The sequence below is a fragment of the Mycobacterium sp. TY814 genome (assembly GCF_030755175.1).
In the GTDB taxonomy this organism is placed as follows: domain Bacteria; phylum Actinomycetota; class Actinomycetes; order Mycobacteriales; family Mycobacteriaceae; genus Mycobacterium.
Genome location: NZ_JAUFRY010000004.1, coordinates 171857 through 229162, shown reverse-complemented (window position 1 = coordinate 229162; position 57306 = coordinate 171857). Strand labels below are relative to the sequence as shown.

Annotated in this window: 51 protein-coding genes and 3 pseudogenes (2 of these 54 only partly in view); 30 read left to right on the top strand and 24 right to left on the bottom strand. The window is 67.4% G+C overall.

Annotated elements, in window-relative coordinates:
* Both QXH22_RS26250 and ponA2 read right to left on the bottom strand, forming a co-directional pair.
* A protein-coding gene (locus QXH22_RS26250) for a metallophosphoesterase (protein WP_306247122.1) crosses the window boundary here: on the bottom strand, positions 1 to 777 show its 5' portion. The gene continues 183 nt to the left of window position 1, outside the view; the window shows 777 of its 960 coding nt (coding positions 1-777); the start codon lies at positions 775 to 777; its stop codon lies beyond the left edge, outside the window.
* 58 nt (positions 778 to 835) lie between these two features.
* A complete protein-coding gene (ponA2, locus tag QXH22_RS26245; RefSeq protein WP_306247125.1) occupies positions 836 to 3265 on the bottom strand; it encodes a transglycosylase/D,D-transpeptidase PonA2 in 2430 nt (809 codons plus the stop codon).
* Between the two features lie 362 nt (positions 3266 to 3627).
* Here ponA2 and QXH22_RS26240 point away from each other — a divergent pair, with 362 nt between their 5' ends.
* Complete coding sequence (locus tag QXH22_RS26240; protein WP_065132588.1) at positions 3628 to 3978, top strand: WhiB family transcriptional regulator; 351 nt, start codon at positions 3628 to 3630, stop codon at positions 3976 to 3978.
* Positions 3979 to 4459: 481 nt separating this feature from the next.
* Here the strand turns inward: QXH22_RS26240 and QXH22_RS26235 are convergent, their stop codons facing one another.
* Positions 4460 to 5596, bottom strand: a complete 1137-nt coding sequence (locus QXH22_RS26235) for an ArsA family ATPase (protein ID WP_306277449.1) — start codon at positions 5594 to 5596, stop codon at positions 4460 to 4462.
* 1 nt (position 5597) lies between these two features.
* Positions 5598 to 6620: an ArsA family ATPase gene (locus QXH22_RS26230; protein WP_306247129.1), complete on the bottom strand. Its 1023-nt coding sequence runs from the start codon at positions 6618 to 6620 to the stop codon at positions 5598 to 5600.
* A 42-nt stretch (positions 6621 to 6662) separates the two neighbouring features.
* Here QXH22_RS26230 and QXH22_RS26225 point away from each other — a divergent pair, with 42 nt between their 5' ends.
* The 3 genes from QXH22_RS26225 to QXH22_RS26215 are packed head-to-tail and all read left to right on the top strand — an operon-like array spanning position 6663 to position 8082.
* Positions 6663 to 6824: a DUF4177 domain-containing protein gene (locus QXH22_RS26225; RefSeq protein ID WP_120794267.1), complete on the top strand. Its 162-nt coding sequence runs from the start codon at positions 6663 to 6665 to the stop codon at positions 6822 to 6824.
* A gap of 11 nt (positions 6825 to 6835) precedes the next feature.
* Entirely contained in the window at positions 6836 to 7291 is a 456-nt protein-coding gene (locus tag QXH22_RS26220) for a RidA family protein (protein WP_306247131.1), read from the top strand.
* A 5-nt stretch (positions 7292 to 7296) separates the two neighbouring features.
* The gene (locus QXH22_RS26215) at positions 7297 to 8082 is read left to right on the top strand and encodes an MBL fold metallo-hydrolase (protein WP_306247133.1); all 786 of its coding nucleotides are present in this window, start codon (positions 7297 to 7299) and stop codon (positions 8080 to 8082) included.
* A gap of 133 nt (positions 8083 to 8215) precedes the next feature.
* On the opposite strand, the gene crp is transcribed toward QXH22_RS26215, so the two are convergent.
* A complete protein-coding gene (gene crp / locus QXH22_RS26210; RefSeq protein ID WP_036362963.1) occupies positions 8216 to 8890 on the bottom strand; it encodes a cAMP-activated global transcriptional regulator CRP in 675 nt (224 codons plus the stop codon).
* Positions 8891 to 8997: 107 nt separating this feature from the next.
* A complete protein-coding gene (locus tag QXH22_RS26205; protein WP_306247970.1) occupies positions 8998 to 9393 on the bottom strand; it encodes a hypothetical protein in 396 nt (131 codons plus the stop codon).
* A 152-nt stretch (positions 9394 to 9545) separates the two neighbouring features.
* Here QXH22_RS26205 and nth point away from each other — a divergent pair, with 152 nt between their 5' ends.
* Genes nth through marP form a run of 4 tightly spaced genes read left to right on the top strand, consistent with a single transcriptional unit; the run spans position 9546 to position 12897 of the window.
* Complete coding sequence (nth, locus tag QXH22_RS26200) at positions 9546 to 10226, top strand: endonuclease III (protein ID WP_306277609.1); 681 nt, start codon at positions 9546 to 9548, stop codon at positions 10224 to 10226.
* 11 nt (positions 10227 to 10237) lie between these two features.
* Positions 10238 to 10876, top strand: a complete 639-nt coding sequence (locus QXH22_RS26195; RefSeq protein ID WP_306247135.1) for a TlpA disulfide reductase family protein — start codon at positions 10238 to 10240, stop codon at positions 10874 to 10876.
* Between the two features lie 6 nt (positions 10877 to 10882).
* A complete protein-coding gene (locus QXH22_RS26190; protein WP_306247137.1) occupies positions 10883 to 11698 on the top strand; it encodes a CoA pyrophosphatase in 816 nt (271 codons plus the stop codon).
* Positions 11699 to 11703: 5 nt separating this feature from the next.
* Positions 11704 to 12897 carry an acid resistance serine protease MarP gene (gene marP, locus QXH22_RS26185; RefSeq protein ID WP_306277448.1) on the top strand — a complete coding sequence of 398 codons (1194 nt, stop codon included), beginning with the start codon at positions 11704 to 11706 and terminating at the stop codon, positions 12895 to 12897.
* Here the strand turns inward: marP and QXH22_RS26180 are convergent.
* Together QXH22_RS26180 and QXH22_RS26175 are read right to left on the bottom strand one after the other, a co-directional pair.
* Entirely contained in the window at positions 12890 to 13843 is a 954-nt protein-coding gene (locus QXH22_RS26180; RefSeq protein ID WP_306277447.1) for an alpha/beta fold hydrolase, read from the bottom strand. The two genes, marP and QXH22_RS26180, sit on opposite strands and share 8 nt — an antisense overlap.
* Positions 13844 to 14386: a phage holin family protein gene (locus QXH22_RS26175; protein ID WP_306247143.1), complete on the bottom strand. Its 543-nt coding sequence runs from the start codon at positions 14384 to 14386 to the stop codon at positions 13844 to 13846.
* A gap of 231 nt (positions 14387 to 14617) precedes the next feature.
* Here QXH22_RS26175 and QXH22_RS26170 point away from each other — a divergent pair, with 231 nt between their 5' ends.
* On the top strand, positions 14618 to 15304 hold the full coding sequence (locus QXH22_RS26170) for a S1 family peptidase (protein ID WP_306247145.1): 687 nt from the start codon (positions 14618 to 14620) through the stop codon (positions 15302 to 15304).
* 1 nt (position 15305) lies between these two features.
* Here the strand turns inward: QXH22_RS26170 and acs are convergent, their stop codons facing one another.
* Positions 15306 to 17258, bottom strand: a complete 1953-nt coding sequence (acs, locus tag QXH22_RS26165; protein WP_306277446.1) for an acetate--CoA ligase — start codon at positions 17256 to 17258, stop codon at positions 15306 to 15308.
* An 85-nt stretch (positions 17259 to 17343) separates the two neighbouring features.
* Between acs and QXH22_RS26160 the strand changes: the two genes are divergently transcribed.
* Genes QXH22_RS26160 through QXH22_RS26135 form a run of 6 tightly spaced genes read left to right on the top strand, consistent with a single transcriptional unit; the run spans position 17344 to position 23664 of the window.
* Positions 17344 to 17868: a DUF4232 domain-containing protein gene (locus tag QXH22_RS26160; RefSeq protein ID WP_306277445.1), complete on the top strand. Its 525-nt coding sequence runs from the start codon at positions 17344 to 17346 to the stop codon at positions 17866 to 17868.
* 32 nt (positions 17869 to 17900) lie between these two features.
* A complete protein-coding gene (locus tag QXH22_RS26155; protein ID WP_306277608.1) occupies positions 17901 to 19511 on the top strand; it encodes an ABC transporter substrate-binding protein in 1611 nt (536 codons plus the stop codon).
* The gene (locus tag QXH22_RS26150; protein WP_306277444.1) at positions 19511 to 20437 is read left to right on the top strand and encodes an ABC transporter permease; all 927 of its coding nucleotides are present in this window, start codon (positions 19511 to 19513) and stop codon (positions 20435 to 20437) included. Before QXH22_RS26155 ends, QXH22_RS26150 begins: the two co-directional genes overlap by 1 nt.
* Positions 20403 to 21251 (top strand): ABC transporter permease, encoded by an 849-nt coding sequence (locus tag QXH22_RS26145; protein ID WP_306277443.1) that lies wholly within the window; start codon positions 20403 to 20405, stop codon positions 21249 to 21251. The genes QXH22_RS26150 and QXH22_RS26145 overlap by 35 nt, the downstream gene beginning before the upstream one ends.
* Positions 21248 to 22885 carry an ABC transporter ATP-binding protein gene (locus tag QXH22_RS26140; protein WP_306277607.1) on the top strand — a complete coding sequence of 546 codons (1638 nt, stop codon included), beginning with the start codon at positions 21248 to 21250 and terminating at the stop codon, positions 22883 to 22885. Before QXH22_RS26145 ends, QXH22_RS26140 begins: the two co-directional genes overlap by 4 nt.
* 35 nt (positions 22886 to 22920) lie before the next feature.
* Positions 22921 to 23664: an oxidoreductase gene (locus QXH22_RS26135; RefSeq protein ID WP_306247979.1), complete on the top strand. Its 744-nt coding sequence runs from the start codon at positions 22921 to 22923 to the stop codon at positions 23662 to 23664.
* Between the two features lie 434 nt (positions 23665 to 24098).
* Here the strand turns inward: QXH22_RS26135 and QXH22_RS26130 are convergent, their stop codons facing one another.
* Positions 24099 to 24956: an HAD-IB family hydrolase gene (locus tag QXH22_RS26130; protein WP_306247154.1), complete on the bottom strand. Its 858-nt coding sequence runs from the start codon at positions 24954 to 24956 to the stop codon at positions 24099 to 24101.
* Between the two features lie 502 nt (positions 24957 to 25458).
* On the opposite strand from QXH22_RS26130, the gene ssd reads away from it, so the two are divergent.
* Entirely contained in the window at positions 25459 to 26511 is a 1053-nt protein-coding gene (gene ssd / locus QXH22_RS26125; protein WP_306247982.1) for a septum site-determining protein Ssd, read from the top strand.
* Positions 26508 to 27494: pseudogene (locus QXH22_RS26120) on the top strand (TadA family conjugal transfer-associated ATPase); the annotation flags it as partial. The gene ssd and the pseudogene QXH22_RS26120, both read left to right, overlap by 4 nt.
* Positions 27495 to 27724: 230 nt before the next feature.
* Here QXH22_RS26120 and QXH22_RS26115 read toward each other — a convergent pair.
* The 3 genes from QXH22_RS26115 to QXH22_RS26105 form a co-directional block, all read right to left on the bottom strand.
* Positions 27725 to 28321: a TetR/AcrR family transcriptional regulator gene (locus QXH22_RS26115; RefSeq protein WP_065119148.1), complete on the bottom strand. Its 597-nt coding sequence runs from the start codon at positions 28319 to 28321 to the stop codon at positions 27725 to 27727.
* 21 nt (positions 28322 to 28342) lie between these two features.
* Complete coding sequence (locus QXH22_RS26110) at positions 28343 to 31426, bottom strand: RND family transporter (protein WP_081282177.1); 3084 nt, start codon at positions 31424 to 31426, stop codon at positions 28343 to 28345.
* A gap of 159 nt (positions 31427 to 31585) precedes the next feature.
* The gene (locus QXH22_RS26105; RefSeq protein WP_065035912.1) at positions 31586 to 31894 is read right to left on the bottom strand and encodes a hypothetical protein; all 309 of its coding nucleotides are present in this window, start codon (positions 31892 to 31894) and stop codon (positions 31586 to 31588) included.
* Positions 31895 to 32049: 155 nt separating this feature from the next.
* Here QXH22_RS26105 and QXH22_RS26100 point away from each other — a divergent pair, with 155 nt between their 5' ends.
* The 3 genes from QXH22_RS26100 (at position 32050) to QXH22_RS26090 (ending at position 34953) form a co-directional block, all read left to right on the top strand.
* Positions 32050 to 32673, top strand: a complete 624-nt coding sequence (locus tag QXH22_RS26100) for a TetR/AcrR family transcriptional regulator (RefSeq protein WP_065035913.1) — start codon at positions 32050 to 32052, stop codon at positions 32671 to 32673.
* Positions 32674 to 32828: 155 nt separating this feature from the next.
* The gene (locus QXH22_RS26095; protein ID WP_055578468.1) at positions 32829 to 34169 is read left to right on the top strand and encodes an IS256 family transposase; all 1341 of its coding nucleotides are present in this window, start codon (positions 32829 to 32831) and stop codon (positions 34167 to 34169) included.
* Between the two features lie 193 nt (positions 34170 to 34362).
* On the top strand, positions 34363 to 34953 hold the full coding sequence (locus QXH22_RS26090; RefSeq protein WP_065035914.1) for a TetR family transcriptional regulator: 591 nt from the start codon (positions 34363 to 34365) through the stop codon (positions 34951 to 34953).
* A gap of 21 nt (positions 34954 to 34974) precedes the next feature.
* On the opposite strand, the gene QXH22_RS26085 is transcribed toward QXH22_RS26090, so the two are convergent.
* The 5 genes from QXH22_RS26085 to QXH22_RS26065 form a co-directional block, all read right to left on the bottom strand.
* Positions 34975 to 35376, bottom strand: a complete 402-nt coding sequence (locus tag QXH22_RS26085; protein ID WP_065035915.1) for a hypothetical protein — start codon at positions 35374 to 35376, stop codon at positions 34975 to 34977.
* The gene (locus QXH22_RS26080; RefSeq protein ID WP_065035916.1) at positions 35373 to 37598 is read right to left on the bottom strand and encodes a tyrosine-type recombinase/integrase; all 2226 of its coding nucleotides are present in this window, start codon (positions 37596 to 37598) and stop codon (positions 35373 to 35375) included. The genes QXH22_RS26085 and QXH22_RS26080 overlap by 4 nt, the downstream gene beginning before the upstream one ends.
* Positions 37585 to 38793: a tyrosine-type recombinase/integrase gene (locus tag QXH22_RS26075; RefSeq protein ID WP_065035917.1), complete on the bottom strand. Its 1209-nt coding sequence runs from the start codon at positions 38791 to 38793 to the stop codon at positions 37585 to 37587. Before QXH22_RS26075 ends, QXH22_RS26080 begins: the two co-directional genes overlap by 14 nt.
* Before the next feature lie 27 nt (positions 38794 to 38820).
* Complete coding sequence (locus QXH22_RS26070) at positions 38821 to 40053, bottom strand: ImmA/IrrE family metallo-endopeptidase (RefSeq protein WP_065035918.1); 1233 nt, start codon at positions 40051 to 40053, stop codon at positions 38821 to 38823.
* A 64-nt stretch (positions 40054 to 40117) separates the two neighbouring features.
* The gene (locus QXH22_RS26065; RefSeq protein ID WP_065035919.1) at positions 40118 to 40837 is read right to left on the bottom strand and encodes a hypothetical protein; all 720 of its coding nucleotides are present in this window, start codon (positions 40835 to 40837) and stop codon (positions 40118 to 40120) included.
* 187 nt (positions 40838 to 41024) lie between these two features.
* Between QXH22_RS26065 and QXH22_RS26060 the strand changes: the two genes are divergently transcribed.
* From QXH22_RS26060 to QXH22_RS26030, 7 genes and pseudogenes are all read left to right on the top strand, one after another.
* A complete protein-coding gene (locus tag QXH22_RS26060) occupies positions 41025 to 41189 on the top strand; it encodes a conjugal transfer protein TrbB (RefSeq protein ID WP_306277442.1) in 165 nt (54 codons plus the stop codon).
* A complete protein-coding gene (locus QXH22_RS26055) occupies positions 41186 to 41989 on the top strand; it encodes a type II secretion system F family protein (RefSeq protein ID WP_306277441.1) in 804 nt (267 codons plus the stop codon). Before QXH22_RS26060 ends, QXH22_RS26055 begins: the two co-directional genes overlap by 4 nt.
* Entirely contained in the window at positions 41986 to 42570 is a 585-nt protein-coding gene (locus QXH22_RS26050) for a type II secretion system F family protein (protein ID WP_306277440.1), read from the top strand. Before QXH22_RS26055 ends, QXH22_RS26050 begins: the two co-directional genes overlap by 4 nt.
* Before the next feature lie 15 nt (positions 42571 to 42585).
* Positions 42586 to 42702, top strand: a pseudogene (locus QXH22_RS26045) (DUF4244 domain-containing protein); the annotation flags it as partial.
* Positions 42703 to 42791: 89 nt separating this feature from the next.
* Entirely contained in the window at positions 42792 to 43916 is a 1125-nt protein-coding gene (locus QXH22_RS26040; RefSeq protein WP_051404594.1) for a tyrosine-type recombinase/integrase, read from the top strand.
* Positions 43917 to 44155: 239 nt separating this feature from the next.
* Positions 44156 to 46411, top strand: a complete 2256-nt coding sequence (locus tag QXH22_RS26035) for a tyrosine-type recombinase/integrase (protein ID WP_162951659.1) — start codon at positions 44156 to 44158, stop codon at positions 46409 to 46411.
* Complete coding sequence (locus tag QXH22_RS26030) at positions 46408 to 46986, top strand: hypothetical protein (protein WP_023363530.1); 579 nt, start codon at positions 46408 to 46410, stop codon at positions 46984 to 46986. Before QXH22_RS26035 ends, QXH22_RS26030 begins: the two co-directional genes overlap by 4 nt.
* 89 nt (positions 46987 to 47075) lie before the next feature.
* On the opposite strand, the gene QXH22_RS26025 is transcribed toward QXH22_RS26030, so the two are convergent.
* Complete coding sequence (locus QXH22_RS26025) at positions 47076 to 47477, bottom strand: PAS domain-containing protein (protein ID WP_041803533.1); 402 nt, start codon at positions 47475 to 47477, stop codon at positions 47076 to 47078.
* A 323-nt stretch (positions 47478 to 47800) separates the two neighbouring features.
* On the opposite strand from QXH22_RS26025, the pseudogene QXH22_RS26020 reads away from it, so the two are divergent.
* The 3 genes and pseudogenes from QXH22_RS26020 to QXH22_RS26010 all read left to right on the top strand — a co-directional run.
* A pseudogene (locus tag QXH22_RS26020) lies at positions 47801 to 47905 on the top strand (DUF4244 domain-containing protein); the annotation flags it as partial.
* Positions 47906 to 47940: 35 nt separating this feature from the next.
* Positions 47941 to 48228, top strand: a complete 288-nt coding sequence (locus QXH22_RS26015) for a TadE family type IV pilus minor pilin (RefSeq protein ID WP_306277439.1) — start codon at positions 47941 to 47943, stop codon at positions 48226 to 48228.
* Positions 48229 to 48259: 31 nt separating this feature from the next.
* A complete protein-coding gene (locus tag QXH22_RS26010) occupies positions 48260 to 48556 on the top strand; it encodes an Rv3654c family TadE-like protein (RefSeq protein WP_306247984.1) in 297 nt (98 codons plus the stop codon).
* Positions 48557 to 48623: 67 nt separating this feature from the next.
* Here the strand turns inward: QXH22_RS26010 and QXH22_RS26005 are convergent, their stop codons facing one another.
* From QXH22_RS26005 to QXH22_RS25985, 5 genes are all read right to left on the bottom strand, one after another.
* Positions 48624 to 50279: a PE family protein gene (locus QXH22_RS26005; protein ID WP_306277438.1), complete on the bottom strand. Its 1656-nt coding sequence runs from the start codon at positions 50277 to 50279 to the stop codon at positions 48624 to 48626.
* A gap of 83 nt (positions 50280 to 50362) precedes the next feature.
* Complete coding sequence (locus QXH22_RS26000; protein ID WP_306277437.1) at positions 50363 to 51394, bottom strand: PAS domain-containing protein; 1032 nt, start codon at positions 51392 to 51394, stop codon at positions 50363 to 50365.
* Between the two features lie 1074 nt (positions 51395 to 52468).
* Entirely contained in the window at positions 52469 to 53314 is an 846-nt protein-coding gene (locus QXH22_RS25995; RefSeq protein WP_306247169.1) for a PE family protein, read from the bottom strand.
* Between the two features lie 148 nt (positions 53315 to 53462).
* Complete coding sequence (locus QXH22_RS25990) at positions 53463 to 56066, bottom strand: PE family protein (protein ID WP_306277436.1); 2604 nt, start codon at positions 56064 to 56066, stop codon at positions 53463 to 53465.
* A 131-nt stretch (positions 56067 to 56197) separates the two neighbouring features.
* Positions 56198 to 57306, bottom strand: the end of a protein-coding gene (locus QXH22_RS25985; RefSeq protein ID WP_306277435.1) for a DEAD/DEAH box helicase. Its footprint extends 1201 nt past the window's final position; 1109 of the gene's 2310 nt are visible here — the last part of the coding sequence; its start codon lies off the right edge, out of view — the gene reads right to left on this strand; the stop codon is at positions 56198 to 56200.

Sequence of the window (57306 nt, the reverse complement as noted above, 5' to 3'; positions counted from 1 at the left end):
AGCGCCCTTGGCCCGGGAGCGGTCCAGCCCGCAGTTGGTGACCAGCGCGCCGTAGAACGGGAGGCACAGCTGTCCGCCGTGGGTGTGGCCGGCCATGATCAGCTGGTACCCGTCGGCGGCGAAGCGGTCCAGCACCCGCGGCTCCGGCGAGTGCACCAGTCCCAGCCGCAGATTGGCGGCGGGGCTGGCCGGTCCGGCGATCGTCTCGTAGCGGTCTCGGTCGATGTGCGGGTCGTCCACGCCGGCGGCGGCGACGTGCAGACCGGCGACCTCGAACTCGCGGCGATTGTGGGTGAGGTCGAGCCAACCCCGTTCGGTGAACGCCGCACGCAGGTCCTGCCAGGGCAGCGGCTCGCCCTTGATCCGGTGATCGGGGTTGGTCAGGTAGTTCATCGGGTTCTTCAGGCGCGGCCCGAAGTAGTCGTTGCTGCCGAAGACGAAGACCCCGGGACGGGACAGCAGGTCGCCCAGGGCCTGCACCACCGCCGGCACCGCCTTGGGGTGGGCCAGGTTGTCGCCGGTGTTGACCACCAAGTCGGGCTCCCAGCTGGCCAACTCGCGCAGCCAGGCCTGCTTGCGCCGCTGGTTCGGTGTCATGTGCAGGTCGCTGATGTGCAGCACCCGCAGTGGGGTCGAACCCGGGCTCAGCACCGGCATCGTGATCTCGCGCAGTACGAATGCATTGCGCTCGACGAACGCCGCGTAGCCGATCCCGGCGACCGCCGAGCCAAGCACTGCGGCTCCGGTCTTCAACGCGACAGGGAGTACCTCAGCCATGCCAGGCAGTTTACTGCCGGGAACCGACTCGACGCGCGGCTCTTCGCGTGATCAGCGCCTAGGGGGGCGGCGGTGCCGGCGGTGGAGGCGCCAGCAGCGGAATGGTGATCGGGGGCAGGCCGGGTATTTCGACGACCTGCGATCCGACAACCTCCGGCGGCAACCCGCCCTCGGGCGGCGGCGGCGGTGGCGGCGGGATGCCGTTGCTGATCTGAATCGTCACGATCGAGCCGGGAATCGTCTGGCCGGTCGGCGACGTTCCGACGACCTCGCCATACTTGGCGCTGCTGTTGACCGAGTTGGGCTGGTCGGCGACCTGGAAACCGGCATCCCGCAAGCGCTGACGTGCCTGGTCGATGTCCAGACCGGCCACGCTGGGCACCCGCCCGGCCGGCGAACCGTCCATGTACCGCGGGTCGGTGGGCGGCAGGTGCACCTCGCCAAAGTTGTTGGCGATCGGCTGTAGCGCGGTGAACCAGGTGCGCGCGGGCTCGTTACCGCCGTACAGATCACCGCTGCCGCAATGCCGCAGCGGGGCCGAGCACAGGTCGGTCGGCGAGGGCGAGTCGTCGTAGATGTAGTTGGCCGCCGCGTAGCGGTTGGTGAAGCCGACGAAGCCGGAAGACCGGTGCGCCTCGGTGGTGCCGGTCTTGCCGGACATCGGCAGGCTCCAGCCGGCCGCTCCGGCCGAACCGGCCGCCGTGCCGCTGCCCACCGCGTCCTTGCTCATGGCGTTGGCGAGCGTGTTGGCCAGTCCTTCGGGGACCACCTGCTCGCAGGTCTCGGTGGTGACGGAGACCTCGTTGCCGTTGCGGTCGATGAGCTTGTCGATCGGGTTCGGCGGGCACCACATGCCGCCGGAGGAGAGCGTGGCGGCGACATTCGACAGTTCCAGCGCGTTGACCTCGATGGGGCCGAGGGTGAACGAGCCGATGTTCTGCCGTTTGACGAAGTCGGCCAGGCTCTCGTTGCTGTCGGGGTTGTAGTCGCGCGCGGTGCCGGGGTTGGCGTAGGACCGCAGGCCGAGCTTGATGGCCATGTCCACCGTCCGGGACACGCCGACCTGCGAGATCAGCTTGGCGAACGCGGTGTTGGGCGAGGTGGCCAGCGCGTCCGTCACGCTCATGCTGCCGCGGTAGTTACCGGCGTTGATCACGCACCAGGTGTCCTTCGGGCAGCCCTTGGCGCCACCACTGCCCAGCCCCTTGCCTTGGAAGCGGCCCGGGACGTCGAGCTGGGCGTTGATGCCCATGCCCATGTCCAGCGCGGCCGCCGTCGTGAAGATCTTGAAGATTGATCCGGCGCCGTCGCCGACCAGGGAGAAGGGCTGTGGCCGCATCGTCTCGCCGGCCTCGGTGTCCAGGCCGTACTTGCGGTTGCTGGCCATCGCCACCACTTTGTGCGACGTCTTGCCGGGCAGGATCACGCTCATCACGCTCGAGATGCCGCTGAGCGTCGGGGGCGCGAACCTGTCGATGGCCGACTTGACCGGAATCTGGACGTCGGGATCCAGCGTGGTCCGGATCAGGTAACCACCGCGGGCTACCTGTTCCTTACTGATCCCCGCGTGCGAGAGGTACTCCTGCACGTAGTCGCAGAAGAAGGCGCGATCGCCGGCCGCGATGCAGCCGCGCGGCAATTCGTTCGGCTGCGGCAGGATCCCGAGCGGTTGGGTCTTGGCGGCGCGCAGGGCGTCGGCCTCGGCGGGGATGTTCTCGATCATGGTGTCCAGCACCAGGTTGCGCCGGGCCAGTGCGCCTTCGGGGTTGGTGTACGGGTTGAGCGCGCTGGTCGACTGCACCATGCCGGCCAGCAGCGCCGCCTGCTGCCAGTTCAGGTCGATCGCGTTGACCCCGAAGTAGGTCTGTGCGGCGTCCTGGATGCCGAATGAGTTGTTTCCGAACGACACCAGGTTCAGGTAGCGGGTGAGGATCTCCGGCTTGGTGAAGGTCTTGTCCAGCGTGAGTGCCATGCGGATCTCGCGCAGCTTGCGCGCCGGGGTGGTTTCGACGGCCGCGCGCTTCTCCGCGTCGGTCTGCGCCGTCACCAGAAGTTGGTAGTTCTTGATGTACTGCTGCTCGATGGTCGAACCGCCGCGGGTTTCGACATCCCCGGACGCGTAGCCGGCCAGGCCGGTCAGCGTGCCTTTCCAGTCCACACCGTTGTGGTCGGCGAACCGCTTGTCCTCGATCGACACGATCGCGAGCTTCATGGTGTTGGCGATCTTGTCCGACGGCACCTCGAAACGACGCTGGGAGTACAGCCACGCGATCGTGTTTCCTTTGGCGTCGACCATCGTCGACACCGCCGGCACCTGTCCCTCCAGGAGTTGAGCCGAGCCGTTGGCGACGACCTCGGAGGCGCGGTTGGACATCAGCCCCACGCCACCGGCGAGCGGGAACATGAGCGCGGTGGCGACCACGCTGGCGAGCAGACAGAAGCCCGCGAGCTTCAGCAGCGTGAGTGCTACCGGGGGACGCTCGGACATGCGTACTACAGTAGCGACCTCTCGTCACCCCCCCGCGCCGTGCGGCTGGAAAAAAATTTCTGTAGCAGCTGTCGGACCGGTCCGCTACCCCTGGGAACTGTGAATTTCCTGCGACTGCACTGGTCAGAGCCCCAAAAGGGGACAAGCCGGCCCTGTTTTGCCCGGCCGGTCGACGCAAGACGGCACGAACGTCCCAGAAAAAGCGTTATCGGACTGTTGCGCAATTGGCGTCCCAACCCCTAACTTAGAGACGCAGTGAGATTCAGGTAACACCGATGTGCACATTGTGGCTCGAATCGCATGGTCGGCTGGTACCCGAAGAGGGCGGTCGCAGGCGGCGACCGGAAGGAAGGGATCAGCTCGTGTCAGGAACGCGTCCGGGCGCACGAAGGACCAACCTCACGTCCACAGGCAATCTGCTCCGCAGCGTCGAGGCTGAGGAGCGCATCACCTGGGTGTCGCAGGCGTTGTGCCGGGCGACGGATCCCGACGAGCTGTTCGTACGCGGCGCCGCCCAGCGCAAGGCCGCTGTTATCTGCCGGCACTGCCCTGTAATGCAGGAATGCGGCGCGGACGCCCTGGACAACAAGGTGGAGTTCGGCGTCTGGGGCGGCATGACCGAGCGTCAGCGCCGGGCGCTGCTGAAGCAGCACCCCGAGGTGGTGTCCTGGTCGGACTACTTCGACAAGCGCAAGCGCCGCAACATCGTCTGACCGGCTGCGCAAACCCGCGTGCTGCGGGCCCTCACGTCATTACTTTTTTATTACAGCTTAGCTGGACGTCGTAGTTGCGCCCGGCTATTTTCCCTGGTCAGCGCCCTTTTTTGCGGTGCAGCGCCGATTGGGCCTGCTGACCGTCATTGAATGAGCGTCAAATAAGGGCGGTTCTGAGCGCCGTCACCGCAGGTCATGACACCTTTACAGAGTTGGTTGCTGACGTAACTCGACGATCGCCGGCAGGTGGCCTCACGGCCCGGACGGCGGGGGTCCGCGGAGTTCCAGGCGCCTCATTTTGAGTCCGCCTCCATCATTACTTTATTGTTACAGCTTAGCAGGACGAACTATCCGGATCGCTGCATTAACGCAGGTCAGCGGGGTTTTTGGGGCAGTAGATACTGATGTTGTTCGGGTCGGCCGTTGAATGGGCGTCAAATAACGGCCGTGCGCAGAAGCATCGTCGCAGGTCAGCGCGCGATCAAGCGGACGTGATCTGATCGGCCAGGGCGCGCAGCGCCTCCAGGTCGGAGACGTCGAACGGCAACGAGGGCACTCCGATGACGGGCACATGGGGATGGGCGCCGGTGAACCGGGACAGCAGCCGGATCTCCCTTTTGGCCGTCTGACCGCGATCGGCATGGATATGCAGCACGGCGGCCGCCAGGGACGCGGCCTCGGAACCGTTCGCCTCGGCCTCGAGCTTTTCGGTGGCGTCGATCGCCCGCTCGACCGGCAGCGAACACAGCAGCGGATGGGTGCGGTTCAGGACCAGCCCGGCCAGCGGCATCCCTTCCTGGGACAGGCGGTCGACGAAGAAAGCCGCCTCGCGCAAGGCGTCGGGCTCGGCGGCCGAGACGACCACGAACTGGGTGCCGCGCCGCTTCAGCAGCGCGTAGGTGCGGTCAGCCTTCTCCCGGAAGCCCCCGAACGTCGCGTCCAGCGACTGAACGAACGCCGCCGCGTCGCCCAGCATCTGCGAGCCCAGGATTGTCGACATCGCTTTCATGGCCAGACCCATCGCACCGGTGACGAGCCGCCCGATGCCACGGCCGGGTGCGAGCAGCAGGCGCCACAGCCGGCTGTCCATGAAGCTGCCCAGACGCTTGGGGGCGTCCAGGAAATCCAGGGCGTTGCGAGACGGCGGTGTGTCCACCACCACCAGGTCCCAGCGGTCCTGGGCCAGCAGCTGTCCCAGCTTCTCCATGGCCATGTATTCCTGCGTGCCGGCCAGGGAGGTGGCGACCGTCTGATAGAACTGGTTGTCCAGAATCGATTGCGCCCGTTCGGATCCCGAGTACTGGACCACCATCTCGTCGAAGGTGCGGCGCATGTCCAGCATCATCGCGTGCAGCTCGCCGGGCACCTCCGGAGCCAGCGGAACACGTTGCGGCGTGTTGCCAAGGTCGTTGACTCCCAACGCTTGTGCGAGTCGCTTGGCCGGGTCGATAGTCAAAACCACTACCGTGCGCCCATATTCGGCCGCGCGCAGTGCTATCGCCGCCGCGGTGGTCGTCTTGCCGACGCCGCCCGCGCCGCAGCACACCACCACCCGATTGGTCGTATCGGCCAGAATCGAGGCCATATCAAGGGTTTGCGGCTTGTGTGGCTGCGTCATGTCACCGAACTCCCTGTTGCGCAAGTACTTCCGAAAGCTCGTAGAGGCTGCCCAGGTCGACTCCGTCGGAGATCGTCGGCAGCTCCAGCCTGGGGACCTGCAGCGACTCGAGCTGCTGGGCGGTCTCCGAGCGAGCGCTGATCCGTGTGGCGTGTTCGATGGTCTCGGTCAGCAGGCCCGCGAAATCGGCGTCCTCGAGCTCGATTCCGGCCGTCGCCAACCCGGAACGCACGGCGTCGGCGTCCACCACGCCCTCGGCGGCCTTGGCCAGGTCGTCGCTGCCCAGGTAGGCGGGGATGTTGCGGTTCACGATGACGCTGCCGATCGGCAGCTCCATCTCGGCGAGCTCCTCGATGGCCTCCAGCGTTTCCTGCACCGGCAGCGCTTCCAGCAGCGTCACCAGGTGAATGGCCGTCTGGTCGGAATGCAGCAGCTTGACCACGCCTTCGGCCTGCGAGTGCACCGGTCCGCCCTTCGCGAGGTCGGACACCGCCTTGGTCACGTCGAGGAAGCGGGCGATGCGGCCGGTCGGGGGTGCGTCGACGACGATCGCGTCGTAGACCGGCAGGCGATTCTTGTCGACCCGGATCACCGTCTCTTTGATCTTCCCGGTGAGCAGCACGTCACGCAGCCCGGGCGCGATGGTGGTCGCGAACTCGATGGCGCCGATGCGGCGCATCGCCCGGCCCGCGATGCCCAGGTTGTAAAACATGTCGAGGTACTCCAGGAACGCGGCCTCGATGTCGATGGCCAGCGCGTTGACCTGGCCGCCGCGTTCGGCGGTCGCGATCTTGAGTTCCTGGTAGGGCAGCGGCGGGACGTCGAACAGCTGGGCAATCCCTTGGCGCCCTTCGACTTCCACCAGCAGGACCTTGCGCCCGCCAGCCGCCAGGGTCAGCGCCAGGGCGGCCGCGATGGTCGACTTTCCGGTACCGCCCTTGCCGGTTACGAAATGGAGGCGAGCCTTCGACAACCGCGAGGGCCACCCGACGGTACTACCGCCGCTCGATGTGTTTGCCACCATCGCATGCTAGCCGTTGCTGTTTTGCCCGATAAGCTCGCGACCATGACCCAACCCACCACATGGGAGTACGCGACGATTCCGCTGCTCACCCACGCCACCAAGCAGATCCTCGACCAGTGGGGCGCCGACGGCTGGGAGCTGGTCGCGGTGTTGCCCGGCCCCACCGGCGAGCAGCACGTCGCCTACCTCAAGCGCCCCAAGTAGGGTCCGGCCGGATGAGCGCGAAAGCACGCCTGGAGGAGCTAGGCCTGACGCTTCCGCAGGTGGCGGCACCGCTGGCGGCCTACGTGCCGGCAGTGCGCACCGGAAATCTCGTCTACACCGCCGGCCAGTTGCCGCTCGTCGCCGGAAAGTTGAGTGCCACCGGCAAAGTCGGCGCTGACGTCGCCCCCGACGTGGGCAAGGCGCTGGCCAGGGTGTGCGCCCTCAATGCGCTCGCCGCGGTGGATTCCGTGGCGGGTCTGGACTCGGTGACCCGGGTGGTGAAGGTGGTCGGATTCGTCGCCTCCGCGCCGGGCTTTCATGGTCAGCCGGGCGTCGTCAACGGCGCTTCAGAACTTCTTGCCGAGGTGTTCGGCGACAACGGTGTGCACGCACGCTCGGCGGTGGGTGTCGCCGAGCTGCCGCTGAACGCGCCGGTGGAAGTCGAAATGATCGTGGAGGTCGGGTAGCGGCCGTGGCCGGGTCAGCGCTCGCCCATCCCGCCTACGCCCAACTGCGGGCGGTGACCGATACCGCCTCGGTGTTGCTCTGCGACAACCCCGGCCTGATGACGCTGGAAGGCACGAACACCTGGGTGCTGCGTGGTCCGCGCAGCGACGAGTTGGTGATCGTGGACCCGGGACCCGATGACGACGAGCACATCGCACGGGTGGCCGCCCTGGGCCGCATCACTCTGGTGCTGATCAGTCATCGGCACGGGGACCACACCGACGGCATCGACAAGCTGGTCGAGCTCACCGGGGCGACGGTGCGCTCGGCGGGCAGCGGGTTCTTGCGCGGGTTCGGCGGCGAGCTGGTCGACGGCGAGGTGATCGACGCCGCCGGTCTGCGGATCACCGTGATGTCGACGCCCGGGCACACCGCCGATTCATTGTCGTTCGTGCTCGAGGACGCGGTGCTGACGGCCGACACAGTGCTGGGGCGCGGCACCACCGTGATGGACAAGGAAGACGGCAATCTGACCGCCTACCTGGAATCGCTGCACCGGCTGCGCGGGCTGGGACGGCGGGCGGTATTGCCTGGACACGGGCCGGAACTGCCGGCTCTCGACGCGGTTGCCCAGGGGTATCTGGCGCACCGGAACGAGCGGCTCGAGCAGGTGCGGTCGGCGCTGCGCGAACTCGGCGAGGATGCCAGCGCCCGCCAGGTCGTCGAACACGTCTACACCGACGTCGACGAGAAGCTGTGGGACGCCGCTGAGTGGTCGGTGCAGGTGCAGCTGGACTACCTGCGGGCGTAGCGGCTGCGGCGCCGGTTTCCGGCACGTCGCGCGTCCGGGCGGTTTGGCGCGCCGAAATTGAAACCACGCACACCTGCGCCGGCGTGTTCTGTACCTCAGATAAGTGTCGCGGACGCGCGCTGGGCGCGCGCGCTTACCTCGCTCGGCGCGCGAGCCTCTCGGAGTCCGAGATGAGCACGCTCTTGCCCTCCAGGCGAATCCACCCGCGGTGCGCGAAATCGGCCAGCGCCTTGTTGACCGTCTCCCGGGACGCGCCAACCAGCTGGGCGATCTCCTCCTGGGTCAAGTCGTGGGTGACGCGCATGGCGCCACCCTCCTGGGTGCCGAAACGCTGTGCGAGCTGCAGCAACTGCTTGGCCACCCGGCCGGGCACGTCGGTGAAGATCAGGTCGGCCAGGTTGTTGTTGGTGCGCCGCAACCGGCGGGCCAGGACGCGCAACAGCTGCTCGGCGATCTCCGGACGGTCGGCGATCCACGCCCGCAGCGCGTCGCGGTCCATCGAGACCGCACGCACCTCGGTGATCGTCGTTGCGCTCGACGTTCGCGGGCCCGGGTCGAAGATCGACAGCTCACCGAACATGTCCGACGGGCCCATGATGGTGAGCAGGTTCTCCCGCCCATCGGGTGAGCGACGACCGATCTTCACCTTGCCCGCGACGATGATGTAGAGCCGGTCACCCGGTTCACCCTCAGCGAAAACGGTGTGTCCGCGGGGAAAGTCGACGGGCTGCAACTGCTTGGTCAGTGCGGCGACTGCGCTGGGCTCAACCCCTTGAAAGATTCCGGCCCTTGCCAGGATCTCGTCCACGTTGCCTCTTCTTGCCTCTTCAGTTTCCGACGAGTAGATACGGGCTGGCCAACCTGTGACGGCCGACACGAGTCTAAAGGTAGGCCAAACGGTGCGGCCTGCCAACGCTACACACGATTAACGTGTCGAATCACCGTAAACTGCGTATTGCTCAGATACCGCCCCTGGATGCGGGTCGGCAGGCCGGATTCGATACGCCCGACCATGTCGGCGGCAAAGAATGTCTCGGCGTGATGCCGCCCGGTCAGCGCTCTGGGCTGCGGCGCGGCTTCAAGTCCGAGCGCCTGACGGCGGTGCAGCAGCTCCAGCGCCTCCGGCATCCCCTCGCGGGCCAGCGTACGGACGTCGACAGCGTCGGCGTGATCGAGGAAATCGGCGACATCGGAGGCGGTCACGGTGTCATGGGCGAGTGACTTTTCCAGCCGCCCCAGCCCCAGCGCGGCCAACATCAGCAACGCGGGGATGCAGGCCACCAGCAACCACAACACAAATCGAGTAAACATGGCCAAGGTCTCAGCCAGATTACGAAATCAGTACTCTGTCGTAGGTGTCAGCGGCTAAGTCGTCCCCAGTCAAGGAAAAGGGGACGAAGCAGGCGGTCGCCAAGCGCTTCGCCAACGAAACCCGCACCGGTTTGGTGCGACGGGCGCGCCGGATGAATCGGACGCTGGCGCAGGCATTTCCGCACGTCTACTGCGAGCTGGACTTCACCACGCCGCTCGAGCTCGCCGTCGCGACGATCCTGTCGGCGCAGAGCACCGACAAGCGGGTGAACCTGACGACGCCGCCGCTGTTCGTGAAGTACCGGACCGCGCTGGATTATGCGCAGGCCGATCGCGACGAGCTGGAGGCGCTGATCCGCCCCACCGGCTTCTTCCGCAACAAGGCCACCTCGCTCATCGGACTGGGCCAGGCTCTTGTCGAGCGGTTCGACGGCGAGGTGCCCCACACCATGGAGGAATTGGTGACGCTGCCGGGGGTCGGCCGCAAGACCGCCAACGTCATCCTGGGCAACGCCTTCGACATCCCCGGCATCACCGTCGACACCCATTTCGGCCGGCTGGTGCGCCGCTGGCGGTGGACCGCCGAAGAAGACCCGGTCAAGGTGGAGCACGCCGTCGGCGAACTGATTGAACGCAAGGAATGGACCCTGCTCAGCCACCGGGTGATCTTCCACGGCCGCCGGGTGTGCCACGCCCGTAAGCCGGCGTGCGGGGTGTGTGTCCTGGCCAAGGACTGCCCGACCTACGGGCTTGGCCCCACCGAGCCATTGCTGGCCGCTCCACTCGTCCAGGGCCCGGAGACCGACCACTTGTTGGCCCTGGCCGGGTTGTAGCCGCTCGCGGCATGAAGGGGCTCTCCGGTGCTGCCCGCTGGACCATTGCGGTCGTGGCGGTGGTGGTCGCTTTGGTGGTGGCGCTGGTGGCGCAATTGCACGACGACGCGGCGCCGCCGACGACCCCGCAGGGGCAGGCCGGGCGCGAACACCGGGATGCCGACACCGCCGAGGCACTGGCCGGACCGCGACAACGGGCCGCGCTGGCGCCCTGTCCGGCCCCGGGGACAGGGCCGGGCGTCCCGGTCCTGCAGGGCGTGGTGGCCGAATGTGCGGCCGACGGTTCCGCGGTGGACGTGGCGAAGGCGCTGGCGGGACGGCGCGTGGTGATCAACCTCTGGGCCTACTGGTGTGGGCCGTGCGCTGCCGAATTGCCCGCGATGGCCGAGTATCAACGTCGGGCGGGTTCCGACGTGACGGTGGTGACGGTGCATCAGGACGAGAACGAGACGGCTGCCCTGCTGCGGTTGGCCGAGCTGGGCGTTCATCTGCCGACGCTGCAGGACGGTCGCCGCCGGGTGGCGGCCGCGCTGCGGGTGGCAAACGTGATGCCCGCGACGGTCGTGCTGCGGCCGGACGGTAGCGTTGCGCAGACCCTGCCGCGGGCATTCGACAGCGCCGACGAGATTGCGGCCGCGGTCGGGGAGTGAGGCGGGGTGAACGAATCAGATGAGGTGCCGGTGACTGCTGCGGGTACCGCGCGCGAGCGGGGGACGGTCGCACTCACTCCTGACGCCGGCCCGGCCTGGTTGCGGCCGCTGATCGACAACGTCGACCAGATTCCCGATGCATACCGTCGCCGGCTGCCGGCTGACGTACTGGCCATGGTGACGGCCGCCAAGTCGTTGGGCCGGGGCGGCCGGGACGCCGCCGTGCTGGTGCTCTTCTCGGGACCGGAGTCAGGTGCCGCCGACGGCGGCGTTCCCGACGACGCCGACCTGCTGCTGACCGTGCGGGCCTCGACCCTGCGTCATCACGCCGGGCAGGCCGCCTTCCCGGGCGGCGCATCCGACCCCGGCGACGAGGGCCCGGTTGCCACCGCCCTGCGGGAGGCGCGCGAGGAGACCGGTATCGACACCGGGAGGCTGCACCCCCTGGTGACCATGGAACGGACCTTCATCGCTCCGTCGCGCTTCCACGTCGTCCCGGTGCTGGCCTACTCGCCTGACCCCGGCCCGGTGACGGTCGTGAACGACGCCGAGACCGCGATCGTCGCCCGGGTCCCGGTGCGGGCTTTCATCAACCCGGAGAATCGGCTGATGGTCTATCGGGGCACCCTGGGACGCCGCTGGGCCGGACCGGCGTTTCTGCTGAACCAGATGCTGGTGTGGGGCTTCACTGGCCAGGTGATCTCTGCGGTACTCGACGTCGCGGGCTGGGCGCAGCCCTGGGACACCGACGACATCCGCGAGTTGGACGACGCGATGGTGCTGGTCGGTGACTCGGACGGGTTGAGGGGCGGGCTGCGATGAATTCCATGACGCCCTCGCAGTGGCTGGACATCGCCGTCCTGGCGGTCGCGTTCATCGCCGCCATCTCCGGATGGCGTTCCGGCGCGCTGGGTTCGGTGCTCTCGTTCGCCGGAGTCGTGCTGGGCGCGGTGGCCGGCGTGCTGCTGGCGCCGCACATCGTCAGCCATATCGCCGCTCCGCGGGCCAAGCTGTTCGCCGCGCTGTTCCTGATCCTGGCGCTGGTGGTGGTCGGTGAGGTCGCCGGCGTGGTGCTGGGACGCGCGGTGCGCGGCGCGATCCGCAACCGGCCGATCCGCACCATCGACTCCGTCATCGGTGTCGGCGTGCAGCTGATGGTGGTGCTGACCGCCGCCTGGCTGTTGGCGACGCCTTTGACCCAATCGAAGGACCAGCCGGAACTGGCCGCCGCGGTCCGGGGTTCACGGGTGCTCGCCGAGGTCAACGAGGTGGCGCCGACCTGGCTGAAGACGGTGCCCAAACGCCTTTCGGCGCTGCTGAACACCTCTGGCCTGCCCGCGGTGCTGGAGCCGTTCAGCCGTACCCCGGTGATACCGGTTGCCTCGCCGGACCCGGCACTGGCCAACAACCCGGTGGTGGCGGCGGCCGCGCCGAGTGTGGTCAAGGTACGCAGCCTGGCGCCGAGTTGTCAGAAGGTGCTCGAAGGCACCGGCTTCGTGATCTCACCCGAGCGGGTGATGACGAATGCGCACGTGGTGGCCGGCTCCAGCAGCGTCTCGCTGCAGGCCAACGGCAAGAACTACGACGCCACGGTGGTCTCCTACGACCCGCAGGTGGACATCGCGATCCTGGCTGTCCCGGGTCTGCCGTCCGCGCCGCTGGTGTTCGACGACACCCCCGCGAAGACCGGTACCGACGTGGTGGTGCTGGGCTATCCGGGCGGTGGCAACTTCACGGCCACCCCGGCGCGCATCCGGGAAGTCATCAAGCTCAGCGGGCCGGATATTTACCGCAGCCCGCAGCAGGTGACCCGCGACGTCTACACCATCCGGGCCAATGTGGAGCAGGGCGATTCGGGCGGGCCGCTGATCGACCTCGACGGCCGCGTGCTCGGGGTGGTGTTCGGTGCGGCCGTGGACGACGCGGACACCGGTTTCGTGCTGACGGCCGAGGAGGTGGCCGGCCAGCTCTCCAAGATCGGCGCCACCGCGCCGGTGAGCACCGGGGCTTGCGTCAGCTGACCTGCTGCACCTTGGCCAGAAATCGCGTCAGCAGCCGGTTGATCTCCTCGGGTGACTCTTCGTGGCTGAAATGGCCTGCCCCGGCCACGGATACATAGCGCCCGTGCGGCGCGTAGCGCTGGGTGCGTTCGACGGGCGCGGCCAGGACGTAGGGGTCCGCGTCGCCACGGATGTGCAGCAGGGGCACACCTAGTTGCGCGGTGGTCGACTTGATGAACCGGTGGCCTTCCCCGCGTAGCTGGCTGCGCACCGCCCATCGCTGATATTCCAGTGCGCAGTGCGCGGCGCCCGGGATCTGGATGGCCTGGCGCAGGTACCGGATCGTCTGCGAAAAGTCTTCAGTAGCAAGCCATTTGGGGCCACTACGGCTGCGGACGAGGCGCTCGATCTCGGCGCCGTCGTGTCTGGTCAGCAGTCGCTCGGGCAATAACGGAGCCTGGTACCGCAGCAGCGTCGGCAGCAGCGCGCGGCCCTGGTCCCGGCGCGTGAGGGTGGACCGTCGCAACGCCGCCGGGTGCGGCGAACTGATCACGGCGATGCCGCGCACCAGCCGGGAATGCAGCAGTGCGGTGGCCCAGCAGGCCAGTCCGCCGTCGGCGTGGCCGATCAGCGTCGCCGAGGAATGTCCGAGTGCCCGGATCAGCCCGGCGGTATCGCCGGCCAGCGTCCAGCCGTCATAGCCGCGGGGCGGTTTGTCGCTGCCCCCGTAGCCGCGTAGGTCGACGGCGACCACGCGGGCTCCGGCGAGGGCGCGCAACTGGTGGCGCCACGACCACCAGAACGATCCGAAGCCGTGCAGCAGCATGACCAGGGGCCGACCGATGCCGGCGCCGTTGGGGTTGCCGGCGTCGGCTTCGACGACGTGGAACCGGATGCCGTTGGCGTGCACATCCAGATGGCGCCAAGGCCCGTCGATGCGGACGACCGACGGATCTGGAGCCGGCACTTACCAGCCCGAGGGATCGGTGGGGGCGTTGTTCTCCGGCTTCTCGTGTTTGCCGTGGTGCTCCGGGAGCTGCTTGGGGCCCGCGGGGGTCTTGTCGTGGCCGGGGGCGAAGGCGGTGCGCGCCTCTTTGACCGATTCGATGGTCTTCTGCGGCCCGCGGATCCTGCGGACCTTCAGGAAGCCGAACAGCGCCAGCGCGATCGTGACGACGACCATGATGCCGAAGACGATCAGGAACGCCGCCCAGCGCCACAGCCAGTTGTCCAACAGCTCGGCGAGGAAAAAGAAGAAGAAGAAGGTCGAATAGAACAGCACGACCAGGGCGGAGATGAAGAAGACGCTGCCGGTCAGGCCTTTTTTGACGTCGCGGGTGATCTCCGCGCGGGCCAATTCGACCTCGGCGCGCACCAGGGTCGACATCTGGGTCGTGACATCCTTGATCAGGTCACCGACCGACGGCTCACCGGCCCTGGCATGCGGGTCGGCCAACGGGATCGTGGTCAGCGTGCTCGGCACACCGTTCTTTCGATCGGGTTTGCTCACAGACCGTCCTCTCCGTCTCGCGGCCCGCGGTGTCCCTCTGGGCCGCGCAGTGCGCGTAGTCGCGGTTTATGTTGCCATGCGGCGCGAGGCCGGACGAGGCCAGCCGAGGGCCGTCGCAAGTGCGGCGGGACGTATGCATTGATCCTCTACACTGGCCCACTGGTCTGAGATTCCTCACTCCAATCTTTGACAACCGAACGGGGTATCACTTTGCAGAAGGCGCGAAGCGGCGTGAAATCGGCTTCTGCCGCGGCCGTCCTGGCCGTTTTCTTGGGCCTTCTGTTCCTGCCGGCGAAGACCGCATCCGCAGACGACAAGGTCGCCCTGGGGGGTGGATCGGGCATCGTGGTCAACACCGGCACGCTGTGCACGCTGACCGCGATCGGTCACGACAAGTTCAACGACCTCATTGGATTCACCTCTGCCCACTGCGGCGGCCCCGGTGCGCCGGTGGCCGCCGAGGGCGCCGAGAACCGCGGCCAGGTCGGCACGATGGTCGCCGGCAACGACGGGCTGGACTATGCGGTGATCAAATTCGATCCCGCCAAGGTCAACCCGGTGAACAACGTCAACGGCTTCGCGATCAACGGGATCGGCCCGGAGCCGGTTTTCGGTCAGGTCGCGTGCAAGCAGGGCCGCACCACCGGCAACTCGTGCGGCGTCACCTGGGGTCCGGGCCAGGACCCGGGCAGCATCCTGATGCAGGTCTGCGGTGGCCCCGGTGACTCCGGAGCCCCGGTGACCGTCGACAACCTGCTGGTCGGAATGATCCACGGCGCCTTCAGTGACAGCCTGCCCAGCTGCGTCACCAAGTACATCCCGCTGCACACGCCGGCGGTGGTGATGTCGATCAACACCGACCTGGACGACATCGTCGCCAAGAACCGCCCGGGCTCGGGGTTCGTTCCGATCGCCTGAATTACTTCGCTTCGCGGATAGCGTCGAACACGTTGGGATCCAACAGTGTTGACGTGTCGCCCAGGTCGCGGTTCTCGGCGACGTCGCGCAGCAACCGGCGCATGATCTTGCCGCTGCGGGTTTTCGGCAGCTCGGGCACGATGTGTACTTCGCGCGGCTTGGCGATCGGCGAGATCTCGTGGGCGACCTCGCCGCGCAACTCCTCGACGGTCCCTTCGCTGACGTCGTAGTTGGAACGCAACACGACGAACGCACAGATGGCCTGGCCGGTGGTGTCGTCGGTGACCCCGACGACGGCCGCCTCGGCCACGCCGGGGTGTCCGACGAGCGCGGATTCCACCTCCGCGGTGGAGATGCGGTGCCCGGAAATGTTCATCACGTCGTCGATGCGGCCCAGCACCCAGATCGCGCCGTCGGGGTCGAAGCGGGCACCGTCGCCGGCGAAGTAGTAGCCCTTGTCGGCGAACTTCGACCAGTACGTCTTGCGGTATCGCTCGGGGTCACCCCAGATGCCGCGCAGCATCGACGGCCACGGCTGGTCCAGCACCAGGTAGCCGGTGACGTGGGCTTCCCCTTCGGCATCCGGCGGCAACGGTTCACCGTGGTCGTCGACGATCTTGGCCGAGATCCCCGGCAGCGGGGTCATGGCCGAACCCGGTTTGACCTCGCTGACGCCGGGCAGTGGCGAGATCATCGCCGAGCCGGTTTCGGTCTGCCACCAGGTGTCCACCACCGGCACCCGGCCCCCACCGATGACGTCGCGGTACCACCGCCACGCCTCGGGGTTGATGATCTCGCCGACCGAACCGAGCAGCCGGATGCTCGACAGATCGTGCGCGTCCGGGATGTCGCGGCCCCACTTCATGAACGTCCGGATCAACGTCGGGGCCGTGTAATAGATTGTGACACCGTATTTTTCGATGATCTCGAAGTGGCGGTGCTCGCTGGGGGTGTTGGGTGTGCCTTCGTACAGTACTTCGGTGACGCCGTTGGACAGCGGGCCGTAGACGCCGTAAGTGTGCCCGGTGACCCAGCCGATGTCGGCGGTGCACCAGAACACGTCGGTCTCCGGCTTGACGTCGAAAATGGCGTGCATCGTGTACGCACACTGCGTCAGATAGCCGCCGCTGGTGTGCACGATGCCCTTGGGTTTGCCGGTGGTGCCCGAGGTGTACAGCAGGAACAACGGCTGCTCGGCGTCGAACGCTTCGGCGGTGTGTTCGGGCGAGGCCTTGTCCACGACGTCGTGCCACCACAGGTCGCGATCGTCGTTCCATGCGACGTCGATTCCGGTGCGCCGCACCACCATAACGTGTTCGACGGGGCTGTCCTCGACCGACACCGCCTCGTCGGCGGCTTCCTTCAGCGGCGCCGGCTTGCCCCGGCGGAACTGCCCGTCGGCAGTGATCAACAGTTTGGCGTCGGCGTCGGCGATCCGGGTCCGCAGGGCGTGCGCGGTGAAGCCGCCGAATACCACGCTGTGCATGACGCCCAGCCGTGCGCAGGCCAGCATCGCGATCACGGCTTCGGGGATGAGCGGTAGGTAGATGGCGACCCGGTCGCCGGCGACCAGGCCGAGGTCGGTGAGCGCGTTGGCGGCCTTGCACACCTCCTGCTGCAACTGCGCGTAGGTCAGGGTGCGGCGCTGGTCCTGCGGTTCGCCTTCCCAGTGGATGGCGACCCGGTCGCCGTTGCCGGCCTCGACGTGCCGGTCCACGCAGTTGTAGGCGACGTTGAGCTTGCCGCCGACGAACCACTTGGCGAACGGCGCGTCCGACCAGTCCAGCACCTCGGTGTAGGGCGTCTCCCACGACAGCCGGTCGGCCTGGGCGGCCCAGAACGCCAACCGGTCTTCCTCGGCCTGCTCGTACAGCTCCGGCCGGGCGTTGGCCTGTTCGGCGAACTGCGTTGGAGGCGGGTAGGAACCGGGGTGCTCTGCTTCGGTAGCGGTCACGGGTGTGAGCGTAACTCCGCGGCGGTGCGGACACGGACGGGCTTCGATTCGTCACCGGGAGTCCATCTGCCGGACAATTCGTCTCATGGCACCCGCATTTCGGTTAGTCGCTGTTCTGGTGGTCGGCGCGGGCATTACGGCCCCGCCCGGGTGGGCGGCGCCGACTGACGTCGCGCCATGCTCCGCAGGGCAGGTCGTGGTGACCGCCGCCGGGCCCGAGGCGGCGGTGGGCCACCGCGCGGTGACCCTGATATTCGCGCCGGCCCCGGGCGCGGAGCCCTGCACGCTCAGCGGCTACCCCAGAGTGGAGTCGGGAAGCGGGGGACCGCCTGTCACGGCGCAGCCCACGCTGCGCGGATACATGGGTGGGCTGCCGAGCGGCCTCGACGTGCCGCCGACCGTCACGGTGTCGCCCTCGCAGCGGGCGGAGGCGGTGGTCGAGGGCGTGTCGGTCAATGCCAGTGGCGACCCGTGTCCCAACTACACCGACCTGAGCGTCGTCCCGCCCGGTGGAGGCGATCCGGTCACCGTGCCGGCGGCGATCGACAGCTGCCAGTTGCAGGTGCACCCGGTAACCCAGGTGGTCATCGAACCGGCGCCACCGTCATAGCACGCTCTAGGGTCGGTCCTGTGGGCCGGACGATGCGGGTGGTGCTGGCTGTCCTGCTCGTGGCTGCGTGCCTGGCCGGGTGCGGCGGCGGAATGCTCACACCTGACGTGGTGGTGGTCAACGGCGGTGAACCCCCCAATCCACTGATCCCGACCGGCACGAATGACAGCAACGGTGGCCGCATCATCGACCGGTTGTTCGCCGGCCTGGTGTCCTACGACGCCGCCGGGCGATCCTCGCCGGAGGTCGCGCAATCGATCGAGAGCGTCGACAACATCAACTACCGGATCGTCCTCAAGCCGGACTGGAAATTCACTGACGGATCTGCGGTCACGGCCCACTCGTTCGTCGATGCGTGGAACTACGGCGCGTCAAGCGTCAATGCCCAACTGCAGCAGCAGTTTTTCAGCCCGATCGAGGGTTTCGACGGGTTATCGGCGGCCGCAGGCGACGGCAAGCCGACCACCATGTCCGGGCTGCGGGTGGTCAACGACCTCGAGTTCACCGTACGGTTGCGGGCGCCGACCATCGATTTCATGTTGAGTCTGGGCCACAACGCGTTTTATCCGTTGCCCTCGTGGGCTTTTCGCGACATGGCGGCGTTCGGTCGGCATCCGGTGGGCAACGGTCCCTACAAGCTGGACGACCGTCCGGACGAACCGGCGTGGGAACACAACGTCAAGATCGACCTGGCGGCCAACTCCGACTATCACGGCAACCGCAAACCCAGGAACAAGGGACTCCGGTTCGAGTTCTACGCCAATCTGGACACCGCGTATGCCGATCTCCTGTCGGGCAATCTCGATGTGCTGGATACGATTCCGTCCAGCGCACTGACCATCTATCAGCGCGACCTGGGCGGCAACGCCGTGAAGGGGCCGGTGGCCGTCAGCCAGTCGCTCGATACGCCCTTGCGGCTACCGCATTTCGGCGGCGAAGAAGGCAGGCTGCGCCGGTTGGCGATAGCGGCGGCGATCAACCGCCCACAGATCTGTCAGCAGATCTTCAACGGCACCCGCAGTCCGGCGCGTGACTTCACCGCAAGTTCACTGCCGGGCTTCGACCCGCACATCCCGGGCAACGAAGCGTTGGACTTCAATCCTGAACGTGCCCGCCAGTTATGGGCGCAGGCCAATGCGATGGCGCCGTGGAACGGTAGCTACGCCATCGCCTACAACGCCGACAGCGGCCATCAGGAGTGGGTGGACGCGGTGGCCAACAGCATCAAGAACACCCTGGGCATCGACGCGGTCGGCGCACCGCAGCCGACCTTCGCCGGATTCCGGACCCAGATCACGAACCGCACCATCGACTCCGCGTTTCGTGCCGGCTGGATCGGTGACTATCCGTCGATGATCGAGTTCCTGGCGCCGCTCTACGCCACCGGAGCCGGGTCCAACGACGTCGGATATTCCAGCCGGGAATTCGACGCCGCACTGGCGGCCGCCGAAGCCGCGCCGGACTTGCGTCAGGCCGATGTGCTGGCCAACGTGGCACAACGAATCCTGTTGCACGACATGCCCGCCGTGCCGCTGTGGTACTACATCAGTGTCATCGGATGGTCGAGCCAGGTCAGCAACGTCAAGCCCACCTGGAACGGGCTGCCCGACTACGAGAACATCGTGAAGGGCGTGATGGGCTGATGTACTGGTATGTGCTGCGCCGGGTCGCCGTCATGATCCCGGTCTTCCTGGGCGCCACGCTGCTGATCTACGGCATGGTGTTCCTGCTGCCCGGCGACCCGGTGGCCGCGATCGCCGGGGATCGGCCGCTGAGTCCGGAAGTGGCCGCGCAACTGCGGGCCCGCTACCACCTCGACGATCCGTTCCTGGTGCAGTACCTGCGCTACCTGGGCGGCTTGGTGCACGGCGACCTGGGCCGCGCCTACTCCGGTCTGCCGGTCAGTGCTGTTCTGGCACATGCCTTTCCGGTGACCATCCGGCTGGCGCTGATCGCACTCGTGGTGGAGGGAGTGCTCGGCATCGGTTTCGGGGTGGTCGCCGGACTGCGCCAGGGCGGCATCTTCGATGCCACGGTATTGGTCACCGGACTGGTCATCATCGCGATCCCGATATTCGTGCTGGGCTTTCTGGCGCAGTTCGTGTTCGGCGTCCGGCTGGGCTGGGCTCCGGTCACCGTCGGCGGACGGGCCACTTTCGGGCGGTTGCTGCTACCCGGGATCGTGCTGGGTCTGGTGTCATTCGCGTATGTGGTGCGGTTGACGCGCTCCGCCGTCGCCGCGAATGCGCATGCCGACTACGTGCGAACCGCCACCGCCAAGGGGCTGTCGCGGCCGCGGGTCGTGACGGTCCACATCCTGCGCAATTCGCTGATCCCCGTGGTCACCTTCCTCGGCGCCGATCTCGGTGCGTTGATGGGCGGAGCGATTGTGACCGAAGGGATTTTCAACATTCACGGGGTCGGCGGCGTGCTGTATCAGGCGGTCACCCGTCAGGAGGCGCCGACGGTCGTGTCGATCGTGACGGTGCTGGTGTTGATCTATCTGATCAGCAATCTGCTGGTGGACCTGCTGTATGCGGCGCTGGACCCGCGGATCCGTTATGTATAGGCGTCCCAAGTTCGTCGTCGCCGCGGTGCTGATCGGATTGATATTGCTGGTCGCCGCATTTCCGGCGTTGTTCACCGGTGCCGATCCCGGCTACGCCGACCCCGGCCAGAGTCTGCTGCCTCCGTCGGCCACGCATTGGTTCGGGACCGACCTCCAGGGCCACGACATCTACGCGCGCACCGTGTATGGCGCGCGCGCCTCGGTCACCGTCGGCCTGGGCGCCACGCTGGCCGTATTCGTCGTCGGTGGAACCCTGGGCGCGCTGGCCGGTTTCTACGGGGGCTGGGTGGACGCGCTGGTCTCGCGCATCACCGACGTGTTCTTCGCATTGCCGTTGTTGCTGGCCGCCATTGTGCTGATGCAGGTCATGCACCATCGCACGGTATGGACGGTGGTCGCGATACTGGCTCTGTTCGGGTGGCCGCAAGTGGCGCGCATCGCGCGCAGCTCGGTGCTCGAGGTGCGTGGCCGCGACTATGTACTGGCAGCGAAGGCGTTGGGCCTGGGCAGTTTTCGCACTCTGCTACGGCACGTGGTGCCCAACGCGATCGGCCCGGTGATCGCGGTGTCCACCATCGCACTCGGAGTCTTCATCGTCACCGAGGCGACTTTGTCGTATCTCGGGGTCGGGCTGCCGACCACAGTGGTGTCCTGGGGCGGCGACATCAACGTGGCGCAGATGCGGCTGCGAGCCGGCTCCGCCATTCTCTTCTATCCCGCTGGCGCCCTGGCGATTACCGTGTTGGCGTTCATGATGATGGGCGACGCGTTGCGCGACGGGCTGGATCCGGCATCCCGGGCGTGGCGGGCATGACCGGTCAGGGGTTGCTGTCGGTCGAGGGCCTGCAGGTGCGGTTCGGCACCGGCGAACCGGTGGTCCGCGGCGTCGATCTCAGCGTCCGCCGCGGCCAGACCGTGGCCGTCGTCGGCGAATCCGGTTCCGGGAAATCCACCACAGCGGCCGCGATCCTCGGGCTGTTGTCACCCGGCGGACGAATCACCGCCGGTCGCATCATGTTCGACGGGCAGGACATCACCGGTGCCGGCCGGCGCCTGATGCGGTCCGTCCGCGGACGCGAAATCGGCTATGTGCCACAGGATCCGATGACCAATCTCAATCCGGTGTGGAAGGTCGGCTTCCAGGTCCGCGAGGCGCTGCGGGTCAACACCGAGGGGCGCGATGCGCGGCGGCGCGCGGTGCAGTTGCTCGCCGACGCCGGCATGCCCAACCCGGACAAGCAGGCCGGGCGGTACCCGCACCAACTCTCCGGCGGCATGTGTCAGCGCGCGCTGATCGCCATCGGCCTGGCCGGCCGGCCACAGTTGCTGATCGCCGACGAACCCACGTCGGCGCTGGACGTCACCGTGCAACGGCAGGTCCTCGACCACTTGCAGCGGCTCACCGATGAACTGGGAACCGCGTTGCTGCTGATCACCCACGATCTGGCGCTGGCCGCCGAGCGTGCCGAGCGCGTAGTCGTCATGCACCACGGAACGGTCGTCGAATCCGGTGCCGCGCAGGCCATTCTGCGCGAGCCGAGGCACGAGTACACCAGGCGGCTGGTGGCCGCGGCCCCGTCTGTGACCGCGCGAGACAAACGCGCCGCGCAGATTCGGGAGCGGGTTGCGACCGAGGCGGCCGAACATGCCCGCGCCCAGGACGACATCCTGGTGGCGTCGGGGCTGACCAAGGTCTACCCGGAATCCGGCGGAGTGCCCTGGCGGCGGACGGAATTTCGTGCGGTCGACGGGGTGTCCTTCCGGGTGCGACGGGCCAGCACGCTGGCGGTGGTGGGGGAGTCCGGCTCCGGGAAGTCGACCGTGGCACGCATGGTGCTCGGTCTGCTGCCACCGACGTCTGGCAGCGTTGTCTTCGACGGAACCGACGTCGGCGCGGTGCGCAAGACGCTGGCATTCCGGCGCCGCATCCAGCCGGTGTTCCAGAACCCGTACAGCAGTCTGGATCCGATGTACTCGGTGTTTCGCGCTATCGAGGAGCCACTGCGGATTCACCGGGTGGGCGACCGCCGGCAGCGCGAGCAGGCGGTGCGCGAGCTGCTGGAGCAGGTGGCACTGCCGTCGTCGGTGTTCGACCGGCTGCCCCGCGAGCTTTCCGGGGGCCAGCGGCAGCGGGTCGCGATCGCGCGGGCGTTGGCGCTGCGACCGGACGTCCTCGTCTGCGACGAGGCGGTGTCGGCGCTCGACGTCCTGGTGCAGGCGCAGATCCTCGACCTGCTGGGCGAATTGCAGGCCAACCTGGGGCTCACCTACCTGTTCATCAGCCACGATCTGGCCGTGGTGCGGCAGATCTCCGATGACGTGCTGGTGATGCAGTCCGGCAAGGTGGTGGAACATTCGCCGACCGAAGCGGTGTTCACCAGGCCCGCCCACGCCTACACGCGCCAACTGCTGGAGGCCATTCCCGGCGCCCCGGCCGGGCCCCGATAGGTTGGCAACCTGTGACTGACCCGCTGGCTCCGCTGATGGAACTGCCCGGCGTCGCCGAAGCGAGCGACCGGGCCCGCGAGGCGCTCGGCCGCGCTCACCGGCACCGCGCCAACCTGCGCGGCTGGCCCGTTACCGCCGCGGAGGCATCCTTGCGGGCGGCCCGGGCATCGTCGGTCCTCGACGGCGGCCCGGTGCGGATGGACGATCTGGCCGACACGGTGTCCGAAGGCGGCGGGATCAGCGACCCGGTGTTCGCCGGTGCGCTCCGGGTGGCCCAGGCCCTCGAAGGCGGTGGGGGAGCGCTCGTCGCGGTTTGGCGGAGGGCGCCCCTGCAAGCGCTGGCTCGGTTGCACGTGCTCGCCGCAGCCGATCTGGTCGACGATGATCGGCTGGGCCGGCCGCGAACCGATACCGACATCGGGCGGCGGCTGGAGTTGCTGGCCGAAGTGGTCAGCCGTCCCACTCAGGCCTCGGCGCCGGTGGTTGCTGCGGTGGCGCACGGTGAGTTGTTGACGCTGCGGCCGTTCGGCAGTGCCGACGGCGTGGTGGCACGCGGAGTGTCGCGTCTGGTGACCATCGCCACGGGGTTGGATCCACACGGGCTCGGGGTGCCCGAGGTGACCTGGATGCGCCAGCCGGCGGCCTACCGCGACGCCGCGACGAAGTTCGCCGAGGGGACTTCCGAGGGTGTCGCGGCCTGGCTGGTGCTGTGTTGCCGGGCGATGAGGTCGGGCGCGCAGGAGGCGCTGGCGATCGCGGAATCGATTCCCCGAGGGTAGCTGGCGGGTCGCTGCAAAAACGATGCGGAAATGCAAAGCGGGCGGCGATCCGAATTTATCGAATCGCCGCCCGCCAACACGGTTCTCGGTTACCAAGCGTGCATTTCTGGGCTGCGTGGGTGGCCTCGGCGCGTTTGCGACACTTCCTGCTGCGACCCCACCCAAAGGGCCGTCGGGGCATTCCATTCTTCGCAATTACGCAGGCCCGCAACACTTCTGCCATATCAGTGGCTATGACTCCGCGTGGGTGCCGGGAACCGTGCTGGGTGCCCGGGTTGGGAGATCGAACCTTCTCTTCCGGATCGACCTTGGCCTCACCAGGCTGCCGTGACTCCTTTGTACTACTAGACCACAGGCACAGCAAGGCCTAGACGTGTCAAAGTTGTGCAACGCAAATTAATTGCGTCCACTAAGTGTTTGCTGCGGTGAGAGCGCTAGAAGGCGAAGCGGCGCAACAACGCATACGTCACCGCGCCGGCGGCCGCCGCGGTGACACCCACTGCGGCGGTGGTCGCGATCGCGGCACCCGAGGGCGCGGGGATGCGATCGCGCAGCGATACCGGACGGGAGAACGACAACACGGGCCAGCCGCGTTCGAGGGCTTCCCTGCGCAGTCCGCGATCGGGGTTGACGACCGACGGGTGGCCCACGGACTCCAGCATCGGAAGGTCGGTGATCGAGTCGGAATACGCATAGCAATGTTCGAGCGGGTAGCCCTCGCGGGCGGCCAACTCGCGGATCGCTTGCACCTTGCCCTCGCCGTAGCAGTAGAAGCCGACCTCACCGGTGTACTTTCCGTCCTCCACCACCATGCGGGTCGCCATTGCGTGGGTGGCGCCCAGGGCGCGGGCGATGGGGCCGACAATCTCCTCACCCGACGCGGACACCACGACGACGTCGCGGCCGCACAATTTGTGCGCGGCGATGAGATCGGCCGCTTCGGCGAACACCAGCGGTGTGACGATGTCGTGCAGCGTCTCGGCGACGATCGACTTCACCTGCGCGACGTCCCATCCCGTGCACATGTTGGCCAGGTGGGTGCGCATGCGATCCATCTGGTCATGATCGGCGCCGGAAAGCAGGAAGATGAACTGCGCATAGCTCGACTTCAGCACCGCCCGCCGGTTAAGCAGACCCTGTGCGAAGAAGGGTTTGCTGAACGCCAGGGTGCTCGACTTGGCGATGATGGTCTTGTCCAAGTCGAAGAAGGCAGCGGTGCGGGCACTCGGTGGCGCCGGCTCCGATGTTTGCGGTGAGATTTGCTGCGGCGCGGCCTCGTCGGGGACGGTCACCAGTCCAGCATAGGTCGGCGAACCCGCAGGGCTGCGATGTTGAGCCGAAACCGGACGGCTGAATACGGCTGTTGTCTTTGAGCCCACCGCATTTACACGGCTCAAGCCCTTATTTCCTTGCGCGGAGTACTTGCGTGAATCCCGGCTGGCATGTGTATAGTAAGCATTACTCGGCCTTGAGCCGAGGGTGTATCAGCCCGACCCCCCGGGGCTGATACACGACGGCCTCCGCCTCCTCCCCCCCTGGCGGGGGTCGTCCCTTTTCTGGGGTAAAAAATCTTCTCCCGGGTAGTGAAATCCCGCAACACATGCGTTGCGGGAACGACGTCCTTTCCAGAACGGACCAGTGCCCAGCGAACGACTCGGTGCACAGACCGGTCTTTCTCCACAGATCCCGCTTTGGCACTGGTGTCCAATACCGTCCGCCCCGCACGGTGGAGTGGTGAACGAACTTTCCCCGGGCGGTTCCCTCGCCGATTCCAGCGGATCGGGGGTCCTGGCGATCGTGGCGGAACCACATCTGCGCGAAGAAATCGACCGGGTGGCCGCAGCCGTCGGGGTCCGGGTGGTACATACCGGCGAGCGAGGTTCGGTGAGCCGCAAGTCGTGGTCTGCGGCCGCGGCTGTCGTGCTCGATCGGGCGGCGGCCGAGCGGTGCGGCCGGGACGCACTTCCGCGGCGCGCCCACGTCAGCGTGGTCACGGGCGGCGACGCAGAGGCGGCCGCCTGGGCGGCCGCGGTGGCAGTGGGTGCCGAGCGGGTGCTGCAGCTGCCGCAACAGGAGCGCGAGCTGGTCGCCGAACTCGCTGAAGCCGCGGAGTCGGCGCGTGACCACGGCCGCGACGGCGAGGGCGTGGCAGTCATCGGAGGCTGTGGCGGTGCCGGGGCCTCGCTGTTCGCCGCCGCCCTGGCACACAGTGCGGGCAACGCGCTGCTGATCGACCTCGACCCGTGGGGCGGTGGCATGGATCTGCTGATCGGAGGGGAGTCCACTCCCGGACTGCGGTGGCCCGACCTGGCACTTCAGGGCGGACGGCTGAGTTGGCCGGCGATCCGCGAGGCGCTCCCGCGGCATCACGCGGTGAGCGTCCTCTCGGGCACCCGGCGCGGCTATGAGTTGGAGCCCGGCCCGGTTGCCGCGATCATCGACGCGGGCCGCCGCGGCGGCGTCACGGTGGTGTGTGATCTCCCGCGGCGTCTGACCGAGGCGACCCGTGCCGCCCTGGACAGCGTCGAACTGGTGGTGCTGGTCAGCCGCTGCGATGTGCGGGGATGTGCGGCCACCGCGGCGCTCGTCCCAGTGCTGACGGCCATCAATCCCAACCTCGGATTGGTGGTCCGCGGGCCGGCGCCGGGCGGATTGTTGGCCACCGAGGTTGCCGACATCGCCGGAGCACCGCTGCTGGCGTCGATGCGTGCCGAGCCGGGGTTGTCCGACCAGCTCGAGCGGGGCGGCCTGCGATTGGGGCGGCGAAGCCCGCTGGCTGTGGCGGCACGCTCGGTACTTGCAGTCTTGCCGAGCAGGCGTGGCGCGCTCGGCAGGAGCGCGGCGTGAAGGGCTCGTTGATCGAGCGCGTGCGGGAGCGGCTGGCCGCCGAGCCCGGTCCGCTGCGCGCCAGTGTGGTCGCCGCGGCGATCCGCGCCGAATCCGGGGGAGTACTCGGCGACACGGAGGTGCTCGCCAACCTTCGGCTGCTGCAGACGGAATTGACCGGCGCCGGCATCCTCGAACCGCTGCTATGCGCGGACGACACCACCGACGTACTCGTGACGGCGCCGGACGAGATTTGGATAGACAATCGAAATGGTTTGCAGCGCAGCCATATTCGATTTGCCGATGAGGCTGCGGTGCGGCGACTTGCGCAACGGCTGGCGTTGGCCGCCGGCCGCCGGCTCGACGATGCCCAGCCGTGGGTGGACGGACAGCTGACCGGGATCGGGGCAGGTGGATTCGCGGTGCGCCTGCATGCCGTCCTGCCACCGGTGGCAGCCGGAGGCACCTGCCTGTCTCTGCGGGTGCTGCGGCCGGCCACCCAGAACCTGGAGGCCCTGACGGCTGCGGGCACCGTGGCACCGCGGGCCGCTGAACTGCTGTCCGGCATCATCGGCGCGCGGCTGGCCTTCCTGGTATGCGGTGGCACGGGAGCCGGCAAGACGACGCTGCTGGCGGCGATGCTGGGTGCCGTCTCGCCGGGCGAGCGGATCGTATGCGTCGAGGACGCCGCCGAACTGGCCCCGCATCATCCGCACCTGGTGAAGCTCGTTGCGCGATGCGCCAACGTGGAGGGTGCCGGCGAGGTCACGGTGCGTCAGCTGGTGCGACAGGCGCTGCGGATGCGTCCCGACCGGATCGTTGTGGGAGAGGTCCGGGGAGCCGAGGTGGTCGATCTGTTGACCGCTCTCAATACCGGGCACGACGGGGGCGCGGGCACGCTGCATGCCAACAGCCCGGGCGAGGTACCCGCCCGATTGGAGGCACTCGGCGCACTCGGCGGACTCGACCGCGGCGCTCTGCATAGTCAACTCGCCGCCGCGGTGTTATCTGTAGGCGGTTAAGGGGTGTTTCTGGTTGTGTCCCATGATGTCGTTGAGGGTGGTTTCCTTCGTGGGGGACAGTGTTATCTGTGGGTCGTATCTGATGGTGGCGGTGTTGTTGAGATTCGTTGGCGTTGCTGGTGGATGGGGCGATGTGAGTAGTGCGTCCTGGGGTCGGTGGGTGGGGTGTGGGGATGGGGCCGCTCAAGCTTCGGCGGGAAGGCGCGGTGCTTTTATTGGAATCCGGCGAGGGTGATGTGAAGGGCGTGTTGTAGTTGGGTGTGCAGTGGCGGGGTGGTGGTGTTGAGCCAGTGTTGGAGCACGATTTGTGCAGTGCTCAGGGCTGTGTGGATGAGCAGTGTGGGGCGGATGTCGGTGGTGGGGTCGGTGTTCATGCGGGTTGCGACCATGGTGGTGAGTTGGCGGGTTTGGTTGTCGCTGAGCAGTGTTGAGCTGTTGAGTAGGTGTGGTGCGGTCTGCAGGGCTTGTTTCCACTGTTGGGAGTGTCGGTTGGCTGTTTCGCCGAGGTGATCGGCGAGGAGGTGGATGAGGGAGGTGGCCGCTGTTTCGGTGTGTGGGCGGGTGTTGTAGGTGGTGGTGATGTGGGCGATGGCTTGTTGGATCGGTGCGGTGAGTAGGTGTTCTTTGTTGGGGGCGTGGCGGTAGTAGGTGCTGATGGAGATGCCGGCGGTGGCGGCGATGTCGTCGGTGGTGACTGCGGAGTAGCCGTGTTGGGCGAAGAGTTGGTGTGCGGTGGCGTGGATGTGGGTGAGTAGTTCGGTGCGGCGTCGGTCTCTGAGGGTGGGGGGTGTGGGGTTGGCGGTGGTCATGGTCGGTCCCGGTGGGTGTGCCTAGGTTTGGGCGGGAGCGGGTTTGTGGCGCAGTGGGTTTCGTTGTGGCCACCAGCTGATTTCGCGGAGCAGGGTGGCGATGGCGGGCACGGTGAGGGTGCGCACGACGAAGGTGTCCAGGAGTAGGCCGCAGCCGATGATGAGTCCGGCTTGGATCATGATTGCTATCGAGCCGATCATGAGGCCGAACATGCTGGCGGCGAAGATGAGTCCGGCGGAGGTGATGACGGAGCCGGTGTTGGCGATGGTGCGGAGCACGCCGACGCGGATGTTGCGGGTGGATTCTTCGCGGAGTCGTGAGATGAGCAGCATGTTGTAGTCGGCGCCGACGGCGACCAGGATGATGAACGCCAGAAGTGGTACGGGCCAGGCAATTTCATTGCCGAGGCCGTATTGGAATACCAGGGTGCCGATTCCTAGTGATGCCCCGTAGTTGAGGATGACGGTGCCTAGTAGGTAGAGCGGTGCGACCAGGGCGCGGAGTAGGACGATCAGGATGAGGCCGACGACGAGCAGGGTGGCGATGGCCATCAGACGGAAGTCGGCGGAGAGCAGGCGTTGGATGTCTGCGTTGACGGCGGGGAATCCGGCGATGGCGATGGTGGTATTGGCCAGTGAGGTGTTGGGGCGTGCTGCGTCGGCGACTTCGGTGAGTCGGCGGGCCAGGGTCATCGCGTCGCTGCTGTAGGGGTCGTAGCTGGATTCGATGGCGTAGCGGGCGGTTTTGCCGTCGCCGGACAGGAAGTGTTTGGCGACGTCGGCGAATTGTTGGTTGTCGAAGACGTCGTTCGGGAGGTAGAAGCCGCTGGCGGTGTCTGTTCCGGTTGCTGAGCGTGCTGATTGTTGGAGTTGGGCGGCGATTTTTCCCATGCCGGAGAGCGTTTCGAGGTTGCTGTCGACGAGGGTGTGGACGCCGGTGGCCAGGGCGTGGGCACCGGATGCGAGTTGGTGGACGCCGGTTTGGAGCTGTCCGATGTTGGCGGCGAGGTCGCCGGAGCCTGCGGCGCCTAAGGCGTTGTCCAGGGTGGTGATGAGCCGGGTCACTTCGGCGAGGGTGCCGCCGCCGGCGTTGGTGTCCGGCTGATAGAGGTCGGCGAGGGTGGTGAGGTGGTCGAAGAATCCGTTGTCGCGCAACGTGATGAGTAGTTGGGCTTGGTCGTGCAGTTGGGTGCATTCGGTGGCGGCGGCGCAGGCGGGCCAGCTGCTGATCGCGGCGATGAGGGGTTCGAGAGTGGCGATGGCGGTTTGGGCTTGTTCGGCTTGGTGGTGTAGTGCGGGTCCAGAGGCGATCGCGTGCTCGACGGTCGGGGCGGTAGTGGAAAGCTCTTGCAGCAGCGACCGCAAACGCTGGGTTTGGATGCCCGCGGTTTGGGCTTTGCCTAAGAGCCCGATCAGCGGGGTCAGCGCGGTGCCCAGGCTGGTGTCGAGTTGGGTGAGCCCGTCGGCGAGCTGGTCGGCGCCGTTGGCGAGTCGGCCCAGATCGCTGCGGCGGGATTGGCCGTCGTTGACCGCGCCGGCGAGCCGGTCGCCGATTTGGCCGTTCTGCCAGGACAGTTGGGCTTGTTCGAGGCGGTTACCGCCGGGGCGGGTAACTCCGGAGACTTTGGTGACACCGGGTAGTTGTGCGATGCGGGAGGCCATTTCGTCGAGGTCGGCCAGTCCTCGGCTGGTGCGCATGTCGGTGGGTGATTGCACGACCAGGAACTCGGTGATCACGGTGTCTTTGCGGAAGTGGCGATCCAGCAGTCGATACCCTTCGTTGCTGGCTGAGGTGGTGGTTTGGCCGTGGCGGTCGTCGTAGCTGATGCGCATGGTGGTCGCCACCGCGCAGAGCGCTAGGACGAAGATCAGGCTGGCTGCCAGCAGCGGCATGGGGCGTCGTACGACGGCCACCGCGATCTGGTTCCAGTAGCGGCGGGTCCGGTCGGTGTTGGGTTCACCGATCCCGCGGCGGGCGGCCAGCGTGAGTACGGGGGGAAACAGGGTGACCGTGGCCGCGAACCCGATGACCACGGCGATGGCGCAGGCCGGGCCGAGTGCGGCGAAGACACTCAGTTCGGCGAAGGTCATGGACAGAAATGCCAGCGCGACGGTGGCGGCGGAGGCCGCGATGACACGGCCGATGGTGGCGGTGGCGTGGATGACCGCGGCCTGGGCGGGCACGTGTTGGCGGCGCTGTTCGTGGTAGCGGCTGATTAGGAACACCGAGTAGTCGGTACCGGCGCCCAGCAGGATCACCGTCATGAACGCAATGGTGAATTGAGAAACCGGCATGCCGGCTTCACCGAGTCCGGAGAGCACACCGCGCCCGACCGCGAGGCTGACACCGATGACCAGCAGCGGCAGCATCGCGGTGAACACCGACCGATAGATCAGCAGCAAGATCATCGCGATCAGCCCGGCGGTGGCCACCGAGATGAGGATCAGATCTTGTTCAGCGGAGTCGATTTGATCGCTGAAGGTGGCCGGCGGGCCGGTGACACGCACGGTGGTCGGCGAGTGCCCGAAAACCTCGGCGACGATCCCGCGTACCGCCCGCACCGATTCCGCGGCACTGGGATCACCGAGGGTTCCGGCCACCCCCACCGGCACATACCATGCTTTGCCGTCCGCGCTGAGGGCTTGCGCTGCGGTGACCGGGTCGGCCAAGAGGTCTTGGACCTGCTGGACGTGGCTGGTGTCGGCCCGTAACCGCTGGATCAGCGCGTCATAGCGCTGCCGGACCGGCGGGGTCAGCCCGCTGGGATCCTCCATCGCGACGAAGATCGTGGTCTTGGAGCCTTGTTCACCGAACGCCGAGCCCATCCGGTCCACGGTCTGCAGCGACGGCGCACCGGGCGGTATCAGATGCACCGACTGGTGCTTGACGACCGTTTCCAGTTGCGGGAAAAGGATCGCCAGCACCACCGCGGCGACGATCCAGGCTCCGATCACCAACGTTGTATGCCGGATCGCGAAGCCCGACAGCCGCGCCAGGCGCTCACTGTAGGTGTCGCGGCCCCGCGCCGCCGCCGCGGCGTCACGCTGCTCCTCGGGGCGGCTCAACGTCGCCATGCCCGCATCGCCCCAGCCCTTGATTACCATCCCGGCCCCCCGGCGGCATTAAGAAAACTGTCGGTATCGCAACAGTACTCTCGGTATCTTCGTGCGGCATCTGGCGAATCGCAACACCCCCGATTGCCGATCGCCGCCTGCCCGCGCGGTCACGCCACTGCCCCCCGCCAGCGGCAGTCGCGACTGCGCTCAGTCCGACATCTCCCGGTTCATCAATTCGTCGTCGAGATAGGAACACGACCGCGGCGGATAGTGGCGGGGACGCACGCGATCGCCCGTGGTCGCGACCCGGGCGTGCCCGAGCTTGGCCAGGTCGTGGCGGACGTGGCGGACCTCCTCGACGAGCGCCACGCCGGGCAGCAGCCGCTTGGCCGCCCGCGCCACCGCTGCGCCGGTGCGCCCGGTAGCTGTTGCAAGCCGCCGTTTCGGCGACGTCGCCGCCGTCGGGCCCTGGATTTGGCGCCGGATGAGTTCCCGGCGTTGTAAGTGATTCACCATGGCCTTACCCCCTCGGTGTTGGCCTGCGCGGCGATGCCAGTACTAATGGTATCTCTCCGATACTAACAGTATCGTTTCGGAGAGCGCCAGTCCCGTAGCGGTGCGGGTCCGCGGTATCGGCGTCAACGCCCAGCGGTGAGGATTACGGTGAACAGGTGGAGTCGGGTGCAGAGGAACGCGTGGTCGATGACGACGACGAGGTGGATCCACGCCTGGCGCGGTCACGGACCCGGCTGCTCGACGCCGCGGCCAAGCTGCTCAGTGCCGGCGGTGTCGAAGCTGTCACCATCGAGGCAGTGACCAAGGCCTCCAAGGTGGCAAGGACCACCCTGTACCGCCACTTCACCAGCTCCACCCACCTGCTGGCCGCCACCTTCGAGCGGCTGCTGCCCCAGGTCAGCCCGCCGCCGGCGCAAGGCCCGCTGCGCGAACAGCTCATCGAGCTGCTGAACCGGCAAGCGGTCCTGTTTCAGGAGGCACCGTTGCACGCCACCACGCTGGCCTGGGTCGCCCTGGGGCCAACACCGCAGCGCCCCGACGAGGTCCGTGACCGCTACGCCCTGCGCGCCCGCGTCGTGGCCCACTATCGGCAGCCTTTCGCCGAGCTGTTGCAAAGCCCTGCCGCCGCCGAACTCGACGACTTCGATGTTGACCTCGCCATGTGCCAACTCGTCGGCCCGATCGCCTTCGCCCGCCTGACCGGCCTGCGCGCCATCAACCGCGAGGACTGCGAACACCTCATCGACGACTTTCTCAACGCCCACGCCCGCACCCGATAACGCCGGCCGGTTCGACGCCGTCGGCAACCAGGGACTCACCGCTGCACCGCCCACCGTTGTGGTACGAAGGTCGCGTCCTAAAGCCGGTGTAAAAGGGGCCGGGCGTAGGTTCTGCTTCGAGACCGCCAAGTCATCGAAGGAAAGGACCTACGCCCGTGCCTGCACGAGTATCGCCGACCGATCGTGTTCGCGCCAAGATCGACGAGTTGTTCGCCTCGGATCGTGAGTTGCCCGAGATCCTGGAGGAGGTGGCACGGCTGGGTGCGCAGTTGCTGATGCAGGCCGCGTTGGAGGCCGAGATTACCGAGTTCTTGGGCCGTGAGCGCTACCAACGCAGCGCCACCGCAGCAGACGCGCAGCCCGGTGCGCGTAACGGTTATCGGGCTGCGACGGTCAAGACCACTGCCGGTCCGATCACCCTGGAGCGGCCCAAGCTGCGCGGCACGACCGCCGCGTTCGCCTCACGGCTGTTCGGCAAGCACGTCACCAAGACCAACGCGCTGGAATCGCTGGTGATCGCTTCGTTCGTGCGCGGGCTGTCGGTGCGCGATGTCGAAGCCACCCTCGCCGATGCGCTGGGTGATCAGGCCGCGATCTCGAAATCGACTGTCTCCCAGATATGTCAAGCCATCAAGACCGAGTACGACACCTGGGCGCGGCGCCCGCTCGGCGATGTGGTGCTCGATTACCTGTTCCTGGATGCCTCCTTCTTCCGGATGCATCCCGGCTCACCAGCCGAGCCGATCCTGGCCGCGTGGGGCATCACCACCGCCGGCAAGCCCATCTTCGTGGGCCTGGCCCCCGGAGTGGTGGAGTCCACCGACGCCTGGGCGGGTTTCCTGACCGATCTCACCGAGCGGGGGCTGGGGTGTCCGCTGCTGGTCGTCTCCGACGGCGCGGCCGGCCTGATCGCGGCGATCGAGCAGATCTTCCCGACCGCGCTGCGTCAACGCTGCCTGATTCACCGAGTCCGCAACGTGCTGGCCAAGATTCCCGCCGGGATGCAGGCCGAGATCCGCGACGGCTACTGGGCCTGCTTCGACACCGCCGAGGCCACCACCGAGGCCGGCCCCAACCTCGTCGAACTCATCGACGCCCGACTGGACGTGTTCGCGGCCCGCTACGCACCCACCTACCCCGCGGCGATGAAGATCCTGCTCACCGACCGCGCGGGCCTGACCGCTTACCTGCGGTTCCCGCCCGAACATCAGCACCGTATTCGGCATTCGAACTTCATCGAACGCACCTTCGGTGAAACCCGCCGCCGCACAAAGGTTATCGGTCGCTTCCCCGGCGAAACCAGCTGTGTCAGCATCGCCTGGGCCGTACTGGACCGCGCATCTCGCGGCTGGCGCGGACTCGCCATGACCCCGGCCGGGGTACGCCAGCTCCAAGACCTACGCCGCAGCCTGCTGCACCCACCCCGACAACTACGGCCCCAGCACGCCCCAGACTCCGCGAGCAGCACCACCGAAGCCATCAGCGCAACGGCGTAACATCACCCACCGAAGCCAGAAGCTCCGAAGGACCATTTACACCGGATTACGGACGCCACCTGGTACGAACGGTAGCGTAGGGATACTGCTCGTAGCGGGGGGTCGGTATGGGTGACTGTCGGGCCGGTGGAACACGATCACCGTCGAGAGCGGGTTGCCCGGGGCGGGCTCGCGGATCCGGCGCCGAGATGTCATGACCGCGGCGCAGCCTGCCGCTGACGCACCCCACGCGAGTGCGATCCTGGATGCGACCCTGCATGCGGCGACCCGCGGGGGCTATAGCGCGGTACAGATGCGTGCGGTGGCTGATGTCGCCGGCATTGGTGTGGGGACGCTGTACCGGTATTTCCCGTCCAAACCGCACCTGCTGGTCGCGGTGTTGCGTCGCGAATTCGACCGACTGGCCGCCGAGTGCGCGTGGCACCACCACGACATCACGCCTGCCCGGCGGGTCGCCGCCCTGACCTCACGACTGCACGCCGAATGGCAGCTCGACCCGAAACTGACCGAAGCCACCACCCGCGCCCTGGTGGTCGCTGATGCCACCGCAGCGCCCACCGTCACCCAAGCCGCCGACATCCTGCACCAGCTTTTCGCCCGCGCCCTGGGCGGCAACACCGTCACCGAGCGCCACCACGACCTCGCCGGACTGATCACCGATGTGTGGCTGGCCAACCTCACCGCGTTCAGTGGCCACCGGCTCTCGGCCGGCCAAGCACGTGAGCGCATCGACCGGGGCACCGGACTGCTGCTGCGCCACGCCTTCGGGCCAGTCGACCGCTGAGCGGCGCGTCCAATTGCCCGCTTAGGTGGCCGAGTCCCGTCGTTCCAGTTCGCCTTGCAGGACCGCGATGATCTGGTCGCGTTCACGCAGTTGGGTGCGCAGTCGCGCGATGTGGGTGTCTTTGGCGGTCAGTCGGTTGCGCAGTGCGGCGACGATGCTGGACTCGCCCGGCTCCGGTGCGGGCGGCGGGCCCTCGCCGACCGCCCTCAGCGTGCGGTGCGCCTCGATCTGGGCCAGCAGCTCGGGACGGTTGTGGATGCTTTTGCGGGTCACTCCGGCGCGGCGGGCGACGCTGCTGATGGTGATGTCGGCCTTCTCGCGGCGCAGGCTTTGCAGTGCTTTGCGGGCTCGGGTGTCGACGGAGTCCCGTCTTTTCTGGGTGTGGGCGGCCAGAGCGTTCAGCGATGCTTGTGTGGCGGTCACGGGCGTTGCCGCGGGTCGGCTTTGTGCAGGGCCGAGTCGTGGGCGCCGCGGGTGGCGATCGGCGTCAACGGCAGCCGCTTGTGGGTGCCGGCGCCGCTGATCCAGGCCGCGGTGTCGGACTGTTCGGCGGCCAGCCGGTCCAGGATGGCTTCCAGGGAGTGTAGCTCGCGCAGCCGGGCGGCGATCCAGACGTTGTCGTCGGTCAGTTCCCGGCCGGTGCGGGTGCGGTATTGATCACGGCGCAGCTCGATCAGCGCCAAGGTTCTGGCATGCTGATCAGCCAACTCGGCCCGGTGGGTGACATCAGTTGCGAAATGCCCACAACTCAAACACGCGTTCCCCCTGTCGCACGATTTCAACGGCGGCAGGAGACACACTCCGTTGGGCAGCACCCGGTCGGTGCGGGCCGACAGTTGAGTCATATCCAGGATGTCAGCGGGGCTGATCGCGATCTCGACGCCGTGGGCGCCGATCTTCTTGTGCTTGAGAAACTCTGCTTCCGCGGTGGCGGACAGGGTCGCGGCATAGCGCATCGTCATCTCCGGGCTCTTGTGCCCCAGATAGCGCTGCACGACATGGATGGGGACCCCGTCGTTGAGCAGCTCGGTGGCCCGGGTGTGGCGCAGCCGGTGGGTTTGACTGAACCGTAACGGATTTCCCGCCGCATCGGTCAGGCCGTGCAGGTCGTCGAGTTTGACCAGCGACTGGGAATAGGTGGCGTATGGGCGGGGCCGCTGGCCGTTGAGGTTGCTTTTGGTGCCGATGAACAAGTACTTGGGTGTCAGGTGCGGAAACCTCGCCTTCAGCCAGCGGTGTTGTTCGGCAATGACGTTGACCACCGCTTGCTCGACCAGGATGGTCGGCTCCACCCCGTCGACTTTGGTCTGCTGGTAACGCAGCTTGGCGACGAATGCATCAGGGTCAGCGTTGTCGACGTCGGGCGACGTTCCCGGGATGGGTTGCAGCGGCTGGTGGTCGAGCATCAGGATTTCAGAGGCCCGCCGCCCGGTGAGGGCCTGCAGCAGCCAGATCCGGGCGGCCTGGGGATCACCGAGGCCTTTGACCAGCGAGACGCTGCCATCGGGATGGGTCAGCCCGACCAGGGCGGTGCGGTCGGCGGCCAGCACGTCGAGGTAGGCCAGCATGCGTTGCAGTTCGGCGGTGGAGTACCAGGTCAGCTCGCGGGGCCGGTGGGCGCGGCGGGTGCGGAAAGCTGGGCCCCACAACCGTGTGTGTGCCGCACTCAGTTGCGCCCAGCGCGGTTCGCCGGTGGCCGCGGCCGCCTCGGGGCCGTGGTCGACCATGAACGTGTAGAACACCTGGGTCTGAGACTGGGTAGCGTCAATGGCGGCCTGGGACAGGGGTTTGTCCGGCTTGGCCCCTGCGGCAGGTGATTTGAGGTATTCGGTGAATTCGGTGAACATCAGCCGCAGCTGGGCGGGATCCTCGGTGAGTACGGGGTCGGTGGCGCCGCGGGCGGCCAGAAACGGTCCGAGGTGTCGCGCGGTGTCGCGGCAGCGTTCCACCGCTGAAGACCACCGCAGCAGCTCGGCGTCTAGACAGGTCCGTAGCCAGAACCGGACCCCTTCGCGCAGCCAGGCCGGGGTGATCGCGGCAAGGTTCAGGGTCAGGTCGTGTCGGGGCTCGTGTTCGCGTTGCGGAATGCGGGGATCGGCCTGCAGGTCCCAGATGTCGTGCGCCCACCAGGCGGTGTCGGTGCAGCGCACCGACAGATACAGGTGCAGATGCTCCACCAAGTGAGTGATGTTGCGTCGGGCACCGGCAGAGGGCAGCCGGGCGTTGCGTTTCTCGAAGACCAGCATCGCCGCCCGCACGATCGCGGCGGACTCCAGGTCGGTGATGCTGGCCGGTGGGCGGCGGCGTTGGCCGCGGTATTCGGTGGCCGCGGCGCTCAACGCCTGGCCGGCCCAGCGCAGCAGCGACGGTTCGATCTTGCGCAGGCCTTCGTGGTGACAACACCACACCCACCAGGCGATCTCGTCGGCGAACCGTGGCGGCACCGCGGCGGGGGTGAAGTCGTGCTCGGCGCGGCCGCGGTGTTCACGCAGGTAGTACCGGTTACGCAGGAACACGGTATCGGCGGGTGCGGCGTCGATCTGATAGACCGGGCGCCGCCAGGCCTCGGGCACGGCCGACCACTGCGCCTGCCACGACGGACTGGATTGGCGGGCAACAGGTGTGGGGTCGTCACGGCTGGGCATCGGTGAGCCCTTTCCAGCCGGCCACATAGTTGCGCCAGTGCGCCAGGCTGCGCATCTCGGCGTCCTCGGTGACCCACCCGTAGGTCGACAGGGTGGTCTGGACGTCGGCGTGCCCGAGGCGGCGCATCACCACGTGCGCGGGCACCCCGGCCAGCAACAGGGCGGTGGCGTGGGTGTGTCTCATCCAGTGCGGAGTCCACTCCGGCGGCAACTGCGGGTGAGCACCTTTGATGCCGCGGACCTTCTCATAGATCGTCTCCATCCGCATCGGTGAGAACTGCTCTCCCCGAGCAAGATTGACGAACACAAAATGGGTGCTCAGATCGGGGACCGTCACGTCGGCAGCCATCGCGACGAGCTGCCACACATACTCCGAATACAGCGCTTCCAGATCATCACCGATATAGAGCCGCCGCGTCCCGGTCTTGGCCCGCACCCCGTGCGGATGGTCCTGGCGGTCGACGACATCGAGGAACGGGGTCCCGCCGGCGCCGATGTGAAAGTCGTGATGGCGCAGACATAACGCCTCACCGGGACGCATCCCCGTCTCCGCGAGCACCGCGAAATACAAGCGGTTACGCACCGCGGCCGGCCCACCCGACCACCCGCCGTCGCCGGTCTGGACCGAGCAGCCATCCAGAATCGCGTTGACCTGCTCAGGCGTGAGAACCGGGGTGGCGCTGCGGCCGGGGCTGCGCAGGCCATAGATCGGGCGATCCCCCTGACGCTGCGGTCCGACCCCGTCGAGGAACCCCACGTAGCGGCGGTAGCGCCGCGCCGAGCCGCGGGAGGTGAACAACCGCTGGTAGGGCAGATCGGCGCCGTGTGCGTCGGCGTGATATCGATACATCGACAACACCGCCGCCGCCCGCGGCTGCAGTGATGACGCCGCCAGCTTCTGGGCCGGTGGTCCGATCCTGGCTGCGCCGGGCAGATCCCCGGTGCGCAGATACCGCAGGAACTGCCCGAACAGTCTGGTGGGAAAGTCATCCCAGGCATGCCCGGTGTGCTCGAGGACGGTGAACCACTCGGCGATCCCCGCCGCATACGCCCGCACCGTGTTCGGCGAACCGCCGCCATCGCGCAGGAACCGCAGATACTGCGCGGCCGCAGGGATCGGCAGATGGTCGGCACCGACCACGGTGTGGGTGTCGGGCTCGCCGTCGCTGAAACTCACCCGCTGAACTCGCGCCACTAGTCAGTCCCCGACCCAGACAGACCTTCAGCCCCGCCGCCGCCGGCCCACCGGAAACCTCACCACATTGGAGTGCGTGCCGGTCATCGCCACCACCGATGCCGGCTCCTCGACCACCCGCGCAGTGTTGGCCGGCGGCCCGGTGCGCTGACCAACGGCGAAGTCCTCCAACATGTCCTGCGGCCAGATCAGGCCGTACGGGGCCAACATCACCGGCGACGTCGCCGAGAACGCCATCTCCAACCACTTACTGAGCAGCCGCGGACGCTCCACCTCGCGGTCTTTCCAGCCCGGCTCGACCCGGCCCCACGTGGTGTCGGTCTCGGTGTTCGTGCGGGTGTAAAGCTGGCGCCGCAATGCCTCAAACCGCTCGTCGCTCAACAGCTTCGAGGTATGCAGATGCTTGAGCAACGCCCCCAGTGAAATCCCCCAGCGGGCCTTGACCGGCAACAACTCCGCCAACGACGGTGCACGCGAGACCTCATCGGCCAGCACCGCCGCCGGCGCCAAGAACTCCGAAGCGAACGCTGAGGCCTGCTCTTCCCGCTCCTCGTTGACCGATCCCGCGGCATGCAACACCAGATGCCCCACCTCATGCGACAGCGTCCACCGAGTCCGCTCCCACGAACTCGACTGCCGCACCACAATCAACGGCCTGGTGTTGAACTCACCGACCCGCACCGAATACCCCAGATGCTTATCGAGCTTGCCGGTGGAATCCTCATCGCCGAGGATGCGCCGCGACGACGACGTCAACAGCCGGCGCATCACAATCGCCACCCCGTTGCGTTCAATCTCATGCGTCAGATAACCGATCGGCGCATCCGGGTCCAACCCCCACGCCTTGCGGACCTCCGCAGCCGCCTGATCCACCGGTGTCTCACTGTCGAGCACCGGTACCCGCACCGGCGGCAACTTCACCCGAGTGTGCAACTCGTCGAGGAACTCACCTGCCAACGCCGCGAACTGCGCCAGATACTCCCGCTCGGTCGCCGTAATCGACCGCGGCGCCCGGAACAGCAGATCCCGGGGATGCACGCGCGAGGTCGGCACCGTGGTGAAGAACTTCGCCGGGAACCTCAACACCGCCACCAAGCGCTCAAAGTCCTCGGCCGACAATGTGGTCGTCGCCGAACGTTCCACCCGGTTGAGCCGAGAATGCTTCCAGCCCAACGATTCCATCACTGCGGTCACGGTCATCGCCCGGATCACCCGGGCCTGGTTGACCCGTAACCCGTACACATCCACGGTCGTGTTCATCGCAGCCCCGATTCAATAACGACCCCGCGACAAGTTGTGCGTCGCCCCCCACTGCGACGACCCGCTAGGCCGGTTCTGGCTGGTCGGGGTCGTCGGTACCCGAGGCCGCCGATGGTGGAGCCCATTCGCCGAAGTCGTCGGTGGGCACGATCGGAGCCGGGGGTGGGCCCAACAATAGCGGCGACTCGGTGACCGGTGGCAACGGTGTGGACGCCAAAATCTGTACCCGAGAAGCGTTGTCGATATCGATCACCGCCGCCAACTCCGCTTCTGCCAGGCCATACCCGTCCTTGGTCGGCCACCACAACGCGGCGATGTCCGGCTTGCCCATCGGGGTGGATGTCGGCGCCGGGAACAACCGCGTCTGCGCACCCTCGTCGAGGGTCATCTGCTCCCCAGGAGCCGCCGCCGTCGCCGCCATGGGATGCTGACCGCCGCCGGGGGTGATGACCATGCGGACCCGCTCGCCGTGCAGCACCCGCGACGGCCAGCGCCGCAGCCGGAAATCCATCCCGCGTGAATCGGACAGCTGAACCGAGAGCCCACTGCCGCACGAGCTCAGCAGCGTGTCGCCCGGCATCGGGCCGCGCAACTCGCGCTCCCGCAACACCAACAATCGCACGTTCGCGCAGAACGCCAACCCGTGGACATCCCGCGGATCCTCGAACCACGGCTTGTACATCGCGGCGACCTTCGGGATCACCCTCTCCAAGTCGTAGCGCAACGTCGCGCAGGACGGCCGATGATCGGCAACGATCCGATCCAGCCACCTTTGTAGGTTCATGAGGCGAATTTCGCACACTAAAGCAGTCTGCGCAAGTAACACGCCCAACTGTTACTCCGCCCATTAATGTGCAACTTCCCACCACCATAGGATACATGTATCTCACGATAAATAATCAGATCAACGCGCATATATTGCTAGCCATAGACCAGGTAATTACAGATAAGGCGTGCAGGTGCTCCTGCACATGACACGGGACGGCGCCGGACGGCGACGGCTCGGCGAGATCGCGCTGTTGCGCCGGTCCGGGGGCGGGTTGGTCCGGGTGGTCACAGCGTGGCACGCCGACCACGGCAGAATGGACGCTGCCGCCGAGTTGGACGCGGTGCTACGGACTCGGATGCCGGCATGACGGGACTGCAACTTGCGGCGCTGTTGTTGTCGTTGGCGCTGCTGGCATCGCCCGCGTCGCCGCGGGCCCGGTTGGTCCCCGTGACACCGCCGGGCCGGCGAATCGCGATCGGGTCGCGGGCGGCACTGTGGGCGTCCGGGTGCGTCGGCGTCGTCGCGGCGTTTCTGCTGCCGTTGACGACGGTGTTATCGGTCGCCTTGGTAAGCGTCGTCGTAGGCCTCCGTTTTCGCCGTCGCGTCAGCGCTCGGCGCGCCGCCGCCGCGGGGCGGGCGCTGGAAGCGGGCCTCGACGTGCTGGTTGGTGAACTGCGGGTGGGCGCCCACCCGGTTCTCGCATTCGACGTCGCAGCCGGTGAGACCACCGGTGCGGTGTCAGCTGGCCTGCGGGCGGTAGCGGCGCGAGCCCGGTTGGGCGCCGACGTCGCCGCCGGACTGCGTGCCGCGGCGGGATCGTCGGTGCTGCCGCAACACTGGGAGCGGCTGGCGGTGTGCTGGCAGCTGGCCAGCGATCATGGCTTGGCGATCGCCACGCTGATGCGGGCGGCTCAGCGTGACATTGCTGAGCGGCAACGGTTTTCGGCCAAGGTCGAGTCGGATATGGCGGGTGCCCGCGCGACAGCGGCCATCCTTGCGGGGCTGCCGCTGCTGGGCCTGCTGCTCGGGCAGTTGATCGGCGCCCGGCCGCTGCAATTCCTGTTCGGGGGCGGTGCGGGCGGATGGTTTCTGCTGGCGGGCGTGACGCTGACCTGCGCGGGACTGTGCTGGTCGGACCGGATCACCGATCGCGCGGCCGCGACGTGAGCGTCTCGGCGGCGCTATTAGCCGTGGCATTGCTGATCGGTGCGGGCCCTTCGGTGGTGCGCGCTCGTGCGGGGCTGCTGCCGCGGCCGTCCCGGCGCCGCCGCGAGGGTCGGCGCGGCCCGGATCCGTTGGCGATGGCGTCGAGCCTGGACGTGCTCGCGGTGTGCCTGCTGGCGGGTATGGCCGTCGCGACGGCCGCGTCGGCGACCGCCGCATCCGCGCCGCCGCGACTTGCGCTGGCATTGCGGCGCGCCGCGGATCTGCTCGCGCTGGGTGCCGACCCGTCCGTCGCATGGTCGACGCCGGCGGATCGGGGCGAAACCGACGGCCAGATCGACGGCCTGCTGCGGCTGGCTCGTCGATCGTCGTCTTCGGGGGCCGCCCTCGCCGATGGCGTTGCCGAACTCGCGGTGCAGGCTCGCCACGACGCCGCAGCCGCGGCGGCAGCTGCCGCGGAGCGGGCGGGAGTGCTGATCGCGGGACCGCTCGGGTTGTGTTTCCTACCGGCCTTCGTGTGCCTCGGCATCGTTCCGGTGGTCGCCGGGTTGGCCGGAGATGTTTTGCAGTCGGGATTGATATGAGGAAGGAATACATTGATGCGCAACAAGTTCCGGGTGATCGCCACACGTCTGACGATGCTGGCGAGCGACGAGTCGGGCATGTCGACGGTCGAGTACGCAATCGGCACTATCGTTATCTGCCTGCCAGGCGCTCATCGAGGCACATTCGGTCTTGGCAGTCTGGTATGACACGCCTCAGTGTTATCCGCTATGTCGTAGGTGACGGCATTTACGTTCGGCACATGACTACTTCATTTATCGCTGAACGGGCTGTGTCCGATGCCGGCGGTGCGGCTCGCTATGTGATTGCCTCAGATTCGTACTTGCTGCACCGTGAGGGGTCGGCGTATCTTGCATCGCTGCGAGCTCAGGGCCGTTCCGCTAACACTGAGCGAACCTATGCCGGCCGGGTAGCGTTGTTTCTCTCCTACTGCTCGTCGACCGGAATTGATTGGCGAGCAATCGAATTCATCGAACTCGGGCAGTTCCTGCATTGGTTGGCCGCGACACCGCCTCGGGGTAGTGCACGGTTGCGCTCGGCGCATACGGCCAACCACATCATGACCACGGTGTGTGAGTTCCTGCGGTTCGGGGCAGCCCAGGGATGGGTGTCGGTCGAACTCGTCGAACGACTGGCCACGCCGCGGCATATCCGGTACTTGCCTGGCTACGACCAGGGCGAAAACGCGCAGTTTTCCGTAGTGCAGGTCAAGACATTGCGGTTGCCGGCCACGCTTCCAGAGACCCGCAGCCTGATGCTCGAGCAGGTCGAGCAGCTGATCGAGGCCACGACCAATGCACGTGACCGATTGCTGGTGGCGCTATTAGCGGTGAGCGGTATGCGCATCGGTGAGGCGTTGGGACTGCGCCGCGAGGACTTGCACTTGTTGACGTCCTCGACGGGTCTGGGCTGTTCGATCGGCGGGCCGCACGTTCATGTTCGGCGACGGATGAATGAGAACGGTGCGATCGCCAAAGCGCGTTGTCCGCGCTCAATTCCGATACCGGCCGAGCTGGTCGGGTTGTATGCCGACTACCAGCATGAGCGCGACGACGTCGCGGCTGCAGCGGATTCCGACATGGTGTTTGTCAACATCTACCGGCCGCCGCTAGGTGCCGGGATGCGCTACGGCAACGCCTACGCCCTGTTCGGGCGGCTCTCAAGCCGTGTGGGATTCACCGCGCACCCGCACATGCTGCGCCACACCGCCGCCACGGAGTGGATGCAAAACGGTGCAGCGCGAGACACCGTGCAGCGCCTGCTGGGGCACGTCTCGGCGATGTCGATGGAGCGCTACCTGCACCCAACCGACGCCACCAAACGGCGGGCGGTCGAGCTGGTTGCAGCGAAGTGGGCGATCCGATGATCGCATCGACAGCACAGCAGGTTTCCGTCGAATCTCCTGACCAGCCGTCGCCCGCGGTTGACTGGATGACCTGGTTACGCCGTAACACTGACGTCAGGTGGCGCCCCCGGGAGTGGGATCACTCGATGTGGTTGTTCATCGGCGATCTGAGCCATCCGCAGACCGTTACCAGGCCGTGCAGTGCTTGCGGGATCGCCCTTCGCAGTTCGGGTATGTGCCGGCAGTGCCGGCTGGCGCATATGGCGTCAGGGTTGCCGCTGGAAGCCTTTTCGGCCACCTACGTGCCCCCGGCGCGCAAGCACCGGCCCGGTGAGCGCCGGCCCGGCACGTGCCTGGTATGCCGCGACGGTGTCCGCTGCGCACGGATGCCGCTTGCCAAGGGGCTCTGTGAAGACCACCAGGTTCGCTGGCACGTCTACAAACGCAGCAGGCGCTCGCCCAGCCTCAGGCACTGGGCCACCACGGTCGCCATGCCCCACGATGCGCTGCCGGAGTGTCTGGTCGTGGGCTGCGAGCTGGAATCGTCCTGCACTACAGGGATTTGCACCTTGCACCGTAACCGGTATCGAAGCAGCGGCAGCCGGTCCTCCATCAAGCAGTGGGCCAGCACCCAAACGCCACATCTTGCCGCCAACATGTTCTCCCTCGTCCCCCTTGCTGATCAGATGCGGTGGGAACTTCTCTACGCCCTGCAGCAGCGCGACGCTCGCAATGGACGAATCGACCCGAACGCGATGCGCACTGTGGTTGTCACGCTGGGTCAGACACCAAGCCTGGCAACGATATTCGGAACCACGAAGTTTGAACGGCTGCAGACCCGGCAGGTCCGAAACGCCAACGCCGGTGCTCACCTGTTCGAGTTCGGCCGCACCTTGCACGATGCCTACGAGCAAGTGAGCGGACGAGCTCACACCGATCGGCAGGTTTGGGATCTGGTCACCCTCGGCCTGACCTACGATCCCGCCAGGCATGGCGGCAGCCGCCGACGCAAGGGCGCACTGGACTTCACCCCAATCACCGTGAGCTGGCTCAACGACGTGACCCGTCGATGGGCCCAAGCCGAGATCGGCCGCATCCCCACCTACGTCATCGTCGAAACCATTCGAGCCGCCGCGGCCGCCTCCGCCGGCCTGGCCACGCGACCCGGTGGGGGCGAGGACCTGACCGCGCTGCAGGTGACAGACATGGACGCCGTCGTCGAATCATTTCGCACCTTACGACGCCTCGACGGCGCACCACTGACCGTCCAGACCCGACGGATCCTGTTCAGCCGATTCAGCGACCTACTCGACTACGGCCGCGCCATCGGCCCGCTGCGCGATCTGCCCAGCGGGTTCATCCGCCAACGCCACCACTCCATCACCGATACCGAATCACCGAACGAAGAGCGCGCGCGACAGGGATTACCCGAGCACGTCATCAGGCTGCTCGACGACAACCTCGATGCGCTGGCCCGCGGCAGACTCCACAGCAGCCTGACCGACGAGCAGGTCAGCCGGATGTTCCGCTGCGTCTACGTCCTGCTGCGAGACACCGGCCGCCGGCCCGGAGAAGTCTGCCAACTGCGTGCCGATTGCCTCGTCGAGGGATCCGAGCCCGAACTGCTCTGGGACAACACCAAAGGCAAGAGGATGGGCCGCCGGCTGCCGATCACCCAACAGACCGCCGCGGAAATCCGCGCCTGGCAACAGATCCGTTCCGGCGCCTATATCGCCCTACCAAGCGCCGACTACCTGTTTCCCGCACGCACATCCCACGCGCCGATTCCACACTTACGCACCCAAACCGTCGGTGACGCGCTGCGCAGCTGGGTCAGCTGGATCAACGACAACATCGCCGACCCCACCGGTCAGACACGTCCACTCGAAGGCATATCGGTTTACCCGTACCTGTTTCGGCACAGCTACGCCCAACGTCACGCCGACGCCGGCGTCCCCGTTGACGTTCTACGGGATCTGATGGACCACAAACACATTGCGACCACGATGGGCTACTACGACATCTCCCTGCGCCGCAAACGCGAAGCGGTCGCCACCATCGCGTCCCTGACCGTTGATCGACTCGGCGGCAACAAGCCATCCTCACGACGAGGCTACGAACTGCGGTCAGTGGCAGTGCCCTACGGCAATTGCATCGAGCCGTCCAACGTCAAAGCTGGAGGCCAGGCTTGCCCGATCCGATTCCAATGCTCCGGTTGCGGCTTCTACCGGCCCGACCCGTCCTACATCCCAGCGATCGAGGACCACACCCGAGCACTGAAGGCCAATCGGGAAACCGCACGAGCCATCGAAGCCGCTGACTTCGTCGTCGACAACCTCACCGCCGAAATCGACCAATTCGAGACCGTGATCACCGCCATGCGCGCCCAGCTGGATTCCCTTGACCCCGAACAGCGTCAACGGGTCGATGACGCTTCAGCGACCCTGCGCAAAGCCCGGGCAGCACGAACCAGCCCATCCATCCCCCTAACCGTCGTCGACAGGAGCACCCGATGACCGCACCCCGCACACCCGCCGGCGTCCTCAAAGAAGCCCGCCAACGGGACTCTCACCAAAAACGAGCCCGCGTCTTCGCCGCCGTCGACGAAATCAAACAAACCGAAACGCCCATCACGTTCGCCCTAATCGCACGAGCAGCAAAAGTATCAACCTGGCTGGTCTACGCCGACGGCGTCCGCGAATACATCCAAGCCGGCCGCGACTACCAAGCCGCACAACCGCACAGGCAACAACTGGCCGGCACCCGCGCCAGCGAGGCCAGCCTGCGAACCGACCTCGAACTCATCCGCCAAGACAACCGTGCCCTACGCGGCGAGATCACCCGACTCACCCAAGCCCTACGCGAACAACTCGGCCACCAACTCGACGACCAAAACACCACCCACCTACGCCTGCGAATCGAGGAACTACTACAGGCCAACCAGGAACTTCACAACGCGAACGCCGAACTGGCCGAAAACAACTTCAAGCTGCGCGACCAACTCACCGAGGCACAAGACGACCTCATCGCCGTCAGATCCAGCCTGCGACAAATGATCCGCGACACCACCGACCAAATGGAAACAACATGAACATCCCGCAGACACAAACCCGGCAATCGCACGGGCCAGGCCTGCAAACGAGTCCTCTGGCAGGCGAAGGCCACGACGGATCAGCCCCGTTACTGTCCGTCGTCCCACAACTGGTCGGTGAGGTCGTGAAAGGTCGCCAGGACCACTTCATCGTCGTGGCGCGCCATTGCGGACTTGCTCATGCTCGCCTGCACGATGAACCCGTCGCGATGAACCAGCTCGACAAGTTCATTTGCATACGCGCGCATCACCGTGACTACCGGCTGAATGTTGGGCAGGTTGTAGAAAATGCTGTGGAATTCCAGACCCACAAGCGCGTCTTGCGTGTGACCGAGCATGGTCGCGAACGCCGAGTTGACGAACACGATCATGCCGTCCGGCCCGATGGCAAGCACTGGGATCGGTATCCGCTCAAGTACCACCAGGGCGGGCAGCTCGCGGAGCGTGTCAGCAGGCGATTGGTCAGCCTGCCTGGGACGCCTTCGCTCCACACGCACATCGTTGCTGGGGTCGGCCGATGAGCGACCATCGCTACCCATTCGATTCCCTCCGACCACGAGCACCCCGAGCACCCTTGCCCCTTCGGGCGCGTCGGCAACAGATACGAGGGGCCTACCAGTCAGTAAAGAACATCAGCCATCCAGCGCGAGGGCTTTGTCACAAATTTCTGTCCTCGCGGTCCGTCCGCGCAGCGGCCCACTCACGGCCACATGCCATAGGTGCCTCAACTTCTTCATCCATGCCGCACCACACAAACACAATGATCACAGGGTTTCTTGCCTCCCTATGGCCCGTCAGGGATCAGATAAATAAAGCGGCAGCGGCCTTCGGCGCGATCCTGTACACCGTCGTGACGGGCGACTCGGTGGTGTCCGCACTCAACCACATCATCGGTCGTGCACTCAGCACCAAGGTCTAGCCGACAGTGCGGGCGCGAGCACCGTCGAGGCGGCCTTGGCGATCGCCGCTCTGGTGGTGGTGCTGGTGCTGTGCCTGGCCGGGATCACGGCCGTGTCGATGCAAGTGCGCTGCGTCGACGCGGCACGCGAAGCGGCCCGGTTGGCGGCGCGCGGCGACCACGACAACGCGCTCGAAGTGGCGCGGCGGATCGCTCCGCCGGGCGCGCAGGTGCGGCTGCGTCGTGACGGCGGCTATCTGGTCGCCACCGTCGTCGCACGCTCAAAGCTCTTGCCGGCCATCGACATTGCCGCTCGAGCGGTGTCGGCCGAGGAACCGCGATGATCGCGGCTCGGCCACGCTGGTCGGGGTGGCGATGGTCGCCGTACTGCTGTTCATCACGGCGGCAGGGGTCTATGTGGGTTCGGTGGTGGTGGCGCGCCACCGGGCTCAGGCGGCGGCCGATCTCGGTGCCCTCGCCGGGGCCGCAGCGCTGCCGCAAGGTGCTTCGGTGGCCTGTGCGCGCGCAAGGGCCGTGGTCCGGGAGATGCGGGTTCGCGATGTCGAGTGCGTGGTGCAAGACCTCGATCTAGTCGTCAGCGTCGAGATAGCTGTGCCTGTCGCGGGCGCGGCGCGTGCTGGCGCGCGGGCGGGGCCAGTAACTGGGACTTAGCTTTCCGGCCAGGCCAACGCGAGGTGGCCATCGCCAAGCGATGGGCGCGCCGTGTCCTGCCCGCCCGCTAAGACGATCCCCCGACACCAGCCTGACCCAGCACAAGACCGCCCGTCCCGGCGGCACCGGCCTGCCCCGGGTTGGTCGCGGGCCCGGCGTCCCCGCCGTTTCCGCCATCGCCGACCAGCCACGCGTCGCCGCCTTTGCCGCCATCACCACCGGTACTGCCGACGGCGGCGGTGATGCCGCCTGCCCCACCATTTCCGCCGCTTCCGAACAGCCCGGCCTTCCCGCCGGCGCCTCCGTCTCCACCGTGTCCGGCAATGCTGAAACCGCCCCAGCCGCCTGCGCCGCCGGCACCGCCGGCACCGTAAAGCACACCGCCGTTGCCCCCCGAACCGCCCGCCCCGCCGTCGAGGCCGGCAACGCCGCCATCACCCCCGGTTCCGCCGTCGCCCCAGAGCAAGACGGACCCGCCGGTGCCACCGGCGCCACCCTTGTCGTGACCGACGCCGCCGTCTCCGCCGGCGCCACCTGACCCGAACAACCCGGCCGCCCCGCCGGCTCCACCGTCGCCACCGGTGGAGGGTTGGCCATTGCCGCCGTCGCCTCCTGCCCCGCCGGAACCGATCAGCATTCCGCCACGTCCGCCCGCGGCACCGATGCCGCCGTCGGTACCTCCGGTCCCGCCCTGTCCCCCGTCACCGCCAGAACCGGCCAGCCCGGCTGCGCCGCCTACACCCCCGATCCCGCCCTGGGCCGCGAGGCCGGTGCCGCCGTCGCCGCCCGCACCACCGTTGCCGATCAGCCCCGCCGTGCCGCCCACTCCGCCGATACCGCCGAATTGGCCGCCATTTCCCCCCGTCCCGCCGGCGCCCCCGGCACCGTACAGCCAGCCGCCATGCCCGCCGGATCCCCCGGCGCCCCCAACATCGTCGTCGGCTTGTCCGCCGTTGCCCCCCGCGCCGCCGGCACCGAATACGCCGCCGCCGTGGCCGCCGGATCCCCCACTACCACCGACATGGTGGGCGCTGACCCCGCCGACGCCACCCCTGCCGCCGACGCCGAACCATCCCGCGTTGCCGCCGGACCCGCCGCTTCCACCGTTGCCGTCCAGAGAGCCACCGCCGGTACCACCGTTCCCACCACCGCCGAACAGCCAGCCCGAACCGCCGGAGCCCCCTGGGCCGCCGTGACCACCAGGGAGGCCGAATCCGCCCACTCCCCCCGCACCGCCAGTGCCGAACAGTCCCGCATCCCCGCCGTTTCCGCCCTTCTGCCCAGGGGCGCCGGAACCGCCAGCTCCTCCGTTGCCGATCAAGATCCCACCCGGCCCGCCGTTCTGTCCGGTCCCCGCCGCACCGTTGCTGCCGTTACCGATAAGTGGCCGGCCCAGCAATGCCTGAGCGGGGGCGTTGATGGCGTTCAGCAGGGTCGTACTGGTGTCGGCTTCGGCACTCGCGTACGACGCTGCCCCGAGAGCCAGTGCATCGACAATCTGGCTGTGGAATGCGACCGCGCGCGCGGTTGCTTCCTGATAGATCACACCGTACGAACTGAATAGCGCTGCCGCGGCGGCCGATACCTCATCCTCAGCCGCAGGCAGCAGCGAGCCGATCGGGACCGCTGCCGCCGCGTTTGCGGCGCTGATGCCGGACCCGAGGCGGGACAAGTCCGCTGCGGCAGTGTTGAGCAGTTCCGGGCTCACGCGCAGGAGCGACATCTGAATACCTCCGCACCGCGGCCAATCACGGCTGCCTGCCAGGCACGGTATCGCGACAGGGTGCGTCGCCACGCAGGTTTCGGTTAGGTGGGGTCGATTACTGCCGAAAATCCCGCCGCAGCGGCCTCGTCCTCAGTCGGCAACCGCAGCGAGATCAAGCCGGCGAAGGTCTCGGGTTCCAGCTCCACCCGGTTGACGGTGACGTGCACCGGCACCCACTCGCTGTCGTTACCCGGCAACCGCAACACCCGACTGGTCGCTCCGTCAGTGAATTCTTCTGTCATGGAATGCAACACGGCTTCGTCATCGGGGTGGACGCGCTGCCTGCCCTCGTTGCCGCGCCAGTCGTAGAACGAGCACGGCTCGTCCAGCCACTTCAACAGGGTCCAGTTCTTGAGGTCGACGAGCGCGCGGTGCACGCCGGCCTGCGCGAGGCCGTTGAGGATCCGCTGTGCCAGGTCGTCCGCGACCACCGCTGGGCCTTTGCGTTCGGCACGCCAGTTCATGGCGCGGGCCACCAGGTGGTCGCGTCCGTCCGCTCCTGGCTCCAGCGCGCTGCGGGCGGCGAAGCCGATCCGGATGGGATTGCCTTGCCAATCGGTCAGGTCCCATGTGCTGCACAGTGTTTGGCCCGGCTCCGCCCTTACCGCCATGGCCAGGACTTTGGTTTCGTTCGGGTTGAGTTCCCGTGACGGCAGGTCCTCGGCGAAGGCTCTGCCGTACGTCACCTCGGCCTCGGCATTCTTGCCGCTGTTGGCCAGCGACTCCGGTGTGTCGGTCGCCACCCCGCAGGTCAGGTCCCACTTCAGCGGACCCACCACGGGTCGCTCAGGCGGCTCCTCGTCGATCGGTCCGGTCCACACATGCACACCATGCATGCGGCCGTCCGACATCATCACCGGTTCGGTGCGGATGACGCGGTCGCTCTTGGGAGTGATGCTGGTCAGTGCCTGGCCGGTCTGCACCGATTCGGCGATCGCCGTCTTGACGGCCGACAAGTTCGGGCTGCGGCGCAGGAAGCTGGTGATCGGAACCAGGTTCTTGAGTTGCCGTCCCTGAGCGACGACGGCAGGTTCGTCCCCTAGCGTCTCCACGAGCAGCCAGTCGTGGCCCATAGGGTGCAGCTTAGGCGATCACCGGTCGCCCCGTTGACAGGGCAGGGTGCGTGAGCGGCACCCCCGGCACGGTTCCGCAGGTACGAAGCCAGGCGGAATTTCGTTGCGGTTCAAGGCAGATTCGGCAGGCCACCGAGGCTTTAGCCCGTTCTTGCGATTCGCCCGGCAGCCGCCCGGCGGCGGACCCCACGGCCACTGAGAGTCGGCTGGATCTGCTGACTCGGTCACCGGCAAGACCCGCGATCAGATACGACCTGTCCGCCTTCCCGGTCCGTCAGGCGGGCAGGCCTGAGGTCAATCGCTGACTCAGGCGTCAAATCTGTTGTCTCCGCGGCATTTGCACGTACAGCACGACGGTGTCCGGCGCCCAGTTGAGTGCCGTAGTAGGCATTCCGCGCAAGGGTCGCACGCGCGGGTATAGGACTGCGCGTTTGTCATACCGTCGGGCGGATTCGGGTCGAAATTTTTTCGTGAAATGGCCCACTTGCATGTTGCGTCGGGTAGTCGAAGCCGGGTACGTTGCTGCTGCATTCGCAGTTTGGCTGTGCGACCTCGGATTGTGTTGTCGACCGCATCGGCAGGTCCGTGGAGGTCGACCGTCGAGGGGTCGGTCGCCATCCATCGGATATGCACCGTCATTGGTGTTCGGGATCACACCGATCGTCTTCCATTGCTGATCGGGCAGCATGGAATGCGTTGCACCGCAAGCTGTCTGGGTAAATATGGCTCCGGGGGTGAGTCGTCGGCAGGCTGATCGGCCCAGTGTGCTCGTTTTTCTGTCCCGAGTCGCGGGCGCGCCCGAGCGGATCGTATCGATTTCCGCTCCGATGCGCGTGGTTTGCCTGCATTCCGCGCCGTTATGAAATTGCTGTCGGAACGTCGCCGGGTTATTTGCACAATGGCACCTTGGCGCACCTGTGCGGAAAGCAGGAATTTGAAATTCTTTTAGGGAAGCGTCAAGTGGCGGCCAAAGCAGTCCAACGCGGTGGGCGTTAAATGCCCCAAGCCGATATAGCCGACGCGTCCGCGGTTTCATTAAAGGGTAATGACGTGGCGCCGGCCGAAAGCTAATTCTTACGCGCCGCCGACAACGTTGGCGCCGGTCAGCAGTCCGCCACTGCCGCCGGCTCCGAGACCGCGTTGGACGGTGTGCAGCCCGCTGCCACAGCCCTTGAGGCCGGCACCGCGGATCCCGTCGAGCCAGACGCCGTTGCGTGCGCCACTGCCACTGCCACTGTCGCTGCCACTGCCGGACCGGTCGTTTCCGCCGTCGGCGTCGACCAGGCGGCTCAGCAGTCCGCCGGACGCACCGGCTCTGGCAGCACCGCCGGACCAGCCGGCCGCGGGTGGGCTGAATGTCGCGGGGCGGACCAACACACCGCCGCTGCCGCATGTCCCGCTGGGCGTGCCCGCTTCGGTCGACGCGCCATTCCCCACTCCCCTGGGCGCGGAGCCGCCGCCCACCGGGCGGGCCGCGCTGCCGGATCGAGGATTCGCAGTACCGCCACGAACGACACCCCCGTCGTACGGAACGCCGGTAGCGCCGGCGGGTGCTCCGGTAGCCGCCTTGATCGTCTCGCCGCTGCCGGGCGCGGCCGTTTCGGGTGCTGCATCAAACAATTGGCGAAGCGGGGAGGCGTTGGCGGACTCGGTTGAGGCGTAACTGTTGGCATCGGCGTTGAGCGCCTGCACGAACTGGTCGTGGAATTTCGCTGCCTGAGCACTGAGCGTCTGATAGCCCCGGGCATGTCCGGAGAAGAACGCGGCGACCGCGGCCGATACCTGATCGCTGGCAGCTGCCGACACGGCCAGTGTCGGCGCCGCGGCACTTGCATTGGAAGCGCTGAGCGTTGAACCGATACCCGCAAGATTGCGAGCGGCTGCCACCAAGCGGTCGGGCGCCGCGTTGACAAACGACATGACACCTCCCAATCGGTCTACGACGACAGACTCGGCCAGTGTCTGCTATCCCTCGCTGTGCAGCGATGGATATGAGCACCGTAGCGCCTTTTCCGAAAAATGAAACCACCAATTTTGGGGAGGTACCAGGCCGCCGAGCGGAGGCCGGTCAGGGCAACCCGTCGAGTCCCGTCTGCCCGAACACCGTGCCGCCGGCGCCACCGATGCCGGCCAATCCGGTGCTGCTTCCGGTGCCGCCATTGCCGCCGTTGCCGCCACCGCCGAACCACCCGGCAGCGCCGCCCGGCCCGCCTAGCCCTCCAATTGCTCCGAATGAGCTCCCAGCCGGGCCACCGGCGCCACCGCCGCCCCCGAAGCCCAACCACCTCCCTCCGGCCCCGCCGCGCCCGCCGTCACCGGATTGATCAAAGCTGCCATAGCCACCGGCCGCGCCGGCCCCGCCGCCGCCGATCAGTCCGGCGGCGCCGCCGGCGCCTCCAAAGCCGCCTTTCTGGGTGTAGGTGTTTCCGCCGGCCCCGCCGGCGCCGCCGTTGCCGAACAGTCGCGCGCCGGCGCCGCCGTCGCCACCTATGCCGCCGGGCTTGAATATCGCCCCGTGCGTCGATCCGCCAGCGCCGCCGATCCCGCCGTCGCCGAAAGCCAGCCCGGCGTTGCCGCCGGCTCCGCCGTTGCCACCGGCTTCGTTCTCACCGGGGCCGCCGAATCCGCCTCCACCACCCGAGCCGCCCAGGAGGCCGGCGTCGCCGCCCCGGCCGCCGACGCCGCCGGAACTGATTCCCATTCCGCCGTCGCCGCCGGCGCCACCGCCGGACAGGGGTCCTAGCAGTCCGCCGGTTCCGCCGGTGCCGCCGGTGCCGCCGATGCCGATTCCGGTGAGGCAGGTGCCGCCCACCCCACCTTGTCCGCCAGCGCCGAATAGTCCGCCGTTCCCACCGGTGCCTCCGGCGCCGCCGAGGCCGCCGACTCCGCCGAGGTTGTGTCCGCCGCCGCCCGCCCCGCCGATTCCACCGTTGCCGGAGATCCATCCGCCGGCGCCACCGGCGCCACCCGTACCTCCCGTGCCGGTGGGGGGTGCCGCGCCGCCCCCACCATTGCCTCCGGTGCCGAAGAGTCCTGCCGCTCCGCCGGCGCCGCCGCTGAGTCCGCTGCCGCTTTCGGCGGCGCCGCCGGCGCCGCCATCGCCGAGCAACCATCCGCCGGGAGTACCGTCGGCTCCGCTCCCCGCCGCACCAGGGGTGCCGTTGCCGATCAGCGGGCGCCCGGTCAGGGACTGAACGGGCGCGTTGATCGTTTGCAGTACCTGCTGCTGGGCGATGTGCAGCGGATTCTGACTGAGCGAGGCGTGGAAGCCGTCCAGACCCAGCACGGTCCCGCCGGTACCGCCGGTACCTGTGACCGTGCCGGTGCCGGCGTTGCCGCCATTGCCGATCAGGACAGCGTTGCCGCCGTTGCCGCCATTACCTCCGCCGGTAATGCCGCCCTCGCCGCCGGCCCCACCGGCACCGCCATTGCCGAACAGCAGGCCGCCTCGGCCGCCGTCGCCACCTGTGCCACCGACGCCCCCGTACCCCCACACGCCGCCACCGCCGAAGCCGCCGGCCCCTCCGCTGCCGCCGAATCCCAGCAGACCGCCGTTGCCGCCGGATCCGCCGGATCCGCCGCTGTCGAGATAGCCCGACCCGCCGCCTCCACCGGCCCCGCCGGTAGAGAACAACAGTCCGGCGTCACCGCCGGCGCCACCACGACCCCCGGTGCCGATGGCGTCACCTCCCAGGCCACCCGCGCCGCCGTGCCCGAACAACGCCCCCGCGGTGCCGCCCGTTCCGCCGCCGCCGCCGCCGCTGCCGTAACCGCCGGCCCCGCCGGCACCGCCGGACCCGCCGAAGAACCCGCCCTCGCCCCCGGCGCCCCCGGCGCCCCCGGTCGCACCGCTGTATCCCCCTGCGCCGCCGTTTCCGCCGCTGTTGCCGACCAGTCCGGAGAGCAGTCCGCCCGCTCCGCCGGCGCCACCGGTTCCACCGTTGTCGGCACCGCCCTGGCCGCCGGTGCCGCCAGCGCCGCCACCACCGAACAGCCCACCTGCTCCGCCGACCCCGCCATTGCCGCCATATCCGCCCGTGCCGGCCATTCCGCCGGCGCCACCGGCGCCGCCAGTGCCCCAGAGCCATCCGCCGGTACCGCCCGCCCCTCCGACACCGCCGGCGCCGCCTCCGGGCACCGGTGAATTCGCGCCCGCACCGCCGGCACCGCCGGCGCCGATGAGGCCGGCGGAACCGCCATTGCCACCGTTCTGATTGGCGCCGGTTACACCGGAGCCGCCGGCCCCGCCACTGCCGATCAGCCACCCGCCATCCCCGCCGTTGAGCCCGCTCCCCGGGGCGGCGTTCGCGCCGTTGCCGATCAGCGGCCGTCCGGTCGCCGCCTGGACCGGCGCGTTGAGGGCGTCCAGCACCGACTGCAACGGCGAGACGTTGGCGGCTTCCGCCCTGGCATACGTTGTCGCGCTGGCATCGAGGGTCTGCACGAACTGGTCGTGAAATGCCATCATTCGCGCACTCAGGCTCTGATAGGCCTGCCCGTGCCCGGAGAACAGCGCGGCCAGCGCTGCCGAGATCTCATCGGCGCCCGCGGCCAGCACCGAGGTCGTGGCCGACGCGGCTGCCGCATTTGCCGAGAGCAGCGTCGACCCGATACGCACCGCGTCGGTTGCTGCCGCTGCCACTGCCTCTGTGCTGGCCACTACGAATGACATCGCTGCTGCCCCTTGCTTAGCGCCGGTGATGCAGCTATCACCATCGCTCAACAAGGGTTTCCGCATCTTCGGCCAACAGGCGGGTCCGGAGGATGAAGTTTCCTCCTCCTGTTGGGGGAGGACCGGGCGACCTACTCGACGCGTCCGATGGCGTCCAACACCAGTCGCAGCACCCGCACCGCACCCGCCTTGTCCAACGGGTCGTTGCCGTTGCCGCACTTCGGCGACTGCACACACGAGGGGCACCCGCTCGGGCATTCGCACGCCTGAATGGCCGCGGCGGTGGCACCCAGCCAGGTGGCGGCGCGGTGGAAACCGCGTTCGGCGAATCCCGCACCACCCGGGTATCCGTCGTAGACGAAGACGGTCGGCAGACCGTCGGGACCGAGCGCGGTGGACAGTCCACCGATGTCGCCACGGTCGCAGCTGGCTACCAAGGGGAGCAGCCCGATAGCCGCATGCTCGGCGGCATGCAGCGACCCCGGTACGCGCAGCAACTCAATACCGTTGCGCTCCAATGCCTCCGGCTCGATGGTGTACATCACCGCCGTAGTCGGCAACGAATGCTCGGGCATGCTGAGTTCGACGAAGTCGATCACTTCACCATTGCCCCGCCGGCGCAGGTATCCGACCACCTGGTGGGTCACCGTCACCGGCACCAGGCCCAGCGTGACCGGTCCGAAGGCAGAACGCTCGCCCGGTCCGGTCACCGCGATGTCGGTGATCTCCCGCGCGAAAGTGGCATAGCCGGGGTCCTCGGCGTGGACGAAAGCGATGCCTTCTTCCAGGTCGAGAGAGTCGACGACGTAGCTCTCGCCCTGGTGCAGGTACACCGCGCCCGGATGAATGGAGGCCGGAGCCTGTCCGGTACCGGTGTTGCCGAGCAGGCGTCCGGTGTCGGATTCCACGATCACGATCTGACCGCCGATCGAGCCGCGGATGTCGACCGCCCCGTGGGGTTCCATACCGGGTGCCGGGAAGTACTTGCTGCCGCGGCGTTTCAGCAGTCCGTCGTCGACAAGTCCCTCAGTCACCTCCACGGCGTCCAGAGCTCGCACCTCGGCCTCGTCGAGCGGGAGTTCGGTTGCCGCGCAGAGCAGTTGCGGACCCAGGATGTAGGGATTGCGCGGATCGATGACGACGCGCTCGACCGGCTTGTCCAGCAACGCCGACGGGTGGTGCACGAGGTAGGTGTCCAACGGGTCGTCGCGGGCGATGAGCACCACCAGCGCGCCCTGAC

Excerpts from the sequence above, each read along its gene's own strand:
- ponA2 (WP_306247125.1), bottom strand. The coding sequence starts at position 3,265 with ATGTCCGAGCGTCCCCCGGTAGCACTCACGCTGCTGAAGCTCGCGGGC.
- QXH22_RS26235 (WP_306277449.1), bottom strand. The coding sequence starts at position 5,596 with ATGACGCAGCCACACAAGCCGCAAACCCTTGATATGGCCTCGATTCTG.
- QXH22_RS26230 (WP_306247129.1), bottom strand. The coding sequence starts at position 6,620 with ATGGTGGCAAACACATCGAGCGGCGGTAGTACCGTCGGGTGGCCCTCG.
- QXH22_RS26225 (WP_120794267.1), top strand. The coding sequence starts at position 6,663 with ATGACCCAACCCACCACATGGGAGTACGCGACGATTCCGCTGCTCACC.
- QXH22_RS26220 (WP_306247131.1), top strand. The coding sequence starts at position 6,836 with ATGAGCGCGAAAGCACGCCTGGAGGAGCTAGGCCTGACGCTTCCGCAG.
- QXH22_RS26205 (WP_306247970.1), bottom strand. The coding sequence starts at position 9,393 with ATGTTTACTCGATTTGTGTTGTGGTTGCTGGTGGCCTGCATCCCCGCG.
- nth (WP_306277609.1), top strand. The coding sequence starts at position 9,546 with ATGAATCGGACGCTGGCGCAGGCATTTCCGCACGTCTACTGCGAGCTG.
- QXH22_RS26195 (WP_306247135.1), top strand. The coding sequence starts at position 10,238 with ATGAAGGGGCTCTCCGGTGCTGCCCGCTGGACCATTGCGGTCGTGGCG.
- marP (WP_306277448.1), top strand. The coding sequence starts at position 11,704 with ATGACGCCCTCGCAGTGGCTGGACATCGCCGTCCTGGCGGTCGCGTTC.
- QXH22_RS26160 (WP_306277445.1), top strand. The coding sequence starts at position 17,344 with ATGGCACCCGCATTTCGGTTAGTCGCTGTTCTGGTGGTCGGCGCGGGC.
- QXH22_RS26155 (WP_306277608.1), top strand. The coding sequence starts at position 17,901 with ATGCGGGTGGTGCTGGCTGTCCTGCTCGTGGCTGCGTGCCTGGCCGGG.
- QXH22_RS26150 (WP_306277444.1), top strand. The coding sequence starts at position 19,511 with ATGTACTGGTATGTGCTGCGCCGGGTCGCCGTCATGATCCCGGTCTTC.
- QXH22_RS26145 (WP_306277443.1), top strand. The coding sequence starts at position 20,403 with ATGCGGCGCTGGACCCGCGGATCCGTTATGTATAGGCGTCCCAAGTTC.
- QXH22_RS26140 (WP_306277607.1), top strand. The coding sequence starts at position 21,248 with ATGACCGGTCAGGGGTTGCTGTCGGTCGAGGGCCTGCAGGTGCGGTTC.
- QXH22_RS26135 (WP_306247979.1), top strand. The coding sequence starts at position 22,921 with ATGGAACTGCCCGGCGTCGCCGAAGCGAGCGACCGGGCCCGCGAGGCG.
- QXH22_RS26115 (WP_065119148.1), bottom strand. The coding sequence starts at position 28,321 with ATGACCACCGCCAACCCCACACCCCCCACCCTCAGAGACCGACGCCGC.
- QXH22_RS26110 (WP_081282177.1), bottom strand. The coding sequence starts at position 31,426 with ATGGTAATCAAGGGCTGGGGCGATGCGGGCATGGCGACGTTGAGCCGC.
- QXH22_RS26105 (WP_065035912.1), bottom strand. The coding sequence starts at position 31,894 with ATGGTGAATCACTTACAACGCCGGGAACTCATCCGGCGCCAAATCCAG.
- QXH22_RS26090 (WP_065035914.1), top strand. The coding sequence starts at position 34,363 with ATGACCGCGGCGCAGCCTGCCGCTGACGCACCCCACGCGAGTGCGATC.
- QXH22_RS26080 (WP_065035916.1), bottom strand. The coding sequence starts at position 37,598 with ATGCCCAGCCGTGACGACCCCACACCTGTTGCCCGCCAATCCAGTCCG.
- QXH22_RS26070 (WP_065035918.1), bottom strand. The coding sequence starts at position 40,053 with ATGAACACGACCGTGGATGTGTACGGGTTACGGGTCAACCAGGCCCGG.
- QXH22_RS26065 (WP_065035919.1), bottom strand. The coding sequence starts at position 40,837 with ATGAACCTACAAAGGTGGCTGGATCGGATCGTTGCCGATCATCGGCCG.
- QXH22_RS26060 (WP_306277442.1), top strand. The coding sequence starts at position 41,025 with ATGACACGGGACGGCGCCGGACGGCGACGGCTCGGCGAGATCGCGCTG.
- QXH22_RS26055 (WP_306277441.1), top strand. The coding sequence starts at position 41,186 with ATGACGGGACTGCAACTTGCGGCGCTGTTGTTGTCGTTGGCGCTGCTG.
- QXH22_RS26040 (WP_051404594.1), top strand. The coding sequence starts at position 42,792 with ATGACTACTTCATTTATCGCTGAACGGGCTGTGTCCGATGCCGGCGGT.
- QXH22_RS26035 (WP_162951659.1), top strand. The coding sequence starts at position 44,156 with ATGGCGTCAGGGTTGCCGCTGGAAGCCTTTTCGGCCACCTACGTGCCC.
- QXH22_RS26030 (WP_023363530.1), top strand. The coding sequence starts at position 46,408 with ATGACCGCACCCCGCACACCCGCCGGCGTCCTCAAAGAAGCCCGCCAA.
- QXH22_RS26010 (WP_306247984.1), top strand. The coding sequence starts at position 48,260 with ATGGTCGCCGTACTGCTGTTCATCACGGCGGCAGGGGTCTATGTGGGT.
- QXH22_RS26005 (WP_306277438.1), bottom strand. The coding sequence starts at position 50,279 with ATGTCGCTCCTGCGCGTGAGCCCGGAACTGCTCAACACTGCCGCAGCG.
- QXH22_RS26000 (WP_306277437.1), bottom strand. The coding sequence starts at position 51,394 with ATGGGCCACGACTGGCTGCTCGTGGAGACGCTAGGGGACGAACCTGCC.
- QXH22_RS25995 (WP_306247169.1), bottom strand. The coding sequence starts at position 53,314 with ATGTCGTTTGTCAACGCGGCGCCCGACCGCTTGGTGGCAGCCGCTCGC.
- QXH22_RS25990 (WP_306277436.1), bottom strand. The coding sequence starts at position 56,066 with ATGTCATTCGTAGTGGCCAGCACAGAGGCAGTGGCAGCGGCAGCAACC.